Raw genomic sequence first — 56,430 nt, forward strand, 5'->3', positions numbered from 1 at the left:
GTGCCGTCAAGAGGGTGTCTAAATTGGTCGTCACAACCCGATGTTGGACACCCTCCCTCCGTCTGAGAACCCCGCTATCGGAACTACTCGTCTAGCCCTAGAGGAGTTCCACCTTCCCGGGCACGACTTGGAGCTTGCGTTCCGGCTGTAACGAACTGCCTGGAACCGACGCACGGTTCAGACTTTCTCTACTTCTTCAAGACGGCTCGCTCCGTTCACCGCGGCCCGCTCCCGACCGAGCTTGAAGATCATGGCCCAACGTCGTGCTGTAGAGGGCGGGAATTCATATTGCCCGCCACGCCGAAATCTGGCGCACTCATGATCACTCACGCTAAAGCAGCGCCACCCCAAATCACTCCTCCGACCGCAGATTGCTTCTGCGCTTCACGGAGACCTAAGCCCTCTAAAAAATCGTTCCCTATTAGGAGGCCACGTAAATTTGATTCCTAGCGGCATCAAGTAACTGATTCGAGTAAGTGTCCAAGAGGTCACGAACGGCATTGAGCCGCTCAGCAGCGTCTACCTCGCTGAAGGAAGTCAACTCACCGTGCGCTACTTGATTGCGCCCAAAAACCAGCTTCTCATCAATAAATATCTGCCGCGTTGAATAACTGTCCAGATAAGGAAGTCCTAGGCCTGTAACGAGTGACTGAAAAACTGTCGACGACAGATTGCTCTCCGTGTCGACATATTTGTCAGGAGAGACCGAGAAGATCTTTTCCCTGTCTGCATCAATAGACGTGAGGACCTCTCCCAAGAAGCTGACTTTCGAACTATTCTGAGCGCGCTTGAAATGACCCGCGACGTAAGCAGCTTGAAAGCAATTTCTGAGCTTACTAACCGGAATCTGCTGTCCATTGATATGCCTGATATAGAGTGAGCTTGCGTTTTTAACAAACCCTTCCCAATGAGCATAGGTAAAAACAACCGCCGCTCGACACATCAAGTTCTTTTGTGATTGATCAGTGAAGGGAGTTTGGATCGCCACGGCAAGACGGGACAATTCGAGCTTACGGTGAGCTAGATCCTTTTGGACTTTTTCACCGAACTTCTGCAGATCCATGAGGGCCCTTCGTTCAGCGCGCGAAGAGGCGGCGACCGAAGGGGATTGTCTTTTTCATCCGCTGATCGGCGCGTACGCCGGTCGCGTGGCGGGCCGAAAAGGCTGGGTCCAGCCACAATTCTTCTCGCTTGCTGCGCACGCCGGAGGGGTCTGCTTCGACTTGCGGAGGGTGATACCCCATACCCAAGGCGATGGCCTCGAACGCGGTGAGAGAGAATGGTCCTTCTGCACGCTGCTTCTCAGGATTCCATCGCCGCAGGATTTCCCCTCCGCCAGCAGCCAAGATCACCTCGAATACTCGCTTGAAGATTACACTCTCCTCCTCAAGACGCGCCGTGTCATATTCGGAGAAAGCGACGAGTTCGGATGTGAGAAAGTCGCCAATATTGCCAATCGATGCAATTCCAGACTCCGGGAGTCGACGGAGGAATACAAAGCGTAGAGCCAACTCCATGTGATAACGCTCATCGATTAGCCTGTCGGGCAGCTCCAAGGCCTCCACAAAAGCAGGAGTTTCTGAAATTTCAGTGAGCCACTCAAAGTGCGGCTTACTCATACTGACAAGCAGGCAGTTACGGAGCTCCTGCGGGGTGGCAACCGAGCCGAACGAATTAAGCCGCTGAAACAGATCGTACTTTGCCCTGTTGTCGCTTTCCCTCTTAATGATTTTCATGTCCACGCGAGCACGTTTGAAGTCAAGTCGTTGAGTTGAATCAAGCGATCGCTGCGCCCCCTCTACGGGTTCATACGCGCAGCCGTCGAGTAGCGTCAAGAAAGGTGCAGTGGAACAGATGAGCGGCTTATAGCGTACGTCGTCTTCGTCCTTCAGAATTCCCATGAATTGGAAAATTGTGGACAAGCGCTGAACTCCATCCACGACATCCCAAACGCCTTTCTCATTCTGCGCCACGAACACGCTAGGAAGCGGAATACCTAGAAGGATGCTTTCAATCAGCCGGCTCTTCTGGCTCTCTTCCCACCTAAAAATCCTCTGGAACTCGGGGTGAATATCGATCTCGCCGTCTCGATAGAGATTCGAAAGCTCTCCGATCGACATGGGGTAAGAATCGGTAGCAATCTGACGACGATAACCGCTGATCTGCTCCTCTAGCGTCATGTACGAAGAATAGCAGCCGTCCGATTCAACGGGCAGGAGTTGTCAAGAACACGTCCCTCCCACTTACATTCCCAGGCCGAAGTGATCTTGACTTGCCGGGCGACCGTAGCTGCCACGCACCGAACGGAGAGACTTGAGGAGCAGATCATGCCCGGTTTCGCTCACGGGGTTACCATCGTCTCTCGCCCACCCTCCCGGCAGAATCCGAGTACCGATCCCCGGCGAGAAAGGTACCGACAACACTGCACGGGTTCGCCGAACAGAGCAGCCTGGTCGTTTAAGAAGCAGTTACAGCGTCCGCAGTGGACCGCCACAGCGATGGAGCAGGGGACGACAAGGAATCGAGTTGAAGCTGTGGGCTCGCCTGACTACTCAGCGAAGGTGGCCTGCCGTCCGTCCGGGCTGCGGCGCTGGGGCGCCGGTCCCGGCCGGGCGGCAGGCCACCTGGCTTGTGATCGCGGTGAAGTGCAGGAGTCGTTCAGCGGGGAGCAGCCGAGGCCGGCGAGGCTGCTTGGCGGGCCTTTGCCTCCGCTCCCACGTTAATGAGCTGCGCCAGCAGTTCGGCCGCTTCCGGGCGGATCGTGCCGAGGCGGACCAGGCCGTCGCGGCTCGGAGGCCGGGGAAGTCGGATTCCAGGCCGAGGGCAGTGAGTTGCTGGGCGAGGGTGTCCGCGCTGCGTCGGCCCTCTGCCCAGCCGCGGACGTAGTTCACGCCCGTGGTCAGGTTCTCGGCGCGCGGGGCGATGACTCCGTGTCGGTCGGTCATGGCTCACTCCCCCGAGTCGTGTTCGGTCGCGGTGTCTGGATGGGGCTCTGCGGCGCTCGACAGGCCGAGCCGCAGCAGTTCGGCCAGCTGCTCGGCCGTGGCAGGTGAGACGCGGCCCAGTTCGACCAGGCCGTGGCCGAAGGCATTCAAGTCAGCTCGCAGGTACGGGAAGTCGTGGTCGAGGCCGGCGCTCGTCAGGGCGTCCCGGAGGGCCATCGTGGCGTTGCGGGCGGCGTACCAGCCGTCGCTGTCGAGCGGGGGCCAGCGGGCGGCATCGACGCGGCCGGACGGTTCGTCATGCACGGGTGCTCTGCTCCTCGGGATAGGCCGCGAGGGCGTCGACAGGAGAGCGATAGCGCTCGCCGTAGTGGTCGATGCGTGCCAGGAGTTCCGCCGAGGCGGCAAGGAGCGTGGCCAATGCGATTGGGCGGAGGGGGTTGGCCTCCGGTCGGCGGATCGGTGCGCGCAGCCATTCGTACCGATCACCGGTCAGCGGCATGGGGCCGGGCACGACCACCACCGCGTTCGCGCCGAGGTAGCGGTAGGCCAGCGGCTTGGTGCACTCGCGGTTGACGAAGTGCGCGAAGCCATCCCGGTTGTTGGAGCCGAGGAAGAAGCCGACGCGCTGGGCCGCCCGATCTATCATCGCCGGCCCGCAGGGCAGCCCCTGGCGACACATCTGGTCGAAGGTCTCCAGGCCAAGGCGTTGCCCGACGGACACCACGTCGAAGAAGCGTCCGGTGCGCAGCATCGTCGGCCGACGCGGGTCATCGGCCCAGTGGGCCCGGCACGTAACCGGGTCGTCGGCGCTTGCCGAGAGCCACTCGATGCCTCTCCTGGTCATCGTCTGCACGTCTACTCCCCACCTCGGTTCCGCCGTCGCGCTGTTCCGCGGCGCGGTGGTTCCACACTCCTGCCAAGGCCCTTGAGCTGGGCAGATGACGAGAGGTGACGAGGGGTGACGTGCAGGACGAAGGAGCGTCACCCCTCGTCATCCGCGAATGGAGTCGATTGAGTTCCGTTCGCCTGTGTCAACAGGCCTGTCCCGTCACGTACGTTCAGGATGGGCAAGAACCACGCACCACCCCTTTACCATGCGTCGAGGAGGGCGGGGAGACGACTGCCATGGGTCCGGTCAACGAACGTCTGCGCCGTGCGCGAGCCGAACGCGGCTGGAGTCAGCTCCGGTTGGTGCGTGAGTTGCGGCGGGTGGCAGCCGCGCGTGGGCACCAACTCCCCTCCGACGAGAGCGTGAAGCGGCGCATCGCGAGTTGGGAGAACGGGCACAGCACTCCCGACGCGTTCTACGGGGCTTTGCTTGCGGAGGCGTTAGGGCTTGGTCCGGACGCGCTGGGCATGGAGCAGGGCGGCAGCCGGGACGCCGTACTTCTCGACGCCGGGTACCCGGACAGTCCCGACGCCGCGATCGGCACGGTGGAACGGCTATGGACGGCGGACCTGAATCGGTACGAGCCGCTGTTGCAGGCCGAAGCCTCCGAGCCCGCGTGGAACGAGGCTTCCTTACGTTGGCTGGTCGCACCGGGGCCCGAGCCCCGGTCGGGGCGGCCCGGGTCGTTGCGGGTGGGGCTCGGGGACGTAGCCGCAGTGAAGACGACGGCCGACATGTTCGCCCAGCTCGACGACCGGTTCGGGGGCGACCACGCACGGCGTTCGGTGATCCAGTACCTCAGTACGGACGTGGTGCCGCTACTGCGCGGGAGCTACAGCGACGCGGTGGGACGCGCGCTCTACTCCACCGTGGCGGAGGCGACGCTTCTCGCCGGGTGGATGTCGTATGACGCGTGCCATCACGGACTCGCGCAGCGCTACTTCCTCCAAGCCCTCCGGCTCGCCCAGGACGGCAACGACCGGCGCCTTGCCGGAAGCATCCTCTCGGCTATGAGCCACCAGGCCACCTTCCTCGGTCGGTACACGGAGGCGGCCACTCTCGCCCGCGCCGCGCTCATGGGCATCTCGGCGGTGGCCACGCCGACGCTGCGTGCCCAGTTCCACGCCATGGAGGCACGTGCGCTGGCGCGGATCGGCGACGTACGCGGGTGCGAAGCCGCGTTGACGGCCGCGACACGTGCGTTGGAGAGCCGCAACGCGGAGGACGAGCCGGAGTGGATCACCTACTTCGACGCCGCGGAGTTGGCCGCCGAGGCCGCGCACTGCTTCCGCGACGTGAACAGCGCCCGCCAGGCCGTCGCGCACGCCGAGAACGCGATGAGCGGCAGCCACGTACGGAGCGACTTCTTCGCCACGATGGTGCTCGCCGACGCTCACCTTCGCGCCGGTGACATCGAGGAGGCGTGCCAAGTCGCCGTAGACGCGCTGGATCTCGGGGAGAACCTGAAGTCGGCGCGGTGCGTGAGCTATCTCGCGGAGTTCCGGACCGACCTCCTCGCGGCCGGGGACAACGCCGTGTCACGCGCGTTCGCTGAGCAAGTGCGCGAGCACCGGTTGTGGGTGAAGGCAGAGAGCGGCGTCCGTTCCTCCACGTAGGTTCGGTGCCTCCGGGCCCAGGGGTCCGCTCAGAAGGCGCCCCAGGTCTTCCGTCCTTCGCCCGTCCGGAGGGAGTGAAGGCGCTTCTGGAATTCGGCGGCCGAACGCTCGCTGTCCTGCGCCTGGTGGCCGAGCCACGCCACCATCATCAGCTCTCGCAGATCAGCGAGGGTTTCGTACCCGGGCCAGTTCATGAGGTCGAATCCGTAGCGGAAGACGAAGTCCCGGTACTCCTCGGCCGTGTGCCAGCCGTACCGCTCGTAGTACATGGTGGTGAGGATCAGGTCCCACTCGCGTGGCGCCAGGGCGAAGCCGTCGAGGTCGATCAGGACGGCGTGGCCGTCGCGGTGGCGGAGGATGTTTCCTATGTTGGCGTCGCCGTGGATCAGGCCGAAGGGGAGGACGAAGTCCAGGCGGTCGTAGTCCTTGCCGAGCCTTGCCGCGCGTTCCTCCAGGAACTCCCGGTCTTGGTCCGCGATGGCGTCGAGGCCGGCCAGCGAGGAGGCCAGCTTGGCGTGCGGGTCGAAGTACGGGAGGCCGAGGGATTCGGGCTCCTCCAGCCAGTGCAGGCGCCGTAGGAGGTCGGCCAGCTCGCCTACGGTGGCGTACTCCTCGCGGTCTTGGACGCTCTCCCAGAAGGTGACCACGCGGCCACCGATTACGGCCGGTTGGGTGGTGTGCGGCGGGACCCGGTTCGCGGGGAAGTCGGAGAGCTCCAGCCAGCGGGCGACACCGACGGCACGTTCCATCTCGGCGAGGGCCGAGAGGTCTCTGGCGATGCGGACGATGACCGGTTCCGAGGTGAGGCGGTAGACGGCGTTCGAGCCGAGGCGGAGGAGGTCGGCACCGCTCGGGTCGAGGCCGGCGGAGCGGCAGGCGTCCCGGAGGATGCGGGCCGTACTCTCGGCCGTGAACCCCGTATCGTCGCCGTCTCCACGCCCGCCGTCGCTGCCCAAGATCATGCCAACGACCATACGGGGCACGGACGGAGGCTGACAGGTCGCCCACGTAATGAGGGCGTAATGATCATGAGTGGCGGGCTCCGGCAAGGGCTCCCCCACGCAGGTCAGAGGGTGGATCGGCTCTCCGTCTCCTCTGGCCTCCGGAGCCGTGTGCGCAGGTTCGAATCCTGCCGGGGCACCTTGTAGTAGGTCCCGAAGACCCCGCCATCAGCGGAAACGCTGAGAGCGGGGTCTTCGCGTATCTACGGACGTGTGCAGCTGAATGCGGCCCCGAGCGGCGCCGCATCAGAGTCTGCGGACCACTCGTGACCGTGATCTCGGATCGTTTCCCCAGGGCAGTCCCCACCACACGACGAAGGCCTCCGGAAGGGCCTGCCTCACTTGTTGTGGGTCTGTTCGCTAGGCTCTTCGTTCTCCTCCTTCAGGGCTCGTGTCTCGCTCTTCAGGATGCGTAGGGATTTGCCCATCGAGCGGGCAGCGTCCGGGAGGCGTTTGGAGCCGAACAGGAAGATGACCACCAGCGCCACGATCAGTAGGTGCCAGGGCTCCAGGGCGTTGCGGATCACTGCTGACCCTCCGGCTTCTGTGCGGTTCACGGGAAGTGCTTCACGGGAAGTGATAGTTGCTATATTGCGCAACTGTACAACCGTGCAGTGGTGGGCGGCAGTGAGGTGGGCAGATGGGTGGGGTTCGGCGTAAGCGGGGGCGTGCGCGGCGGTGGAGGCGGGTGGGGTTCGCTGTCGTGGGGGTCCTGGTGGGGGTAGTTGTCGGTGGGGGTGGCTGGGTCTGTCTGAAGTTGAACGGGAGCATCGAGACCTTCAGCGCCGACGGGGTGTCCGGGGACCGGCCCCCGGCCGGCGGTTCGCGGGGGCAGAACGTTCTCGTCATCGGGTCCGATGCGCGGACCGGCGGCAACCGTGCGCTCGGGGGCGGGGACTCGGATGACATCGGGCGGTCCGACACCGCCTTCCTGCTGCACGTCTACGCCGACCGGCGGCACGCCGTCGCCGTCTCCATTCCTCGCGACGCCCTCGTCGACATACCGCCCTGCAAGCTGCCGGACGGAAAGTGGACCGAGCCGCAGCGTCATGTGATGTTCAACGCGGCGTACTCCGTCGGGGAGACCGCCAAAGGGAATCCCGCCTGTACGCAGAACACCGTGGAGAAGCTGAGCGGGCTGCGGGTGGATCACACCGTCGTCGTCGATTTCAAGGGGTTCTCCGAACTCACCGACGTTGTCGGGGGCGTTGACGTCTGCCTGCCCAAGGATCTCTACGAAGGTGACCTCAATCCCCATCGCAGCAGCCCCGGCGAGCGCGTATTCCGCAAAGGGGTGCAGAAGGTTTCCGGGCAGCGCGCCCTGGACTACGTACGCATCCGGCACGGCATCGGCGACGGGTCCGACATCGGGCGCATCAAGCGTCAACAGGCCTTCGTGAGCAGTCTGTTGAAGAAGGTGAAAGGGGAAGGGCTCAGCCCCGGGAAACTGTTTCCGCTCGCCGATGCCGCCGTTCACTCCATGACCGTCGATCCCGGGCTCGGGTCCGCCGACAAGCTCATCTCCTTCGCCATGTCCCTGAAAGACATCGATCTGCACAACACCGAATTCGTCACCCTCCCCTGGCGTTACGACGGCGCCCGCGTCGCTGTCGTCGAGCCCGATGCGTCGGAGCTGTGGGCCTCCCTCAAGGAGGACAAGGGTGTGGGGAGTGGTGGGGCTGGTGAGGATGGCGGGAGTGGTGCCGGTGGTGCTTCCAAGGGGGTTTCCGGGAGTGGGGTCTCCGTCCGCGTTCTCAATGGCACCAGCGTCGACGGGCTCGCCGCCAAGGCCGCCCGGGCGCTCACCTCGCACGGGTTCACCGTGACCGGCACCGGTACGGCCGCCGCCGGTCAGGAGCACGCCACCACCGTGGTCGAGTACGGGACCGGGAAGGGGATGAAAGCGCGGGCCGAGACCGTTGCCCGGCTCTTTCCCGGCGCCGAGGTGCGGGCAACTGCCGAGGGGGGTGGGGTCAGGGTGGTTCTTGGGCAGTCGTACGTCCGGTCGGCCACGGCAGACAGTGCGGGTGGCGGTGGTCATCGCGGCAAGGCTCGGGCCGCCGATGACGCGCCCTGCTCCGATCTCTCCTACGGCTGAGCGGTGACGCGGCGCCCCAGGGCGCGCCTCAAAGTGGTCAGGGCCAGCGCGTACAGGGCCAGGACCGCTGCCAGGAGCAGGTAGTAGAGGGGTGGCAGCGGGGTCATCGCCAGGAGCGGGCCCAGGGGGGTGAGGGGGAGCAGGAGGCCCGTGACCGCCAGGGCTGCCGCCGCCCACGTGATCGGCGCAGGTCTGCCAGGTCTGCCAGGGCTGCCGGGGGGCGCGGTGCCGCGCGTCGTGCGCAGGAGCAGCATCACCAGTGCCTGGGTGAGCAGGTTCTCCGTGAACCAGCCCGAGTGGAACACCGATTCGTCCTCCGTCCCCGTCGGGCCCGGCACCGCGAGCGCGAGGATCGCGAAGGTCGCCAGGTCCGCGACGGCGTTGAGCGCGCCGAAGCCCGTGATGAAACGGAGGAAGGCGCGCGGGCGCAGGGACGTGGGGCGGCGCAGGGCCTCGCGGGCGGGGCGTTCGAAGGCGAAGGCGAGTTGGGCGGCGTCGAAGCAGAGGTTCTGTGCAAGCACCTGGGCCGGGAGCATCGGCAGGAAGGGGAGCAGCAGGCCCGCGGTGAGCATGGCGATGACGTTGCCGAGGTTCGAGGAGAGCGTGCTGCGCAGGTAGGTCGCGATGTTCGTGCTGCTGGCCCGGCCCGCGGTGACGGCGTGGTCGATCGCCGTAAGCCCTGCGGGGTCGGCAGGCGCCGTTTCCACGGGGCCGTCCCCTGCGCGCCGCGGCAGCACCAGGTCTGCCGTCTCTCTCGCCACCGGGACCGCGTCGTGGGGTGCCACGCCCACGTCGGCCGCTCGCAGGGCCGGCAGGTCGTTGACGCCGTCGCCCAGGAATCCCGTGGTGTGGCCGTGGGCGCGCAGGGCGGCCACGATCCGGGCCTTGTGCTCGGGCGTGCAGCGGGCGAAGACCGTGGTGCGGTGGGCCAGTTCGGAGAGGGCGGAGGGAGTGAGTCCCTCGATGTCGGCGGCGGTACGCACGTCTGCCCGGTCGACGTCCAGGCCCAGGTCACGGCAGGCGCGGGCCGCCGTGCCCGGGTGGTCGCCGGTGAGGATCTTGACCGTGACGCCCCGGTCCGCGAGCGCGCGCAGCGCCGGGCCTGCGGCGGGCGTCAACGCGTCCCGCAGGGTGACGAAGCCGCGAAAGGTCAGGCCCCGTACGTCCGCCGGGGACCAGGCGCGGTGCCGTGCGGGGCGGTCGGCGGTGGCCACCGCCAGCAGGCGCAGGCCCGTCGCCGCGTGCCGGGCCGCTTGGGCATGGAGGCGTGCGCGCTCCTCGGCGGGCAGGGCGCAGCGCTCCAGTACGTTCTCGACGGCGCCCTTGACGACCAGCGTGTGGACGCCGAGGCCCGCGCCGGGGCGCGACACGACGGCCGTGGCGAGGCGGCGTACCGGGTCGAAGGGAAGAGCCTCGATGCCCTCGCACCGCGTCGCCGCCTCCTCGTCGTCGTCGGCTGCTGCTGCTGCGGCGGCGGCGGCGGCCAGGATCGCCTCGTCCAGGGCGTCGGGCGCGGGCAGGTCGGCGAGGTGGAGCGTCCACCAGGCGTTCACGGCCGCCCAGTGCAGGACCTCGGGGGCGTCCCTGCCCTCCGCGTCGACGGCCCGCTCGACGACCGGGCGGTCCTGGGTGAGCGTGCCGGTCTTGTCCACGCACAGGACGTCCATGGCGCCGAGGTCGTGCAGGGCGGGCAGCCGTCTGACGATGACGCCGTGGGTGCGGGCGAGACGTACGGCGGCCCGGGCCAGGCACGTGGTGACGACGACCGGGAGCATCTCGGGGGTGAGCCCGACCGCCACCGCCACGGCAAACGGCAGGGTCTCCAGGCCCCGGCCCCGCAGCGCGGCGTCCGCCATGAGCACCAGCGGGGGCGTCAGCAGCATGAAACGGATGAGGATCCAGGAAATGCCGTGCACGGAGCGGTCGAAGGCGCTGGGAGGGCTCGGGGCTTCCCGCGGTGAGGTGGGTGCCTTGCCCGGTTCGCCCGGTCGGATGGGTGGTGCGGCACGACCGGCGGCTCCGGCCGCTCCGGCCGCTCCGACCGCTCCGACCGCTCCGGCGAGCGCCGCGTACCCCGCAGCGAAGCGCGTCCCGCTCCCCGTCGCCGTCACCACCGCCGTCCCGCTGCCCGCCGTGACGCTGCTGCCCTGGAAGCAGGCGTACGGAACGCAGGCATACGGGACGCGGGCGTACGGGGTGTCGAGCAGGGCGGCGGAGGGCGGGGCCGTGGACCCCGCGTCCTTCGGTACCGGCGCCGCCTCCCCGGTCAGCGGGGCCTCGTTCACGTACAGGCCCTGCGACCTGAGCAGGTGGACGTCGGCCGGGACCAGGTCTCCCGCGCCGAGGCGGACGATGTCGCCGGGGACGAGCTGGTCCACCGGGAGTTCGCGGGGTGCGGGCGGGGTGGCGTCGGCGGGGCGGCGTACGACGGTCGCCGTCGTGGTCACCAGCTCGCGCAACGCCGTCATCGCACGGTCCGCGCGGTGTTCACCCGTCGCGCGCAGCGCGCAGCTGACCGCCACCAGCATCGTGATCACGCAGGCCGTGCCCCAGGCCGCGACGGTGGCCGAGACCAGGCCGAGGCAGAGCAGGACGGCCGTGAAGGGGTCGCGCAGGCCGCGTACGAACCGGCCGGGCCACGGCACGGTCCGCCGGGCCGGGAGGGTGTTCTCGCCGTGGCGGGCCAGCCGGGCGTCGGCCTCCTCCTCGGTGAGGCCGCGCGGCCCGGTGTCCAGGGAGCGCAGGACCTCAAGGGCCGTCGGCGCGGGCGTCCGGCCGCCGTGTTCGACGGCCACCGACCCTCCGTACACCGGTTCCTCGGGCACGGAACCCTCAGGCACCGGTTCCGCGCAGGCGCCGGGCGGCGGGGGACGCCTCGGCCCGGGACGCGAGCTGGGTGACCATCAGGCGCACCACCGTCACCACGTCGGGGTCGGCGACGAAGTACACCACGCGGCGACCCTCGCGGCGGGAGCCCACGAGTCCGGCGAGCTTGAGCTTGGTCAGGTGCTGGCTGACGGCGGGCAGCGCGCCGCCCACCCGTTCGGCGAGGCCGGTCACGTCGCTCTCGCCCTGGGCGAGGGCCCACACGATGTGCAGTCGCGCGGACGAGGCGAGCAGGCCGAACGCGGCGGCCGCCTCCGTGAGCAGTTCGGCGGGCGGATCGTCGTAGCCGTCGGCGCCCGTCGTCACCTGTCGGCCTCCCGCTCCCACCACCGTCGTCGTCCTTCTTCTCATCGATCCGGCCCGTCCGCACGGTCCGCCCGTCCGCACGGTCGGGGGCCGTCCGCACGGTCGGGCCCGGCTCTCTCGGCTCAGCGGTCAGTCTAGGTGGATGCGGTGCGTCCAGGTCTGCGGACATGATCAAGACTGTGGCGGTGCCTTGAGGCATGCTGGCGGACGTCGGCCGACCCGACCGGGCGCACGCCGTACGCGTCCGCCCCCCGACCACAGACACACAACGTCGCGCCGTACGCGGCCGCGAAAGGAGAGCGCCCGTGGGCAACTGGATACGTTGCTTCCACCCCGCACCCGATGCCGGGACCCGGCTGGTCTGCTTCCCGCACGCGGGCGGTTCCGCCAGCGCCTACCACCCGCTGTCGGCCGCCGTCACCGGTGTCGTCGAACCGCTCGTCGTGCAGTACCCGGGCCGCCAGGAGCGGCTCGGCGAGCCGTTCGCCGAGCGGGCCGAGGAGGTCGTCGACGCCGTGCTCGCCGCGCTTCCCGGGTGGGCCGACGGCGAACCCACGGCGCTGTTCGGACACAGCATGGGTGCGCTTCTCGCGTTCGAGACCGCGCGGCGCATGACCGCCGAGGGGCGGCCGCCCGCAGCCCTGTTCGTCTCCGGCCGGCAGGCACCCTCGCTGCCCTGGCGGCCCGCCGCGGCCCGGCTGCCGGTGGGTGAGATGTCCGACCTCGAACTCGTCGAGGACATGCGGACGTTGTCCGGCACCGCCGACCGGCTCCTCTCCTCCCCCGAACTGCTGCCGCTCATCCTGCCGCCGGTACGCGCCGACTACCGGCTCCTGGACGAGCACGTCCACCGCAGCGGGCCCCCGCTCGACTGCCCGGTCATCGCCCTGACCGGCGACGCCGACCCGCGCGTCGCCGTCGAGAAGGTGCGGCCCTGGGAGAGCGAGACGCGGGGCGCCTTCTCCTGCCATGTGCTGACCGGCGGCCACTTCTTCCTCGACGGGCATCTGCCGTACGTCGCGGAAGTCGTCGCCTCCTCGCTGCGCGGCCTGAGCGCGACGAGGCCCTGAGGACGGGAACGGTCAGGAGGACGGGGACGGTCAGGAGTGCGGGAACGGTCGGGAGGACGGGGGCGGTCAGGAGTGCGGGAACGGCCGGGAGTACGGGACCGGCCGGGGAGTACGGGAACGGCAGGAGTACGGGAAGGATCAGGCGGAGGCCCGGCGCTTCGACGTCGACGCCGTGGTCGTCTTCTTCGCCGCCGCGGTCTTTTTCCCCGCCGTCGTCTTCTTGGCCGCCGTCCTGCCGGAGGCCGTCTTCGTCGATGCCCTCGACCCCGACCTCGACGCCTTCGACACCGACGCCTTCGGCTCCGAGGGCTTGGCCGCCGCCGTCTTCGTCGTCCTCTTCTTGGCGGGGGCGGCCTTCTTCTTCGCCGAAGCCGCTGACGCCCCCGACACCGACGACGACGCCGTCGACTTCTTGCCGCCCACCTGTTTCGGCGTCGCCCGGGACGACTTGCGCGCGATCGGCGTCACTTCGGCCACCTCGTCGTCCGCCGAACCGCCCTCCGAGGCCTCGCCCCGCGCCGTGCGGGCCGCTCGCACGCTGCTCTCCAGGGCCGCGATCAGGTCGATGACCTTGCCGCCGCCCGCTTCCGCCGCCGGGGTCCGCTCCGCCGGGGTCGCGCCTTCGACCTTCGCGGCGATGAGTTCCTCGACGGCGTCGCGGTAGTCGTCGTGGAGGGTGGAGATGTCGACCTCGCCGAGGGTGTCCATCAGGGCGTCCGCCAGGTCGAGTTCGGCGTCGCGGACGGTGACGTGCGTCTCGGGGGCCACTCCTTCCGGCGCCCGGATCTCGTCCGGCCAGAGCAGGCCGTGCATGGCGATCACGTCGTCGACCACCCGCAGCATGCCGAGCCGCTCCCGGCCCCGCAGCGCGTACTTCGCGATGGCCACCTTCTGGCTCCGCTTGAGCGCCTCGCGCAGCAGCGTGTACGGCTTGGCGGCGGGGACTCCGCTCGCCGAGAGGTAGTACGCGGCGTCCATCTGGAGCGGGTCGATGCGGTCCGCGGGGACGAAGGCGACGATCTCGATCGTCTTGGCCGTCGGGATGGGGAGCGCGGCCAGGTCCTGGTCCGTGATCGGGATGATCGAGCCGTCCGCGTCCTGGTACCCCTTGCCGATCTCCGCCGACGGCACCTCGCGCTCCTCCAGCTCGCACACCTTGCGGTAGCGGATCCGGCCGCCGTCCTCGGTGTGGATCTGGCGGAAGGAGACCGAGTGGTTCTCGGTCGCGTTCACGAGCTTGATCGGGATGCTGACCAGACCGAAGGAGATCGCACCGTTCCATATGGATCGCACGTCGACTCCTCTCTGCGGGGAGGGGCAAGGTGACAGGGTTTGGGAGGATTCGTGGCGTTATAGGCGTTTTGTGGGACTCTCATCGTATGACGCCTATCACCGAGGTGGAGGGGCGACGGCTCCCGCTCAGCAATCTGGAGAAGGTGCTGTATCCCGCGACCGGCTTCACCAAGGCCGAGGTGCTGCACTACTACGCGAGCACGGCCGAGGCCCTCCTCCCCCACCTCCGCGACAGGCCCGTCTCCTTCCTGCGCTATCCGGACGGGCCCGACGGCCAGCGGTTCTTCGCCAAGAACGTGCCGCCGGGGACCCCCGACTGGGTGCACACGGCCGAGGTGCCCCGCTCCGAGGGAGGCGTGCGGCAGATCCTCGTACAGGACCTGCCGTCACTGATGTGGGCCGCCAATCTGGTGACCGAGTTCCATGTGCCGCAGTGGCGGGCGGACGCCCCGGCGCGGGCCGACCGGATGGTGTTCGACCTGGATCCGGGGCACCCCGCCACCGTCGTGGAGTGCTGCCGGGCGGCGCTCTGGCTGCGCGAGCGGCTGGCGGCCGACGGATTCCACGTATACGCCAAGACGTCCGGCAGCAAGGGCCTGCATCTGCTCGTACCGCTGGAGCCGACCCCCTCCGAACGGGTCACGGCGTACGCCAAGGAGCTGGCCGTCGAGGCCGAGCGCGACCTGCCCGAGCTCGTCGTGCACCGCATGACGCGGAGCCTGCGCCCCGGCAAGGTCTTCGTCGACTTCAGCCAGAACGCCGCCGCGAAGACCACCGCCGCGCCCTACACCCTGCGGGCCCGCCCCGAGCCGACCGTCTCCGCCCCGGTGACCTGGGCCGAGGTCGAGGACTGCGCGGAGCCGGAGCAGCTGGTCCTCACCGCGGACGACATCGCGCCCCGGCTGCAACGGCACGGCGATCTGCTCGGTCCCCTCCTCGACCCCGCCCGGGCCCGGCCGCTGCCCGCCTGAGCCACCCCCTCACCCGAGCCCCCCCCACCTCTGCGGCGTGATCGACGTCACTGCTAATCAAGTTTGACTAGGCATGCGTCGAGGCATACCTTCTTCGACAGTAGTCAAACTTGATGACTACGGCTTCACCACCACCTTCACGCATTGACGACGAGGAGACCGCGTGACCTTTCTTCCCGAGACCGGATACGTCCCGACCACCGAGGACCGCGCGAGCCTGGACGCCTGGTTCGCCGAGTACGACGGGCACAGTGCCAGGCGCGACGTGGAGCGCATGGCCGATCTGGCCGTCTTCCCGCTCAACCTGGTCAGCGACGACGCGTCGGGGGACGGGCGCTCGGCGCAGTGGGACCGGGAGCAGTTCGTGGGGACCATGACGCACGTGATGGGGAGCGGCAGCGACGACATCACCTTCGAGTCGACGCGTACGCCCGTCTTCCTCTCCCCCGCGATGGCCGTCGTCTTCACCGACTCGGTGATGACGGCGAACGGCGAGACGCAGCAGCTGCGCTACGCCGACATCCTGATCAGGCGCGGCGGATCCTGGGCCTTCCAGACCATGGTCCAGGGGGGTTGGGGGGACAACCTCTGAGATGACCTCCGAGACAGTCTCTTGAGGGGACCTCTCCTTAAGGCGGCCTCCGGACCCGTCGCGCCTGGCGGCACCCCCTGAGCCGACGGCCGGCTCAGACCTGCAGCCAGGTGCGGCGGTCCCTGGCCAGGGCGTGCAGGGCCTCCACGTCGGCCGGTTTCAGCACCCCGCCGAGGCGGGCGAGCCCCGGCAGGTCCGCCTCGCGCAGCACCCGTACGTCGCGCGGCGGCGCCGCCACGGCGAGTTCGGCGGCGCCGGTCCCGGCCAGCGCCAGGACGGGGCGGACCTCGGCGGTCAGCGCGAAGGAGGCGCGGCCCGCGTCGGAGCGGATCGAGCGCAGCAGCGGAACCGGCTCGGCACGGCCGACCACGACCATCGGATCGGCGATGCGCACCCGCTGCCTGCGGACCGCGAGGGCGCCCACACAGAACAGGCCACCGGGGCCGATCAGCAGATGGTGGATGCGGGCGCCACCGGGCAGCGGCACGGAGTGCAGCACCCGCCAGCCCGCGCCTTCGAGTTCGTCCAGGGCCTCGCCGACCGTCCGCTCCGCGGCGAGCGCACGGTGCCGGGCGTCGGCGCGGAGCCTGCGGGCGGGCGCCGGATCGCGGTCGAGGGAGATGCGCAGGGCCTCGCCGGGGCGGTTGGGGGCCAGGTCGTCGTCCGGGTGGAGGGCGAGGCGGGCCAGCTCGGCAGGGGTGGGCACGGGCGGCGGCCCCACCGTGAACGGGCCGGTCAGAAAGGGGGCGAGGGCGTCGAGCACGTCCTCTTCGCGGTCCTCGCTGAGCAGGTTCACGCGGGCCGAGTCCCGGTCGTACCAGGCCACGTTCCTGCCGTCCGCGAGACACACGTACAGCCGCTCGTTCCCCTGCCGCCAAGTCGGTACGACGCGCAGTCCGGTCATGCGTCATCACCCCCTCGACCATGGGACCAGCCCGTGGCCTCCCGCGGCAAGAACCCGGTTGCGGCGGACGGAAGTCGAGGTCTCTTCGCGCCGGTCCGTCCGCTCCGCGCGGGACACATCTCCGGTCCCGTAACGGCACTGCTCGCACAGCTATGGCCCGTCGTTACATAGACGACGAATTGCCGCAATAGCGGACATCTAGCGTCGTAGCTGTCCACCCGCTCAGCCCGGAGCGACCAGCCGACCGTAAGGAACGTCCCGTGAGCACCCCTCGCCGCCACACCCTCCTCCGCACCGCCGCCGTCTCCACCCTCGTCGGCGGGGCGCTGCTCGTCCCGGCCGCGGGTGCCTTCGCGGCGGCCTCACCGGCCCCCGAACCGACGGCGTCGCAGAGCCGGTCGCCGCAGCCGGAGAAGGGCGAGGTCTTCGACGTCGTCCTCGGCAACGGCGCGAAGGCGAAGATCCAGAACCGCGGCGGCTCCTTCGTGGCGACGATCTCCCTCAAGGGCAAGGAGATCGCGACGCTCTCCGCCACGCACCCGACGGTCACCCAGGGCGGCGTGAAGTACGAGCTGCATCCCTCCAACGGGCACATCGGCATCACGTACCTGAACCGCGAGGACGGCAAGGACGGCAAGGGCGGCAAGGGCGGCCACCACGGCAAGCGCGGCGAGAACAGCGGCAAGACCGTGGCCCCCAAGGGCGGCGTCAAGGCCGGTGCCGAGAACATGCGGGACGCCGGTGACCCCGCGTTCCTGGTGGCCGGGGGCGGCATGGCCGCGGCCGGTGCGGCGGGGCTCGGCTTCGCGATGCTGCGCCGCGGCCGCACCGACTCCTGACACCCCCGCCCATCCGGTACGCCCCTGCCCCTCTCCCCGGCCCCCTCCCCCCGTCCCCCTCTCCGGCCGCCGGACGGCCCTCACCGTCCGGCGGCCGTACCCCTGCCGTTCCTCCCTCTGCCCCACAGGAGTTCCCCGTGAGCACCTCCACCGGTTTCGAGCCCGGCGCCCCCGACGACGCACAGGCCGCGGCCCGGCAGCGCCGTCGCACCACCCGCATCGCGGCCGCCGCGGCCCTGACCGCGGCGCTCGGCGTCGGCCTGATCGCCTGCGGCCAGGGCGGCAAGGGCGACCCGGCCCCCGACGTCAAGGTGAACAACGCCGCCACCACCCGGGCCAAGCAGGCCGTCACCCCGATGCAGGCGTCCAGGCCGACCGGGCTGCGCATTCCCTCGGCGGGTGTCGACGCGACGTCGATGCTCGACCTCGGCGTCGGCGCGGACCAGGAGCTTCAGGTGCCGCCGGTGGACAAGGCCGACGAGCCCGGCTGGTGGACCGGCGGGGTCACGCCCGGCGAGAAGGGGGCCGCCGTGGTCGTCGCGCACTACGACACGGCGAACGGTCCCGCGCTGATGAAGAACGTCGCGAAGGTCGAGGTCGGGGACACTGTCCAGGTCCCGCGCGCGGACGGCAGCACGGCGACGTTCAAGGTGCGGGAGATACAGCAGGTCGACAAGAAAGACTTCCCCACCCATAAGGTGTACGGGGCGACGGGCCGGCCCGAGCTGCGCCTGCTGACCTGCGGCGGGCCGATCGTGGACGGTCACCGCTCGGACAACATCATTCTCTACGCAGACCTGGTGTCGTAACAACAGGCCTGTTGACACGACAGGCCGCACCCTGCGGCAGGCAGGAGTGCAGTGATCCGCAGCCGGCGCGCGCCCGCCGCCTTCGCCGTCCTCGCCGCGCTCCTCGTCGCGGGCTGCGGCGACCCGGGCGGGCTGGAGAGCGCCGGCGCGACGCCGACCGCCGAGGGCCCCACCCACCTCTGGCCCGACCTGCCGTCGCCCTCGGTGCCCGCCGAGGACTACGGCGCCATAGAGAGCGTCAAGGTCAAGGGCGTCAAGGTGCCGAAGGGCGACCTGCACGAGGTGGACCCGGCCGAGGTCGTCCGCGCGGACTTCACGGAGAACCCGGGGACGTACGAACCCTCCGACCGCGCGTACAAGGAGACGGTCGAGCGGCTCAAGGACTGCGCCGAGGACGGCTCTCCGGAGCGCTGCCCGGTCCTCAAGGCGTACTACCGCGACCTGACCGGCGACGGCAAGGACGATCTGATCGTCGGCGTCTCGACGCCCGACGACAACCTCGACATCCGCGTCTACGCCGAGGAGAAGCGGCAGCTGACGCAGATCATGGAGATGAGCGACGCGGTGCTCGGCGTCGAGCTCGCCGGGCGGGACCTGATCATCCGCGCCGTCTCCAGCCTCGCGGGGTACGAGTACCACACCGTGTGGTCCTGGGACTCGCACCAGAAGGCGATGCTGCCGAGGAGCGACGAGATCGTCCGCTCCTCCCACGCGCCCCGCGCCAAGTCGCACCGGCCCAAGACACCCGGGCCCGCCACGCCCCGCCCCTCCCCCTCCGCGGGCGGCGGGCGATGAGCCACCGGCAGCCGCGCGGGCCGCGGCTCCCCGCCTGGACGGCGACCCTCACCTGGAAGGCCGCCGTCTTCATCACCGTCATGTGCTGCGCGCTCGCCGCGCTGCTGGGCGCGCTCGTCCACGTCTCGGTGACCAACCAGACCGTCGGCCAGGCCCGCGAGCGGGCCCTCGCCCGGCTGAAGGAGGTCACCGAGCGCTATGAGGCGGGCGACCGTCTCGGTCCCGGCGCGGGCGTCGATCCGGCGGGTCTGCCCGGCAGGCTGCGCGACCTCGCGGCGGACGGGCAGCGTGGCACGATGGTCGCCGCCCACGAGTCGCGGCCGACGATGTGGGCGGCGGGGCCCGCCGACGGGCGACGCGTCATCGCCGTCCAGGTCGACTACGCGCAGGGCGCCCGCACCATCGACGGCCTCGACCGGGCCATCCTCGGCTCCTCCGTGCTCGCGATCGGCGCGACGCTGCTCGTCGGCGCGTTCGCCGTGACGCGGGTGACCCGGCGGCTGCACCAGACGGCGCAGGTGGCGCGGCGGATCAGCGCGGGCGATCTGGACGCGCGCGTCAAGGATCCGCACTCCGGGCCGAGCGCCACCGGGGCCCCGCGCCACCAGGACGAGGTGGCCGCGGTCGCCGGCGCCCTGGACACCATGGCCTCCACGCTGCAGGGCAAGCTCCTGAGCGAGCAGCGGTTCACCGCGGACGTGGCGCACGAGCTGCGCACTCCGCTGACCGGGCTGCACGCGGCGGCCGAGCTGCTGCCGCCGAGCCGGCCGACCGAGCTGGTGCGGGACCGGGTCGCCGCGTTGCGCACGCTGACCGAGGACCTGCTCGAGATCTCCCGGCTCGACGCGAAGAGCGAGCGGGTGGACCTGGACGCTCATCAACTCGCTCCACTGGCGGAGCGGGTGGTGCGTTCTTCCGGTGAGGGCACGGAGCTCGTCGTCGTACGCGATGTCTGTGTGGAGACCGACCGGCGGCGCCTGGAGCGGGTGCTCGGCAATCTCGTCGTCAACGCGCACAAACACGGGCGGCCGCCGGTCCTCGTGACCGTCGACGGGCCGGTGGTGACGGTACGGGACCACGGGGACGGCTACCCCGACTACCTGGTGGCGCACGGGCCGCAGCGCTTCCGCACCGAGGGCACGTCCTCCAAGGGGCACGGCCTCGGGCTGACCATCGCGCTCGGTCAGGCGGCGGTCCTCGGGGCGCGGCTGACGTTCTCGCAGGCCCCTGACGGAGGCGCCGTGGCCTCGCTCCGGCTGCCGTTCGAGGAGGCCGACGCCTCGGGTGACGCGGTGTGAGGTTGCGGGTGCGTATCGCGCCGCTTTAGGTGTGACTGCGGCCTGCGAGCGCCTTGCCCGGAGCCGCTCGACCCACCCCTCCCCCCGAGGAGTCCCCATGTCCCTGCGGACCACCACCACCCGGCTCGGCGTACTCACCGCGGGCGGCGCCCTCGCCGCACTCACCCTCGCCGGACCGGCCACCGCCCTCGACGACACCACCCACAAGCCGCCCGTCTACAAGGGCCGCGTCACCGCCAAGAACGGGCTCCTGCTCCGCACCTCGCCGACCCGCGGCAGCAAGGTGGTCCGCACCGTCCCGCGCGGCAAGGTCGTCACCATCTTCTGCAAGTCCAAGGGCGACCGCGTGGGCCGCAGCAACCTCTGGTACCTGCTCACCGACGGGACCTGGGCCTGGGGCTCGGCGTACTACATCGCGAACATCGGCCCGGCGCCGCGCTGGTGCTGAGAGTCTGTCCTTGAACCCCCGCCTGCGCCCCCTCACACCGCTCGGCCGACATAGTCGACATAAGCGGACTTTAGGCCGATTGCTTGCTACGTTCCCGGCATGGCCGGAACGAGCACGGGCGCCGCACCCCCCGCGGTCCCCGCTGCCCGCGTCCCCCGGCGCCGGGGCACCGAACTCGCCCTGCTCGTCGTCGCCGTCCTGCTCTGCGTGTACGGCTACTGCGACGTCGGCCTCGCCCAGCACGGCACCGTCCCGCCCGGCGCCGCCGGTTACGGCGCCGGGCTCGGTGCGCTCGCCCTCCTCGCCCACCTCGCCGTCCGCTTCCGCGCCCCGTACGCGGACCCGCTGCTGCTGCCCATCGCGGTGCTGCTCAACGGCCTGGGCCTGGTGCTCATCTACCGGCTCGACCTGGAGACACCGCACGACGAGGCCGCGCCCGCCCAGCTGATCTGGTCGACCGTCGGCGTGGGCCTGTTCATCGCCGCCGTCCTCTTCCTGCGCGACCACCGCGCACTGCAGCGCTACGCCTACCTCTCCGTCGTCGCCGCGCTGATCCTGATGATCGTGCCGATCTTCTTCCCCGCCGTGAACGGCGCCCGGATCTGGATCAGGGTGGGCGGCTTCTCCATCCAGCCCGGCGAGTTCGCCAAGATCCTGCTCGCCGTCTTCTTCGCCAGCTATCTCGCGGACAACCGCAACGCCCTCGCGTACACCGGCCGCACCCTCTGGCGGTTCAAGCGCCTCCAACTCCCCACCGGACGCGTCCTCGGCCCAATCGTCGCGATCTGGCTGCTGAGCGTCGGCGTCCTCGTCCTGGAGCGCGACCTCGGCACCTCGCTGCTCTTCTTCGGGCTCTTCGTGATCCTGCTGTACGTCGCCACGGGCCGCACCGGCTGGATCGCCGTCGGTCTCGTGCTCGCCGCGCTCGGCGCGTTCGCGGTCGGCTCCCTCGAGCCGCACGTCCACAGCCGCGTCGAGGACTGGCTGCACCCCTTCGCCTCCATCGACGCGGGGCAGGGTCCCAACCAACTCGCCCAGTCGCTCTTCGCGTTCGCGGCCGGCGGGATGCTCGGCACCGGCCTCGGGCTCGGGCACTCCATCCTCATCGGCTTCGCCGCGAAGTCCGACTTCATCCTGGCCACGGCGGGCGAGGAGCTGGGGCTCTCGGGGCTCTGCGCGGTCTTCCTGCTCTACGCCCTGCTCGTGGAGCGCGGCTTCCGTGCCGGGCTCGCCCTGCGCGAGCCCTTCGGGCGGCTGCTCGCGATCGGGCTCGCGTCCATCGTCGCGCTGCAGGTCTTCGTCATCGCGGGCGGCGTCACGGGGCTCATCCCGCTCACCGGCATGGCGATGCCCTTCCTCGCGCAGGGCGGTTCGTCGGTCGTCACCAACTGGATCATCGTGGCACTGCTGATCCGGGTCAGCGACTCGGCGCGCAACCAGCCCGCGGGAGAGGGAGCCCCGTGACGCGGTACATCCGGCACGCCGCCGCGTTCTGCGCGCTGCTGCTCATCGCCCTGCTCGTCAACGCCACCCGTGTCCAGGTCGTCCAGTCCGGCTCCCTCGACGCCAACCCGGCCAACCGCCGCAACGCCATCGTCCGGTTCGACCAGCCGCGCGGCGACATCCTGGTCGACGGGCGGCCCGTCACCGGGTCCAAGGACACCGGGGAGCAGCTCCGCTACGAACGCACGTACAAGAACGGGCCGTTGTACGCCCCCGTGACCGGCTTCGCCTCGCAGGTGTACGGCACGACCTTCCTGGAGCACTCCGAGGACGGCATCCTCTCCGGCACCGACCCGATGCTCGCCCCGTTCCCCCTGTGGAACGACATCACGCGCACGCAGAACCCCGGCGGCCACGTGCAGACCACCATCAAGGCGGCGGCGCAGCGGGCCGCGTACGCGGGTCTGGGCGGGAAGAGGGGTGCGGTCGCCGCGCTCGAACCGTCGACGGGCAAGATCCTCGCGCTGGTCAGCGCCCCTTCGTACGATCCGGAGCGGCTCTCGGGGACCAGCGCGCCGGTCGCGCGGGCCTGGGCGGAGCTGAACGGCAGCCCCAGCAAGCCGATGCTGAACCGCGCGATCCGCCAGACCTATCCGCCCGGCTCGACGTTCAAGGTGGTCACGGCCGCGGCGGCGCTCGACGCGGACACGGTGACGGACCTGGACGCGCCGACCAGGTCTCCGAGCCCGTACACGCTGCCCGGCACGAGCACCCAGCTGACCAACGAGGTGGACGGCTGCGCCGACGCCTCGCTCCGCTACGCCTTCCGGTGGTCCTGCAACACGTTCTTCGCGAAGCTCGGCGTCGACACGGGGCTCGGCCGGATGTCCCGCACGGCGCGGAACTTCGGGTTCAACGACCGCGGCCTCAAGATCCCCTCGTCCGTCGCCCCGAGCAACTTCGACACCTCGATGGACAAGGCGCAGCTCGCGCTCTCCTCCATCGGGCAGTACGACACCAGGGCGACGCCGCTGCAGATGGCGATGGTCTCGGCGGCCGTGGCCAACGGCGGCTCGGTCAAGTCGCCGCGCCTGGTGGACCGTACGACCACCGACGACGGCGACGTGGTCGACACCACGGGCGCCAGGTCCCTGCGCCAGGCGATGAACCCGAACACGGCGATGCGGCTGCGCGAGATGATGCAGCAGGTCGTCGAGGAGGGCACCGGCACGAACGCGGCGATCCCCGGCGTGACCGTCGGCGGCAAGACGGGCACCGCCCAGCACGGCATCGACAACTCCGGTACGCCGTACGCCTGGTTCATCTCCTGGGCACAGGCGCCGGGCGACGGCGAGCCCTCGGTGGCGGTCGCGGTGGTCGTCGAGGACGCGTCGGCGGACCGCGGGGACATCAGCGGGGGCGGCAGCGCGGCGCCGATCGCCAAGGCGGTGATGGAGGCGGTGCTCGGCGCCCGCTGACCGGGGTGTTCAGTCCGCCTCGCCGGACTCGATCGCGTCCGCCACCTCCGCCGTGCGCTCCCGCTCCTCGGCGGCGAAGCGCTCCGCGTCGAGCTTCTCGGCGATCTCCTCGTCCTGCGCCATCAGCTGGTCGAGGTTGGCGTTGCCCATCTCGAAGACGCCCATGTCGACGTACGCCTCCTGCAGGCGCTTGCCCCACAGGCCGATGTCCTTGACGCACGGCACGATGCGGGAGAAGAGCAACTGCCGGAAGATCGCGAGGAATTCGGACTGCTCGCTGTACTCCTCGGCCTGGGCCTTGGGGATGCCGAAGTTCGCCAGGACCTCGTCGCCGCGCAGCCGGTCGCGCATCAGGTAGCAGCCCTCGATGACGAATTCCTCGCGCTCGCGCAGCTCCGCGTCGGTGAGCTGCTTGTAGTAGTCGCGCAGCGCCATCCTGCCGAAGGCCACGTGCCGGGCCTCGTCCTGCATGACGTAGGCGAGGATCTGCTTGGGCAGCGGCTTGTCCGTGGTGTCGCGGATCATGCCGAACGCGGCGAGTGCCAGGCCTTCGATGAGGACCTGCATGCCGAGGTAGGGCATGTCCCAGCGGGCGTCGCGCAGGGTGTCGCCGAGCAGCGCCTGGAGGTTGTCGTTGATCGGGTAGAGCATGCCGATCTTCTCGTGCAGGAAGCGGCCGTAGACCTCGGCGTGCCGGGCCTCGTCCATGGTCTGGGTCGCCGAGTAGAACTTCGCGTCCAGGTCGGGGACCGATTCGACGATGCGGGCGGCACACACCATCGCGCCCTGCTCGCCGTGGAGGAACTGGCTGAACTGCCAGGAGGCGTAGTGCTGGCGCAGTTCGCCCTTGTCCTTGTCGGTCATCTTGGCCCAGTGGGGCGTGCCGTAGAGCGTCATGGACTCGTCGGGGGTGCCGAGCGGGTCGAGCGGGTCGACCTCCAGGTCCCAGTCGATGCGCCTGGCGCCGTCCCACTGCTTGTCCTTGCCCTTCTGGTAGAGAGCGAGGAGGCGCTCGCGCCCTTCGTCGTACTCCCAGCTGAAGCGGGCCGAACTGGCCGACGGGACTTGCCAGGTGAGATCCGCAGGTGGACTCGTGTAAAGCTCGTGCGTCGCCATGACGGCAGGCTCACACGGTGCTGGACGAGGGGTCAACAAGTCGCGCGCAAGGGATTGACGGCCTTACTGACAAGCAGTCTCATAAGACGTGACCGCCGGTAACCCGCGACAAGGCAGGAACAGTCATGACGACCGTGACGGAAGACGATTCCCTGGACGGGCTGCGGGACGCACTCGGACTGCTCAAGGACCGGGAGCAGGTGGCCCTGCGACTCCTGGAGTCGTCCGCCAAGCACTCCTTCGACCCGGACAAGGAGCTCGACTGGGACGCGCCGCTCGAGGAGGGCAAGTGGTTCTGGCCGCCCGAGCTCGTCTCCCTCTACGACACCCCGCTGTGGAAGCGGATGTCCGAGGAGCAGCGGCTCGACCTCGCCCGGCACGAGGCCGCCTCGCTCACCTCGCTCGGCATCTGGTTCGAGATCATCCTGATGCAGCTGCTCGTCCGGCACATCTACGACAAGTCGGTGACCAGCGCCCATGTGCGGTACGCGCTCACCGAGATCGCCGACGAGTGCCGGCACTCGATGATGTTCGCGCGAGTGATCGAGAAGGGCGGCGCGCCGACCTACCCCGTCACGCGCCTCACCCACCACCTCGCGCGCATCCTCAAGACGGTCTCCACCACCCCCGGCTCGTTCGCCTGCACGCTGCTCGGCGAGGAGGTCCTCGACTGGATGCAGCGCCTCACGTTCCCCGACGAGCGCGTCCAGACGCTGGTGCGCGGCGTGACCCGCATCCACGTCGTCGAGGAGGCCCGCCATGTGCGGTACGCCCGCGAGGAGTTGCGGCGCCAGATGGTGACCGCGCCCCGCTGGGAGCGGGAGCTGACGCGCCTCAGCTGCGGTGAGGCCGCCCGCGTCTTCTCCATCGCCTTCGTCAACCCCCAGGTGTACACGAACGTCGGGCTCGACCGGCGGGAGGCCGTCGCACAGGTGAAGGCGAGCGGGCACCGGCGTGAGGTCATGCAGACCGGGGCGAAGCGGCTCACCGACTTCCTGGACGACATCGGTGTGATGCGCGGGGTCGGACGGCGGCTCTGGCGGTCTTCGGGGCTGTTGGCCTGACCATCACCGTGCGGGCCGTCCGTGGCTCGGTGCGCGGTTCCCCGCACCCCTGAAGGGGCGCACCCCGAGTTACGCTGCGGGCATGACTTCGCCTGCCGCCACCCCCGCGTACCGCCGCCTGAGCGTCGAGGCCCGGCGGCGGCAGCTCCTGGACTCCGCGCTCACCCTCTTCGCGCACCGCGCGCCCGAGGAGGTCAATCTCGACGACGTCGCGGAGGCGGCCGGGGTCTCGCGGCCGCTCGTCTACCGCTACTTCCCCGGCGGGAAGCAGCAGCTGTACGAGGCCGCGCTGCGCTCCGCGGCCGACGATCTGGAGCAGTGCTTCGCGGAGCCGCCGGAGGGTCCGCTCACCCGGCGGCTCTCCCGGGCGCTCGACCGGTACCTGGCCTTCGTCGACCAGCACGACACGGGGTTCAGCGCGCTGCTGCAGGGCGGCAGCGTGGTGGAGACCTCCCGGACGACGGCCATCGTGGACGGCGTGCGCAGGGCCGCCGCCGAGCACATCCTCAGCCACCTGGACGTGCCGGAGCCGGGTCCGCGGCTGCGGCTGACCGTGCGGATGTGGATCACGGCGGTCGAGGCGGCCTCGCTGATCTGGCTCGACGAGGACAAGCAACCGCCGCTCGACGAACTGCGGGACATGCTCGTGGAGCAGTTCATGGCGGTGCTCGTGGCGACCGCGGGACGCGACGCGCAGACGGCGGAGGTCGTGCGCTGGGCGCTGACCCTGGAGACCCCGCAGGGGCCCGTCGGCACCCTCGCCCGGCACGTGCTGCCCGTGGTGGCCGACGCGGCGCACCTGCTCTGACCTCCTCGGTGTGACACCGGGGCGCGCCGCCCGGGGGTGGCACCGGGGTGTGACACTGGGGGCGTGAAGAGCGAAGACACTCCCTTCGTGGGCGGCCCCCTGGACGGCCGGGTGCTCCCGGTCCTGCTCGGGCCGACCGGGCACCCCCCGAAGGTGTACCGCGTGCCCGTCCCGGACGACGCGGGCGGGCCGCCGGCCGTCCTGGTGTACCGACGGGTGGCAGCGACCCCTGAAAGGCGCCTCTCCCTCACCCCGAAATGGCATTACGAGTACGACGCCGAGGGCGATGCGGGCGGCGGCCTGAAGTGGCCGTGGTCGAAGCCGGGCCGCCCCTGAGGGGCACGGGGAACCGCGCGCCCCACCACGACGCGGCCGCGGAACGACGCCCGCCGAGCGCCCCCGCAACACCCCACGCCGCCCCCTCCCGAACGAGTGACCTCATTGCGCCGCCCGCCCCCCGCCGGGAGGCGGAACCCCCGCCCCGGGCCGATGCTCGCGGTGCGCGACGGAGGGCCCGGCGCGCACCGGAGGTGATGGCGTGTCAGAAAGGCTGCTGCGGTGGATCTGTACGGGTGCCGTGACGGGCGCCCTGATCACGGCCTGCCCCGGAGCGCAGGCCGTGCCCGCGCCCGCGCCGGGCCCCGGGGAGCGCCCGGTCTCCCAGCTCCTGACGGACCTTCAGCGGCTGTACCGGTCGGCGGAGCGGGCCGCGCAGACGTACCACACGACCGGGGAGAAGCTGAAGAAGCAGCGCGCCAGGGCGGCGGAGCTCGACAGGAAGCTGGCGAAGGCCCGCGCTTCGGTGCACGACAGCCGGGGCGACGCCGCCCGGTTCGCCCGGCAGCAGTACCAGGGCACCACCGAGCTCTCCCCCTACCTGCGCCTGCTGCTCGCCCGCGACCCGCAGCGCGCCCTCGACCAGGGCCACGTGGTCCGGCGCGCGGCCACCAACCGCGCCGCCACGGTGAAGCGCCTCGTCGGCGGCGAGAAGAAGGCCGACGCCCTCGCGGCCGAGGCCAAGAAGGCCCTGGACACCGGAGCCGCCCTGGCCGCCCGGCAGAAGAAGCAGCGGGACCAGGTCGACGGCCGGCTGAAAGAGGTCGAGGAGCTGCTCTCCTCCCTCACCCCGGACCAACTGGCGGCGCTGCGGCAGGCGGAGGAGACGGACACCACCGCGGCGCAGCGGCAGTTCGTGACGCCCGGCGCGCCGAGCGGCAGCCAGGCCAGGCGTGCGCCCTCCCGGCAGGGCGACAGGGCCCTCGGCTACGCGGTGCGGCAGATCGGGCGGCCCTACGAGTGGGGCGCGGAGGGCCCCGAGAAGTTCGACTGCTCGGGGCTGACCCAGCGGGCCTGGGCGCACGCGGGCCGGGAGATCCCGCGGACCAGCCAGGAGCAGTGGGCCGAACTGCGCCACATCCCGCTGGCGCGGCTGCGCCCGGGCGACCTGGTCGTCTACTTCCCCGAGGCCACGCACGTCGCCCTCTACCTGGGCGACGGCAAGGTCGTCCAGGCGCCGCGGCCCGGCGCCCGCGTCAAGGTCTCCCCGATCGCGGCGAATCCGGTCCTCGGCGCCGTGCGGCCCGACCCCGGGGGCCGGGCCGTGCACGGGTACACCCCGCCGAGGCTGCCCGCGGGCGCCACCGCGGGCAGCGACCTCGGGTACGGGTCGGCTCAGGCGCCGGGCGCGACCGACTCCAGGTAGGCGGCCGCCTTGTCCGGGTCGAAGAAGAAGTTCTCGAAGTCGGCCGGGTCGTTGAAGCCGTTGGCAAACCGGTCGGCGACCGCCTTGAGCTGACCGGCCGCGCCCAGGATGTTCAGGACGTGCTCCGGCGGGGCGCCCAGCATCGCGTTGGTCCACTTGGTGACGTGCCGCGCCGTCGCCCAGTAGCGGTCGAAGGCCGCCTGCATCCACGCCTCGTCGAAGGGCTTGTCGCCGTGCTCGACGATGGACGAGAGGTACGAGGCGGCGCACTTGGACGCCGAGTTGGAGCCCTGGCCGGTGATCGGGTCGTTGGCGACGACCACGTCGGCGACGCCGAGGACCAGGCCGCCGCCGGGCAGCCGGCCGACCGGCTTGCGCACGGTCGGGGCGTACCGCCCGGCCAGCGTGCCGCCCGCGTCGGTCAGTTCGACCTTGGTGGCGCGTGCGTACTCCCAGGGCAGGAACTTCTCCAGGAGTTCGAGGGTGAGCGCCAGGTGCTCGCTCGGGTCCTTGATGCCCTGGAAGACGTCGAGGGGCCCGCCAGGGATGCCCTCCCAGAAGAGGATGTCCGCACGCCCGGAGGTGGTGAGCGTCGGCATGACGAAGAGCTCGCCGACGCCGGGCACCAGGTTGCAGCGCACCGCGTCGAACTCGGGGTGCTCGGGGCGCGGGCCGAGGCCGTGGACGTACGCCACCGAGAGCGCGCGCTGCGGTTCGGCGAACGGGGAACGCTCCGCGTCCCGCTCGAACATCGAGACCAGCTCGCCCTTGCCCGCCGAGACGAGCACCAGGTCGTAGGCGCGCGAGAAGTAGTCGAGGTCGCCGACCGCGGCACCGTGGATGACCAGCTGGCCGCCGCGCTGGGCGAAGGTGTCCATCCAGCCCGCCATCTTCACGCGCTGGTCGACGGACTGGGCGTACCCATCGAGCTTCCCCACCCAGTCGATGACGCGGGAGGAGTCGGGCCCGGCGACGGAGACGCCGACGCCCTCGATCCTGGGGGCCTGCGACTCCCAGAAGTTCGCCTGGATGTCGCGCTCGTGCTGCAGCGCCGTGTGGAACATGCACTGCGTGGACATGACCCGGCCCGACCGGATCTCGTCCGCCGTGCGGTTGGACATCAGGGTGACCTCGTACCCCTGTCCCTGGAGTCCGAGGGCGATCTGGAGCCCGGACTGACCGGCCCCGACGACAAGTATCTTCCGCATGCGGTCCTTCTCCTGCTCGGGCTCTTACTCGGGTGTTGCTCAGGGGATACGTCTACACAGGGGGTACGTCTACTCAGGGGTGACGTCGAGCGCGTGGCCGACCAGGGCCAGCAGCGACTCGATCGCCGATATCCGGCGCCGCGCGTCCATGATCAGCACGGGGATGTGCGCGGGCACCGTCAGCGCCTCGCGCACGTCGGCCACCTCGAACTCCTCGCTGCCGTCGAAGTGGTTGACGGCCACGATGTACGGCAGGCCGCAGCTCTCGAAGTAGTCGAGCGCCGGGAAGCAGTCGGAGAGGCGGCGGGTGTCGGCGAGCACGACGGCGCCGATCGCGCCGCGCACCAGGTCGTCCCACATGAACCAGAAGCGCTGCTGTCCCGGCGTGCCGAAGAGGTAGAGCACCAGGTCGTCGTCGAGCGTGATGCGGCCGAAGTCCATGGCGACCGTCGTGGTCGTCTTCTCCGGGGTCGCGCTCAGGTCGTCGGTGCCGGCGCTCGCCTGCGTCATCAGCGCCTCCGTCTGGAGTGGCGTGATCTCGGAGACGGCGGTCACCAGCGTCGTCTTGCCGACGCCGAAACCGCCCGCCACCACTATCTTCGTGGCGATCGGGGCGCGTGACCTGTCCGTCTGCCAGGCCTGCAACTGACCCTCGTTCTCGTTCTCGAGGAGTTCAGAGACGGCGGAGTCCACTCAGCACCCTTTCCAGCAGTGCGCGGTCGGGCTGTCCCGGGCCGTGGCCCGTTCCGTACACCCGGATCTTTCCCTGGTCGGCGAGGTCGCTGAGCAGGACGCGGACCACGCCCAGCGGCATCTTGAGGAGCGCGGCGATCTCCGCGACCGTGCGCATGCGGCGGCAGATCTCGACGATCGCCCGCATCTCCGGCATGACCCTCGCCAGCGTGCCCTTGGGCAGCTCGCGGCGCTCCTCGGGCGCTTCGAGCGCGGCGACGAAGGTCTCGACGAGCAGGACGTGACCGAACCTGGTCCGTCCGCCGGTCAGCGAGTAGGGGCGGACGCGAGCGGGTTTTCGCTCGCCACCGCGCTGCGGGAGCTTCGGCGGCTTGCGGCTGCCGCGACTGCTGCTGCTCATCGGGCGCTCTCCATCGACTGGCGCAGTTCGCTGCGGAGTTCGGGGGTGAGGACGTGCCCGGCGCGGCCGACGAAGAGCGCCATGTGGTACGCGACGACGCTCATGTCGCAGTCCGGGGTGGCGTGCACGCCGAGCAGCGAACCGTCACTGATCGACATGACGAAGAGGCTGCCCTCCTCCATCGCGACCATGGTCTGCTTGACCGCGCCGCCGTCCATCAGCTTGGCGGCGCCGATGGTGAGGGAGCCGAGACCCGACACGATGGTGGCGAGGTCGGCGCTGGAGCCCCTGGGTCCGGTGGGGTTCGCGGCGGGACGCTCGGTGTTCCTGCCGGGGTCGGAGGAGAGCAGCATGAGCCCGTCGGAGGAGACCACCGCGACGGAGAGGAGCCCGGGCACCTCCTCCACGAGGTTGGTAAGCAGCCAGTGCAGGTTGCGGGCCTCGCTGCTCAGGCCGTGCGCGACGGGTTCCGCGGGCCCTGTGGAGCCTGCGGAGGCCGCGGAGCCTGCGGGTGCTGCGGGTCGTGCGGCTGCCGCGGGTCGTGCGGGTCCTGCGGATTCGACGGGTGCGGCGGAAGAACTGGGCGTGCGCATGGGCGCAGTCAACTGCTTGCCTCCTCGACTGAGTCCCCCATTACGTCTGCGACTTGTGTGGTCTTTTCGTTACGTTGCGCCGGGTCTGCCGGGCCTGCGGGGCCTGCCGGTCCCGTCTCGGCGGCGAGCTCGGCCTCCACGTCCCGCCGGCCGCTCTGCGCGCCCTGGTGGAAGCCGCCGAGGCGCCGCCGGAGCGCGTCGGCGTCCACGGAACCGCTGCGCGGCTTCGGCGGGGCGGCCGGTGCGGTGATCTTCGGCGTCCGCTTGGGCAGCCCCTTGTCGGTGACGCGCTCCCACTTGGGCGCGACGGGCGCTTGCTCGGGCTCGGCGTCGGGCTGGGGCTCGGCGTCGGGCTCGGGCTCGGGCTCGGGCTTGGCCTCGGGCTCGGGCTTGGCCTCCGCTTCCCGCTGTGCCGGGTCAGGTGACGGCGGCTGCACGAGCTCCATGGTCGTCTCGGCCGACGGCTCGGGCTCGTGGGCGGGCTCGGGCTCGGGCTCAGGGGCGGGCTCGGGCGCGCGGGCGGGCGCGGGCGCGCGGGCGGGCGCGGGCCCGGCTTTCGGCAGCTCCGTTTCCAGCGTCCGCTCCGCCGCGGCGATCAGCGGATCCTCTCCCTCGCCGGAGGCGGAACCCCCAGCCAACCGCCCCGGAATGACGTTCGAGTTGGCCTCGGCCTCCGAGCCGGGCAGGTGGACGAGCCCGGTCTCCCCGGCCCGGGGCACCGCACCCACGTCGGAAGGCGCCCCCGCCAGAGACGGCGCCTCCGCCAGGATTGCGGTGGGCAGCACCACGACCGCCGCGATCCCGCCCTGTTTCTGCTCCCGCAGCCGCACCCGTGCCCCGTGCCGGGCCGCGAGCCGCGCGACGACGTAGAGACCGAGGCCGAGGCCGTCGCCGCTCTCCTGGTCGTGCACGTCGTCGGGGTCGAAGTCCGCGAGGCGGCCGTTGAGCTCCCGCATCCGCTCCTGGGAGACGCCGATGCCCTCGTCCTGGACGGAGAGCATGACCTCGCCGTTCTCCAGGAGCCAGCCGGAGACCTCGACGGCGGCGTCCGGCGGCGAGAACGACGTCGCGTTCTCCAGGAGTTCGGCGGTGAGATGGCTGATGTCGTCCGCGACGAAGCCCGCCACGTGGGCGTGCGGCGGCAGTGTGGCGATGCGGACGCGTTCGTACCGCTCGATCTCGGAGACGGCCGCGCGTACGACGTCGACGAGCGGGACGGCGCCGGGGTGCTGGTGGCCGTGCTCGGCACCGGCCAGGACCAGGAGGTTCTCGCTGTGCCGGCGCATGACCGTGGCCAGGTGGTCGAGCTTGAAGAGGGTGGCGAGCCGGTCGGGGTCCTGCTCGCGCTCCTCCAGGTTCTCGATGACGGCGAGCTGGCGCTCCACCAGGCCGAGGGTGCGCAGGGCGAGGTTGACGAAGGTGCCGTGAATGGACTGGCGCACCCGCTCCAGGTGCGCGGCGGCCTCGGCGAGCTCCTCGCGCAGCGCGGCGCGCTCGTCGGCCATGGACTGCCGCTGCCCGATGAGGTGCTTGCGGTCCGATTCGAGGGTGGCCAGGCGCTCGGCGAGGGCCGCCGCGTGGCCGTGCAGCGCGTTGACGGACCGGACGACCTGGGCGAACTCGTCGTCGCGGCCCGTGAAACGGATCGGCTCCTGGGGGGCGGGCCCGGTGGCGAGGCGCGCCGATCCCAGGCGCAGGACGGCGAGCGGCCGGGTCAGCGAACGGGCCGCGCCCATGGCGGCACCGACCGCGACGAGCAGGCAGACGCCGACGAGCGCGATACGGATCTCCAGGGCCGTGACGTCGTCGTCGCGCAGCTGGGCGAGCTGCTTGGTGCGCTCGACGCCGAGCGCGGACTCGGCGCCGCGCATCGTCTCGATCCGGGCGGAGAGTGCGGCGTCGACCTTCTCGGCGCTGTAGTTCCGTTCGGCGGCGGAGAGCGTGGGCTGGTCGGTGAGGCGCTTGAGGTACTTCTCCGCGGAGGTGACCTCGGAGCCCGTCACGGTCGACTCGTACGTGGCACGGGCCCGGTCGCCCGCCGCGTCCCGGAAGTCGGCGAGCGCGGCGAGCTCGCGGACGCGGGCCTGCTGGGCGGCGGAGCTCAGCTCGTCGCGGCGCTTGGTCTCGGCCGGAGGGCCGTCGGTGACGTTGGCCGGCAGGCCGGTGACCGGGTCGAGCGAGGTGGTGCCAGTGGAGTCGGGCAGGGCGAGGGCGGCGAGGAGGAGGCCGCGGGTGGCGGCTGCCTGCTCGACGGCGTGGTCGAGGTCGGCGAGCGCGAGGGCGCCGCCGTTCGCCTCCGGGGGCAGCCGCTCGGCCAGGTCGCGGGTCAGTCCGTGGAGTTCGGTGATGACCGCGGTGTACGCCTCGTGGGCTTCGAGAGCGGTGCTCTTGCCGGTGAGCGCCGCTCTGCGCACGGCGGCGATGTCGGCGAGGTCGTCGCGCAGCCCGGCGGGCGCGTCGGCGCCGCGGAGCTCGTCGATCTGCCGGTCCACACGGGCGCTGCGGCTCTGGGAGAGCCCCTTGCCCTGGGGGCGCCCCGACGCGATGAACGTGGTGACCTCGTCGCGCTCGTCGGCGAGGGAATGACCGAGGGAGACCGCCTCCTGGGTCCGCTCGGCGAGCGTCACCAGGCTCTGCGTGTCGTTCAGCCGGCCGGACGCGGCGATGAGGGCAGGCGCGCCCGCGCCCGCGATGGCGGCGGCCACGACGGCCACGGCGACGATCAGCCGATTGCGCACCCGCGCGGTGGGCGCCTTGTTGACCGGGGGCGCGGCCGCAGGGGACGCGGTCGCGGCAGGACCGGCGGAGACGTCAGCCGCGGCGGCCGCGCTCTCGCCCGCTCCGACACCCGGCCCGACGCCCGGTCCGGGTCCCGCTCCGACGCCCGGTCCGGATCCCGCTCCGGCGTCCGGGGAGGGGCCCGTGGCGGTGCGCTCCGGCACACGCTCGGTCGGAGTCGTCGCGCCCGGCGTGGCCCCTTCCGGGGCCGTCTTCTTGCCTTTGCGCCGAGGCCCAATCTTCTGCACCGGTGCTCGCATTCTTGTTTTCGTCTGCCCTTGGGCCCGGGTGACGGCCTGTCAACACGAGCGCTCCCCCGGTACGGCTCCCGACCCTTCCAGTGCCGGTGAGTGGCGGTCGTGCATCGCCTGCCTGGCCACCCGAAGGAGTGAACATCGGCGGGGAGTTGGCGAGCAAGTCCCGGCGGGACGGCCGTGCGGCCGGTGCGGTGTGCCGGTTGGACGTCGCCCGAAGGCTTTGGCAGGATGCGCCGCCACACCCCGACGGAGGCGATCATTCCGGTCGAATTCCGGCGGGCATCCCGGTGCCAAGGATCTTCCCGGGGCCCCTTTTCCGCTCCCCCTGACCTCAGTGAAGACCTCATGCAGACTGGCCGGATGCGTATCGAACTCGCCACCGAGCCCGGCGACCCCGCACGCCCCAACGAGGACTTCGCCTCGGTCGCGCTTCCCGCGTCCGGACAGGGTGGTTCGCTCGTCCTCCTGGACGGCGTGACGCCGCCCGAGGGAGCGGTGGGCTGTCCGCATTCCGTCCCCTGGTTCATCGCGCGACTCGGCGGCGCCCTGGGTGAACTGTCCGTTTCACGCCGGGATATGACGCTCACTGAGGTCCTTGCGGCCGCCATCTCGCGTACGGCCGACGCCCATCGTTCAACCTGTGACCTTTCTCACCCCCGTACGCCACAGGCAACGGTGGTGCTCGTGCGGTGGGACGCGGAGCGCGTCGAACACCTGGTCCTGTCCGACTCGGCGCTGCTCATCGCGGGCCGCGACGGCGCGGTGACCGCGATCCTCGACCGCCGCCTGGCCGAGCTGCCGCCCACCGTGTGGGCCCTGCGCGACCAGGTGCGCGCCCTGCCGCGCGGCTCGGCCGAGCGGGACGTGGCGGCCCGCGCCTACGGAGCGGCCGTCGAGGCGCTGCGCAACGCGGAGGACGGCTTCTTCACGGCCGCCGCCGACCCCTCGGCGGCACGGCGCGCGGTCACCGGCGAGCTGCCGCGGGCCGAGGTGACGGCGTTGGCGGCGCTCACCGACGGGGCCGGCCGGTGGGTCGAGACGTTCCGCGAGGGCGACTGGGCCGACTGCTTCGCGCTGCTGCGCAAGCAGGGGCCGCAGCACCTGGTGGACCGGGTGCGGGAGTTGGAGCGCGCGGACCCGGACCGCCTGGCCTTCCCCCGCGGGAAGCGGCACGACGACGCGGCGGTCGTGTACGCGCAGTGGTGAGGCGTCCGGGTGCTGGTAGGGGTACCGCTCAGGTGTCCGGGCGCTGGTACGGGTACCGCTCAGGCGTCCGGGCGCCGGTACGGGTACCGCTCAGGTGTCCGCGCTCTCGTTCAGCCGCCCGAGCAGCCGGGCGAGTTCGGCGACCTCCGTCCGGTCCCAGCTGGCCAGCCTGCGTACGTACTGGGCGCGGCGCCCGGCGCGCACCGTGCGGAAGCGGGTGCGGCCGTCCGGTGTGAGCTGGATGAGCCAGGCCCGCCCGTCGGCCGGGTCGGGCTCGCGGGAGACCAGGCCGAGCTCCTCGAGCGCCCGCAGCTGGCGGCTCATCGTGGCCTTGCCGACGCCGATGTAGGCGGCGAGTTCGGTGGCCCGCTGCGGTCCCGAGTCGTCGAGGCAGACGAGCAGTCCGTACGCGGCGGGCTCCAGGTCGGGGTGGACCTGGCGCGCCATCTCGCCCGACGAGGCCCGCGCGCGGCGCATCAGCAGCGACAACTCCCGTTCGAGGGAGAGGAACTCGCGGTCCGCCCCCTGTTCCACGTCGCCCTGTGCGCCACGCTTCACGTCCTCTTCTGCAGCACCCATGTCCCGCTTTCCCGTTTCTGAAAGTTGTCGCCGGAAGGACCTCGCGCCGCGGCCGTGGCGACAGCGGCCTGACCAGTATTTCGCAAGGTGACGCCGGTACCGCCCCGAAGGCACCGTCACAGGAGTGGACCAACGGCAGAAGACCGACCCTCTTCCCTGGCGGCGGTCTACGTGCGTAGCTTTTCAAGTGACATGTTCACACCACTCACATGTCGACAGGTCCCCACCGAGCACCACCGAGGCCTTCGGAGGCACGCCCATGCCCGTGCACAGACCCGGAACGGCCCGCCGCTCGCGCTTGTCGCCGGCGGGGGTCCTCCTCGCAGCACTGTCCGCCCTCTCCCTCCTCCTGACGCTCCCCACAGCGGCCCGGGCGGACGACGTCCCGGCACGCGGCTCCGCCCGCCTCGGCCAGGGCGTCATCGAACACGACGGCCAGGGCGGTCTGCCCGCCGGCGGTGACGCCACGCAGACCGAGGGCGTCGACGTCAGCAGCCACCAGGGCAACGTCGCATGGTCGACGCTCTGGAACAGCGGCGTGAAATGGGCCTACGTCAAGGCCACCGAGAGCACCTCGTACAAGAACCCCTACTTCGCCCAGCAGTACAACGGTTCGTACAACGTGGGCATGATCCGCGGCGCGTACCACTTCGCGACGCCCGACACCTCGAGCGGCGCCACTCAGGCCAACTACTTCGCGAGCGGCGGCGGGGGCTGGTCGCGGGACGGCAGGACGCTCCCGGGCGCCCTCGACATCGAGTGGAACCCGTACGGGGCGGCCTGCTTCGGCAAGTCCCAGTCCGAGATGGTCAGCTGGATCCGCGACTTCCTCACCACCTACAAGGCGCGCACCAGCCGCGATGCCGTCATCTACACGGCCACCAGCTGGTGGAAGCAGTGCACCGGCAACTACAGCGGCTTCGGCGCGAGCAACCCGCTCTGGATCGCCCGCTACGACACGAGCCCGGGTGAACTCCCGGCCGGCTGGGGCTTCCAGACCATGTGGCAGTACACCTCGTCGGGACCGACGGTCGGCGACCACAACAAGTTCAACGGCGCCCTCGACCGGGTGGTGGCGCTCGCCAACGGCTGAGCGCACGGACGGCGGCCACCCCGGTACGGGGATGGCCGCCGTCGCCCTGTGCCGCCCCGGGCCTACGCGGCGACCGGGACCCGCACCTCGGCCTCGGTGAGAGCCAGTTCGAGCACCTGACGGACGTCCGTGACCGCGTGCACGTCGAGCTTCTCCAGGACCTCGGCGGGGACGTCGTCGAGGTCCGGCTCGTTCCGCTTCGGGATGATCACCGTGGTGATCCCGGCGCGGTGCGCGGCGAGCAGCTTCTGCTTGACGCCGCCGATCGGCAGGACGCGGCCGGTCAGCGAGATCTCGCCGGTCATCGCCACGTCCGTACGGACCAGGCGCCCGCTGAGCAGCGACGCGAGGGCGGCCGTCAGCGTGACGCCCGCGCTCGGGCCGTCCTTCGGCACGGCGCCCGCCGGGAAGTGGATGTGCACGCCCCGGTCCTTCAGGTCGCCGACGGGCAGCTCCAGTTCGGCGCCGTGCGAGCGCAGGAAGCTCAGCGCGATCTGCGCCGACTCCTTCATCACGTCGCCGAGCTGACCGGTGAGCGTGAGCCCCGAGGCCCCCGTCTCCGGGTCGGCGAGCGACGCCTCCACGAACAGCACGTCACCGCCCGCCCCGGTGACCGCGAGCCCGGTGGCCACACCGGGTACCGCCGTGCGCCGCTCGGCCGGGTCCTGGGCGGACTCGGGCACGTGGTGCGGCCGTCCGATGAGCTCGCGCAGGTCCGCGTCCGTGACCGTGAACGGCAGCTCCCTGTCGCCCAGTTCGTGCTGTGCGGCGATCTTGCGGAGCAGCCGCGCCACGGAGCGCTCCAGGTTGCGCACGCCCGCTTCTCGCGTGTACTCGCCGGCGAGCTTGCGCAGCGCGCTCTCGTCCAGCGTCACCTCGTCCTTCTCCAGGCCCGCCCGGTCCAGCTGGCGCGGCAGGAGGTGGTCGCGAGCGATGACGACCTTCTCGTCCTCGGTGTAGCCGTCGAGCCTGACGAGCTCCATGCGGTCGAGGAGGGCCTCGGGGATGGCTTCGAGGACGTTCGCCGTCGCGAGGAAGACGACGTCGCTGAGGTCGAGCTCGACCTCCAGGTAGTGGTCGCGGAAGGTGTGGTTCTGTGCCGGGTCGAGGACTTCGAGGAGGGCGGCGGCCGGGTCGCCCCGGAAGTCCGAGCCGACCTTGTCGATCTCGTCGAGGAGCACCACCGGGTTCATCGACCCGGCCTCCTTGATGGCCCGGACGATCCGGCCGGGCAGCGCCCCCACGTACGTACGCCGGTGGCCGCGGATCTCCGCCTCGTCGCGCACGCCGCCGAGTGCGACCCGCACGAACTTGCGGCCCATGGCGTGCGCCACGGACTCGCCGAGCGAGGTCTTGCCGACGCCGGGCGGGCCGACGAGCGCGAGCACGGCGCCGCCGCGGCGGCCGCCGACGAGCCCGAGGCCGCGGTCGGCGCGGCGCTTGCGCACCGCGAGGTACTCGGTGATGCGCTCCTTCACGTCCTGCAGACCGGAGTGCTCGGCGTCGAGGATCTCCTGGGCGCCCTTGATGTCGTACTCGTCCTCGGTGCGCTCGTTCCAGGGCAGTTCGAGGACGGTGTCCAGCCACGTCCTGATCCAGGAGCCCTCGGGCGACTGGTCGCTGGAGCGCTCCAGCTTGTCGACCTCCTTGAGGGCGGCCTCGCGGACCTTCTCGGGCAGGTCGGCGGCCTCGACGCGGGCGCGGTAGTCGTCGGACTCCTCGGCCGCGTCCTTGCTGTCGCCGTTGATCTCGCGCAGCTCCTTGCGGACGGCGTCGAGCTGGCGGCGGAGCAGGAACTCGCGCTGCTGCTTGTCCACGCCCTCCTGCACGTCCTTGGCGATGGACTCGGCGACGTCCTGCTCGGCGAGGTGCTCGCGCAGCTGCTCGGTGGCGAGCTTGAGACGGGCGACCGCGTCCTCGGTCTCCAGGAGCTCGATCTTCTGCTGGGTGGTGAGGAACGGCGAGTAGCCGGAGTTGTCGGCGAGCGCGGAGACGTCGTCGATCTGCGTGACGCGGTCGACGACCTGCCAGGCGCCGCGCTTCTTCAGCCAGCTGGTGGCGAGCGCCTTGTACTCCTTGACGAGCTCGGTGACGGCGCCCGGCAGGGGGTCGGGCACGGAATCGTCGAGCTTGAGGCCCTCGACCCAGAGGGCCGCGCCGGGACCGGTCGTACCGGCGCCGATGCGCACCCGGCCGCGGCCGCGGATGAGGGCGCCGGGGTCGCCGTCGGAGAGCCGGCCGACCTGCTCGACGGTGCCGAGGACGCCGGTCGCGGCGTACGTCCCGTCGATGCGCGGAACAAGCAGCACCTTCGGCTTGCTGTCGCCGCTGGACCGGGCGGCGGCCTGCGCCGCCTCCACCGCGGCCCGCACCTCCGCGTCGGACAGATCGAACGGCACCACCATGCCGGGCAGGACGACCTCGTCGTCGAGCGGCAGCACGGGCAGAGTGAGCGACGTGTACGTGGTGGACTCAGTAGCCATGATCTCCCCTTCGGCATTCAAGTTGAGCTATACAGACTCAATGCTTGTGAGCTCCGAAGTGTTCCCCCACCGTGTTCGCTGTGAGCGATCACCCGAAGACGCCCGGACACGACGGAGCACGACGGACGCCGCAGCCGTTCGCGGGGCGCGCGGCGAGGGACGGTTTCCAGTCACGCAGCGTGCGGATGTCCACCGGGCGGCGTTCCCCTGCGGCCGTTCCGTTGGGACCGTGGACACTCCGACTCTCACGGAGGGCAGCCATGGTGGACACACCGGGGACCGGCGACGACGGCACGCAGGACGTGGCCGGAGAGCTCGTGGAGCACGCGCTGGGGCACCTCTTCTCGGCGGCGCTGCGCACGGCGGCGCACTGCCGGATAGCCGACCGGCTCGCGGCGGGCCCGCGCACCGCAGGACAACTGGCCGAACTGACCGACACCAACGCCGGGCATCTGCGCCGTGTCCTGCGCTATCTCGCCACGCGCGGCATCTTCCGTGAGGACGCGACGGGCGCGTTCCACCTCACGCCGCTCGGGGACGCCCTGCGCACGGACGCGCCGAATTCCCTGCACGAGGGCGTCCTGCTGCTGACCGACTCGATCTTCCTGCGGACCTCGGCGGGCCTGGAGGAGACGGTGCGCAAGGCGGGCCCGTCCTTCGAGCGCATCTTCGGGAAGCCGTTCTTCGACCACCTGGCCGACGACCCGGCGCTTGAGGAGCTGTTCGACACCGGCATGGCAGCGCTTTCGGGCCCGATCGACGCGGTGATCGCCGGGACGTACCCCTTCCCGGAGAAGGGCACCGTGGTGGACGTGGGCGGCGGCCGCGGCGGGCTGCTGCGCGCGGTCCTGCGCGGGCGCCCCGGCCTGACGGGCATCCTCTTCGACCGTCCTGGCGCGGTGAGCACCCACATGCTGGCCGATGACGACTCGATACGGGGCAGGTGGCGGGCCGACGCCGGGGACTTCTTCGCCGAAGTCCCCGAGGGCGGCGACCTCTACGTGATCAAGCACGTCCTGCACAACTGGCCGGACGACGGCTGTCTGCGGATCCTGCGCAACTGCCGCGCGGCGATGGCGCCGGACGCGCGTCTCCTGATCGTCGACGCCGTGCTGCCCAGCGGCAACGCACCGCACCTCGGCAAGACTCTGGACGTGGTGATGTCGGCCGTCCTTGACGGCCAGGAGCGGACCGAGGACGAGTTCTCGGCGCTGCTCACGGTGGCGGGGCTGCGGCTGACACGGATCCTGCCGACCGAGATGCACCCGTCGATCGTGGAGGCGGAGGTGGCGTAGGACCCTTCTGAACCTCCCCTTTCTACGAGCACTTCGGCTTCACGGTGCCCGACGAGGTCCGGCTTCCTGGCCGCGGCCCGGCCCTGTGGTCGGTGCGCCGCGCACCGGGCCGCCCGGCCGGCGCCCGAGCCCGATCAGCGGCCAGGTGGCGACGCCGATCAGGAGCGCGAGCAGGTGACCCCAGTTGGTCATCGGATCGGTGAAGGCGATCAGGTCCTCGACCAGCATGCAGCCGAACCCGGCGAGGACGGTCCACCGCAGCCACGGCGTGAGGAGCCCCGCGAGCGCGCCGACGCTGGCGGCCACGCCGAAGCTGATGCCGTAGTCGAGCCGGTGCAGCGAACTGTCGGGCAGATGGCCCGCCAGGACCGAGAGGGCGACCGGAACCTCGGTCACGAGCGTCGCGACGACGTGGCCGAGGAGGAAGACCGCCGCGGTGCGGATGCCGCCGATGCGCCGTTCCAGCGCGGTGAGCACCAGCAGGAAGCCGACCGCGTACGGGGACGTGATGCCGCCCGCGATCCACAGGGCGCTGGCGACCAGGACGAGGACGGGGTTCTGCGCGAGGTGCGCCACATCGGTGCTCGACCCGCGCAGGAGCGAGGAGACGAGGTCCGGATCGGCGTACTGGGCGACCATCGAGGTGGCGGCGAGCACGAGCGCGTACCCGAAGGTGAACGGCGTGCCGGTGGGGGTGGGCAGCAGCCGGCCGAGCCGCGCCACGAAACGCAGCCGAGGGCTCCGCACGGCAGCCGTGCCGACGGCAGCGGCGCCGACGGCGGCAGCGGTCTCGACGGCGGTGACCCCCACGTCCGGGGCGTCGCGGCCGGAGTGCGGTGCGCGCGCCCGGCCCGGCGGGGGCCGGTGCGCCGGCTGTCGCGGTATTCCGTTCAGGGTGCCCGGCGTCGCCGCGTCGGACGCGGCCGCGGCGGGCCGCACGCTCTGGTTCACGGGTGAGGCGCTCCTTCCGTCCCACCCCACCCTTTGCCCTCTTTTCCGCCGCTGTCTATGACAGGCGCCACGTGAGGTGCGTCTCACAGGCAACCCGTGGGGTGCCTTCTGCGTCGCCGGGAAAATCACCTGGGCTCGGGCGCCCCGCCGAAATACGCTGCCGCCATGCACACCCACACCACCGCCCCCGTCGTCCTCGACCGGCGCGAGGGCCCGCACGGAGAGGTCGTCCTGCGCCGCCACGGTGAGCTGCTGCAGATCATCGCCAACGGCTGCTTCCTGATGGACACCTCCGACGGCCGCTCCGAGCGGCTGCTCGTCGACGCGGCCCGCGATGCCCTCGACGGCCGCCCGTCCCCCGCCCTCCTCATCGGCGGTCTCGGCGTCGGGTTCTCCCTCGCGCACGCCGCCGCGGACCCCCGCTGGGGACGCGTCGCCGTCGTCGAGCGCGAGCAGGCGATCATCGACTGGCACACCGGAGGACCGCTCGCCGACCTGTCCGGTGCCGCGCTCGCCGACCCACGTACGCAGATTCTTCACACCGATCTCGTCACATACGTCTCCGAGGCCCCGGAGACGTACGACGCGCTCTGTCTGGACATCGACAACGGCCCCGACTGGACGGTGACGGAGGGCAACAACTCCCTTTACTCGCCTGCCGGTCTGGCCGCCTGCAAAGCCCGTCTGAACCCCGGTGGAGTGCTCGCCGTATGGTCCGCCCAACCCTCGTCCGCTTTCGACGACGCTCTACGGAATGCCGGATTCCAGAGGGTACGGACGGAAGAGATCCCCGTTGCCCGAGGCGTCCCGGACGTGGTCCATCTCGGCGTCAGGGCTGCGTAGCCGAGGTGGCTTCGCGACCCGTACTCTGCTGACCGAACACAAGCGATCAGTGTCAGGGGCGGGCGATGGAGCAGACACACACCTCCCACAACGGCGCCACGGCGGCGACGCCGGGCGCCCAGCGCCGGGTGCTGGTGGTCGAGGACGACCCGACGATCGTCGACGCCATCGCCGCCCGGCTGCGTGCCGAGGGTTTTGTTGTGCAAACGGCGGGCGACGGCCCGTCGGCGGTCGACACCGCCCAGGCCTGGCAGCCCGACCTGCTGATCCTGGACATCATGCTGCCGGGCTTCGACGGCCTGGAGGTGTGCCGCCGGGTGCAGGCGCAGCGTCCCGTCCCCGTCCTCATGCTCACCGCGCGTGACGACGAGACGGACATGCTGGTCGGGCTCGGGGTCGGCGCTGACGACTACATGACCAAGCCGTTCTCGATGCGGGAGCTCGCGGCCCGGGTGCACGTCCTGCTGCGCAGGGTCGAGCGGGCCGCGCTCGCCGCGACCACGCCCCGCAGCGGCATCCTGCGCCTGGGCGAGCTGGAGATCGACCACGCCCAGCGGCGTGTGCGGGTGCGCAGCGAGGACGTCCATCTGACGCCCACCGAGTTCGACCTGCTGGTCTGCCTGGCCAACACCCCGCGCGCCGTGCTCTCCCGCGAGCAGCTGCTCGCGGAGGTCTGGGACTGGGCCGACGCGTCCGGCACCCGCACCGTCGACAGCCACATCAAGGCGCTGCGCCGGAAGATCGGGGCCGAGCGGATCCGTACGGTGCACGGCGTCGGATACGCCCTGGAGACCCCCACCCCGTGAGGCGGGCCGTGCGATGAGCGGACCCTTCGGAGGACTGCGGCCGTTCTCCATCAAGACCAAGCTCGGCGCCCTGGTGGTCGTCTCGGTGTTCATCACCACGGGCCTGCTCCTGGTGGCGACGAAGACCGAGACCGAGCTGCGCTTCATCACCGTCTTCTCGGTGATCGCCACCCTGCTCATCACCCAGTTCGTGGCGCACAGCCTCACCGCCCCGCTGGACGAGATGAACGCGGTGGCCCGCGCCGTCTCGCACGGCGACTACACGCGCCGGGTGCGCGGCGCCGACCGGCGCGACGAGCTGGGCGACGTGGCCTCCACGATCAACGCCATGGCGGACGACCTGGAGGCCCAGGACACCCAGCGCAAGGAGCTCGTCGCCAACGTCTCGCACGAGCTGCGCACGCCCATCGCGGGGCTGCGCGCGGTCCTGGAGAACGTCGTGGACGGCGTCTCGGCGGCCGACCCCGAGACGATGCGTACGGCCCTGAAGCAGACGGAACGCCTGGGGCGGCTCGTCGAGACGCTCCTTGACCTGTCCCGCCTGGACAACGGCGTCGTCCCGCTCAAGGCCCGCCGCTTCGAGGTGTGGCCCTATCTGTCGGGCGTCCTGAAGGAGGCCAACATGGTCGCCTCCGCGCGCGCGGGCATCGCCTCCGGCTCGGGCAGCCACACCCGTACGGACGTCCACCTGCACCTCGACGTCTCTCCCCCGGAGCTGACGGCCCACGCGGACGCGGAGCGGCTCCACCAGGTCGTGGCGAACCTCATCGACAACGCGGTGAAGCACAGCCCGCCGCACGGACGCGTGACGGTGCTGGCCCGGCGCGGCCCCTACCCCGAGTCCCTGGACCTGGAGGTCCTCGACGAGGGCCCCGGCATCCCTGAGTCGGAGTGGCACCGCGTCTTCGAGCGCTTCAACCGCGGCAGCCACGCCGGCGCCCTCGCGCCGGGCTCCGGCAACGACGGCGGCACGGGCCTCGGCCTCGCCATCGCGCGCTGGGCGGTCGATCTGCACGGCGGGCACATCGGGGTGGCCGAATCCCCTCGCGGTTGCCGGATCCAGGTCACTCTTCCGGGCCTGCCCCCGGCGTGAAGTTGACGTAGGGTTCGAAGTGGAAGCGGAGAACAGGGCTGCTCAAGGGCGCCTGGAGGCCGCCGCCGCGCGTAGACGTCCCACCGACGGACCCGCGCGGCCATCTGGCGTTGCAGAACCTCGCTTGTTTCCCGCCATTTACGGCGCCGAAACCATTGCTCCAGTGTGACTTACGCGACGGAAGCCGGGCCCGGTCTGCACCTCGCGCCCTGGGAGGCGTAGCCTTTATTTCCGCTGTCCATCACCTTGTGAAGCGGAAGAGGGCGGTTACCGCCGTGTCGTCACAGTCCCCCAGTAGCTCGAGCATCTCGACCGACCAAGACGGGCAGGGCAAGGACCCTGCTGCTGCCTTCGGTCCCAATGAGTGGCTCGTCGACGAGATCTATCAGCAGTACCTCCAGGACCCGAATTCGGTCGACCGAGCCTGGTGGGACTTCTTCGCCGACTACAAGCCAGGCGCGGGCGCCACCACGGCCGCCGCCCCGGCGAAGCCGGCGGGTGACGCGGCCGCGGGGGCCGCGGCCACCAGTGCTCCCGCCGCCCAGGCCGCGCCCGCCCCGGCGAAGCCCGCGGCCCAGGCCGCGCCGGCCACCGCAGCCCCGGCCGCTCCCGCGAAGCCCGCGGCCGCCGCTCCGGCACCCGCCGCGAAGCCCGCCGCCGCCAAGCCCGCGGCCGCCAAGCCCGCGGCCGCCAAGCCCGCGGCCAAGGCGGAACCGGCGACCCCTGCTGAGGCAGCCCCGGCCGGTCCCGAGTACGTGACGCTGCGCGGCCCCTCGGCCGCCGTCGCGAAGAACATGAACGCCTCGATCGAGGTCCCGACGGCCACGTCGGTCCGCGCGGTCCCGGTGAAGCTGCTCTTCGACAACCGCATCGTCATCAACAACCACCTCAAGCGCGCCCGCGGCGGGAAGATCTCCTTCACGCACCTCATCGGGTACGCGATGGTGCAGGCCATCAAGGCCATGCCGTCGATGAACTACTCCTTCGTGGAGAAGGACGGCAAGCCCACCCTGGTCAAGCCGGAGCACATCAACTTCGGCCTCGCCATCGACCTGGTGAAGCCCAACGGCGACCGCCAGCTCGTGGTCGCGGGCATCAAGAAGGCCGAAACCCTGAACTTCTTCGAGTTCTGGCAGGCCTACGAGGACATCGTCCGCCGCGCCCGCGACGGCAAGCTCGGCATGGACGACTTCACCGGTGTGACGGTCTCCCTGACCAACCCCGGCGGCCTCGGCACCGTCCACTCGGTCCCGCGCCTGATGCCCGGCCAGTCGGTCATCATGGGCGTCGGCTCCATGGACTACCCCGCGGAGTTCCAGGGCACCTCCCAGGACACCCTGAACAAGCTCGGCATCTCGAAGGTCATGACGCTCACGTCGACCTACGACCACCGGGTCATCCAGGGCGCCGCCTCCGGCGAGTTCCTGCGGATCGTCGCGAACCTCCTCCTCGGTGAGCAGGAGTTCTACGACGAGATCTTCAAGGCGCTCCGGATCCCCTACGAGCCGGTCCGCTGGCTCAAGGACATCGACGCCTCGCACGACGACGACGTCACGAAGGCCGCCCGCGTCTTCGAGCTGATCCACTCCTACCGCGTCCGCGGCCACGTCATGGCCGACACGGACCCGCTGGAGTACAAGCAGCGCAAGCACCCCGACCTGGACATCACCGAGCACGGCCTCACCCTGTGGGACCTGGAGCGGGAGTTCGCGGTCGGCGGCTTCGCCGGCAAGTCGATGATGAAGCTGCGCGACGTCCTCGGCGTGCTGCGCGACTCGTACTGCCGCACCACCGGCGTCGAGTTCATGCACATCCAGGACCCCAAGCAGCGCAAGTGGCTGCAGGACCGCATCGAGCGCACCCACGCCACCAAGCCCGAGCGCGAGGAGCAGCTGCGCATCCTGCGCCGGCTGAACTCGGCGGAAGCCTTCGAGACGTTCCTCCAGACGAAGTACGTCGGCCAGAAGCGCTTCTCCCTGGAGGGCGGCGAGTCCGTCATCCCGCTGCTCGACGCCGTGCTCGACAGCGCCGCCGAGTCGCGCCTTGACGAGGTCGTCATCGGCATGGCCCACCGCGGCCGCCTGAACGTCCTCGCCAACATCGTCGGCAAGTCGTACGCCCAGATCTTCCGCGAGTTCGAGGGCAACATGGACCCCAAGTCCATGCACGGCTCCGGCGACGTGAAGTACCACCTGGGCGCCGAGGGCACCTTCACCGGCCTGGACGGCGAGCAGATCAAGGTCTCGCTGGCCGCCAACCCGTCCCACCTGGAGACGGTCGACCCGGTCATCGAGGGCATCGTCCGCGCCAAGCAGGACATCATCAACAAGGGCGGCACGGACTTCACGGTCCTGCCCGTCGCCCTGCACGGTGACGCGGCCTTCGCGGGCCAGGGTGTGGTCGCCGAGACGCTCAACATGTCGCAGCTGCGCGGCTACCGCACGGGCGGCACGGTCCACATCGTCATCAACAACCAGGTCGGCTTCACCGCCGCCCCGGAGTCGTCGCGCTCCTCCATGTACGCCACCGACGTGGCCCGCATGATCGAGGCGCCGATCTTCCACGTGAACGGCGACGACCCCGAGGCCGTCGTCCGCGTCGCCCGCCTTGCCTTCGAGTTCCGGCAGGCGTTCAACAAGGACGTCGTCATCGACCTCATCTGCTACCGCCGCCGCGGTCACAACGAGTCGGACAACCCGGCGTTCACGCAGCCGCTGATGTACGACCTGATCGACAAGAAGCGCTCGGTGCGCAAGCTCTACACCGAGTCCCTCATCGGTCGCGGCGACATCACCCTGGAAGAGGCCGAGCAGGCGCTGCAGGACTTCCAGGGCCAGCTGGAGAAGGTCTTCACCGAGGTCCGCGAGGCCGTCTCGCAGCCCGCGCAGGCCGACGTGCCCGCGCCGCAGGCCGAGTTCCCGGTGCACGTCGAGACCGCGATCTCCCAGGAGGTCGTCAAGCGGATCGCCGAGTCCCAGGTCAACATCCCCGACCGGGTCACCGTCCACCCGCGTCTGCTGCCGCAGCTGCAGCGCCGCGCGACGATGGTCGAAGAGGGCACGATCGACTGGGGCATGGGCGAGACCCTCGCCATCGGCTCGCTGCTCCTTGAGGGCACCCCGGTCCGCCTGTCGGGCCAGGACTCCCGCCGCGGCACGTTCGGCCAGCGCCACGCGGTCCTCATCGACCGCGCGACGGGCGAGGACTACACGCCGCTGATGTACCTCTCCGAGGACCAGGCGCGCTACAACGTCTACGACTCGCTCCTCTCCGAGTACGCGGTGATGGGCTTCGAGTACGGCTACTCGCTGGCCCGTCCCGAGTCCCTCGTCATGTGGGAAGCGCAGTTCGGTGACTTCGTCAACGGCGCGCAGACGGTGGTGGACGAGTACATCTCCGCCGCCGAGCAGAAGTGGAACCAGCACTCCGGTGTCACCCTGCTCCTGCCGCACGGCTACGAGGGCCAGGGCCCGGACCACTCCTCGGCCCGCATCGAGCGCTTCCTCCAGCTGTGCGCGCAGAACAACATGACGGTCGCGATGCCGACCCTCCCGTCGAACTACTTCCACCTCCTGCGGTGGCAGGTGCACAACCCGCACCACAAGCCGCTGGTGGTCTTCACCCCGAAGTCGATGCTGCGCCTGAAGGCGGCGGCCTCGAAGACGGAGGAGTTCACGACGGGCGGCTTCCGCCCGGTCATCGGCGACGACTCGGTCGAGGCGTCGGCGGTCCGCAAGGTCGTCTTCTGCTCCGGCAAGCTGTACTACGACCTGGAGGCCGAGCGGCAGAAGCGCGGCGCCACGGACACGGCGATCATCCGCATCGAGCGGCTGTACCCGCTGCCCGGTGCCGAGCTCCAGGCCGAGATCGCCAAGTACCCGAACGCCGAGAAGTACCTGTGGGCGCAGGAGGAGCCGGCGAACCAGGGCGCGTGGCCCTTCATCGCCCTCAACCTCATCGACCACCTGGACCTGGCGGTCGGCGCGGACATCCCGCACGGCGAGCGCCTGCGCCGCATCTCGCGGCCGCACAGCTCGTCCCCCGCGGTCGGTTCGGCCAAGCGTCACCAGGCCGAGCAGGAACAGCTGCTCAGCGAGGTCTTCGAGGCCTAGCCCCGGCTGGCATACGTGGATGGGCCCGGCCCCGAGCACTTCTCGCTCGGGGCCGGGCCCATCGGCGTACTCCCCCGCACGGTCAGCCGTCGGGCGCGAAGCCTGGAGGAGCAGCCTGCCGCTCGCCCCGTTCGGCCGGACGGGCGAGGCGCCCGCGCCGGTTAACCTTGCTGGGCACATCCACCACATCCCCGACGGAGAGCGTCTTGTACTTCACCGACCGTGGCATCGAGGAGCTGGAGAAGCGGCGCGGCGAGGAGGAGGTCACCTTCGAGTGGCTCGCCGAGCAGCTCCGTACCTTCGTGGACCTCAACCCCGACTTCGAGGTGCCCGTCGAGCGCCTGGCCACGTGGCTGGCGCGGCTGGACGACGAGGACGAGGACGAGTAGCGGTCCCTCAGTCCCGCTACGACTAGCGGCCCCTCAGTCCCCGCGGCCGCGCGCCCGCATCCGGTCGTACGCGAGCCCCGCCGCCCCTTGCGCCAGCAGCAGCGCGGCCGCCGCGGCCCAGCCGCCACTGCGGTGCCGTACGGCCCACACCGCCATCGGCAGACCCGCCGCGACCTGGGCGGCCGCCAGCGCCCGCGCCCTCGGCCCGCGCACCCAGGGGCCGAGCGGCCCCTTCTCGACCTGGCCGAACTCCGCGCGCACCACGTCCCGCCAGCCGGGCCAGTCGACCTGCCGCGCGTACCGCTGGGCCCGCGCGGCCTCGCGCAGCCGGTCGGCCGGTTCGCCGGGTGCCAGGCCCGGCGGCAGCCTGAGGCCCGTGCGCGTGAGGACGGCGAGGAGCCCGAGCATCCTGGCGCGCGCGTCCGCCTCGGTGTCGGGCCGGGTGAGCGCGTCCAGGGACTGCAGGTCCAGTACCGGGTCCAGGGCCAGCCGGGCGGCGAACGTCCGCATCGCCTCGCCCTCCCCGACGGGCGTCCCGTTCGCCAGCCACTCGTATCCGACGGTCCTGCGGAAGCCTGCCGCGAGGGTGTAGCCGGAGCGGTCGCGGTCCCACCACAGGGCGAGCACGGGCCAGCCCGAGCCGACGGCGAGCGCGGTGGCCCACCCGGTCAGGACCCGGTCGACGGGCTCGTCGCCGTGCAGCCACGGCTTGCCCTCGGGAACCAGCACGCTCCAGCCGTGGCCGGCCTCCGCGAGCAGCATCCGCTCGCGGAGCAGCTGGGCGGCGGGCTCGACGACGTCGGGCTCGGCGCGGCAGAGCAGCAGCGCGCCGGCGGCCCCGGCGTCCGTCGGGGCGCGGGGCGGAGAAGCGTCGAACGACATGGCCCCACGCTAGGACAGATCCGGTTATTTGGCGCATAGACCCTGCGTTCACCCTTCCGGGTGTCTTGACTTCCCGTATCCGCGATATATCGTGAATGACAGAGAACGCGATATGGCGCGTCGTGTCCGGCCCGCCGAGGCCCACCAAGGAGGTCAGCTCATGTCCGAGTGGTCCGTCGCCGAGCCTCGGAAGCTCACGTTCGACGCCCCTGTGACCACCCTGCACGTGCGCATCGTCAACGGCACGGTGAACGTGGTGGGGACGGACGAAGGTTCCGCCCGCCTGGAGGTCTCCGAGATGGAGGGCCCACCCCTGCGGGTCACCGCGGAGGACGGCACGCTCACGGTCGCCTATGAAGACCTGCCCTGGAAGGGCTTCCTCAAGTGGCTCGACCGCAAGGGCTGGCGCCGCAGCGCCGTGGTCTCCCTGGCCGTGCCCGCCGGGACCGATGTCGAGGTGGGCGTGGTCGGCGCGGGCGCCGTGGTCTCCGGCGTCGGGGGCCGCACACAGGTGAAGGGCGTCACCGGCGACACGACCCTGCTGGGCCTCTCCGGTCCGGTCCGCGCGGACACGGTCTCCGGGAGCCTGGAGGCGCAGAGCGTCACCGGCGACCTCCGCTTCAACTCCGTCTCCGGCAACCTCACGGTGATCGAGGCCGCGGGCCCCTCCGTCCGGGCCGACTCCGTGAGCGGATCGATGATCGTGGACCTCGACCCGGCGGGCACCCCGACCGATGTCGCCCTGACAAGCGTCTCGGGCGAGATCGCGATCCGGCTCCCGCACCCGGCGGACGCCGAGGTCGAGGTGGACACGGCGAGCGGATCGGTGTCGAACGCCTTCGAGGACCTGCGGGTCGGGGGCCAGTGGGGCGCCAAGCGGATCACCGGCCGGCTGGGCACGGGCCGCGGGCGGCTCAAGGCGACGACCGTCTCCGGATCCATCGCGCTCCTGCGCAGGCCACAGACAGAGGACGATCCGTACGACGACGTCCCCCTCGACGTCGCCCCGGCGGACGCCGTCCCCACGCGGACAGACGGCCCGAACGACGGCCCGACCGAAGGCCCGACCGACAAGAAGGTGCTCTGACATGCCCCCCGTGTTCGCCCACGGCCGCCTGCGCCTGTACCTCCTCAAGCTGCTCGACGAGGCCCCCCGCCATGGGTACGAGGTGATCCGTCTCCTCGAAGAGCGCTTCCAGGGGCTCTACGCACCCTCGGCAGGCACGGTCTACCCTCGCCTCGCGAAGCTGGAGGCCGAGGGCCTGGTCACCCACACCACCGAAGGCGGCCGGAAGGTCTACGCGATCACCGACGCCGGCCGCGCCGAACTGGCAGGCCGCAGCGGCGAGCTGGCCGATCTGGAGCTGGAGATCCGCGAGTCGGTCGCCGAGCTCGCCGCCGAGATCCGCGACGGTGTCAAGGGCGCGGCCGGTGAGCTGCGCCGCGAAATGCGAGCGGCCGCCAAGGAGGCGCGCGCCGCGAGCGGTCCGGCCCCGTCTGCGACTTTCCCCGACCCGGCCGACTTCTTCGACGGCACCCTGGGCGACAAGGAGAGCTGGCGCCAGGCCAAGGAGGAGTTCAAACAGGCCAGGCAGGAGTGGAAGGAGCAGGCCCGGCGGGCGAAGGACGAGAGCCGCCGCGCCCGCGAGGAGGCCCAGCGGGCCCGCCGCCAGGCCAAGGACGCCCAGGACAAGGCCCGCGCCCAGGCCCAGGAGGCCCGCGATGAGGTCCAGCGCATCGCCAGGCGGGTCCAGGAGCAGGTCCAGGACCACTTCACGCGGGGCGACTGGCCGACGGGCGTACGAGAAGGCCTGACGGAACTGGCCAAGGAGTTCGGCGAGTTCGGCAAGGACTTCGGCCGCGACTTCGGTAAGGGCTTCGGCTCCCGACCCGAGGGGAGCGCCGGAGCCAGGGCGAGCACCGGGACGAACACCGGGGCGCCGCGTGACGCCGCCGAGGAGGCGGCCGACAAGAAGGCCACCGCCGGGGCCGGTCCCAAGTTCAGCTCCGCCCCCGAGGACCTCCCCGTGGAGTACACCCCCGAGTGGTCCCACGAGGACTCCACGGGCAACCCCGGCAGAGACCTCGACCGCCTCCTGGACCGCTTCCGCGACGACATCCGCGACGCGGCCCGCGACCACGGAGTCACGGAGGACCAACTCCGCGAGGCCCGACGGCACTTGTCCCAGGCGGCGGCACACATCGGCGCCACCCTGCGCACGCCGAGCCACTGACACCGGCGGGACGCGGTGGGAGTGACCCCGAGCCGAACGGAGTCACCCCCACCGCACCCGGCAGAGCGCGGCGAGCCCGCCCGGGCCCTGCGCAGGAAGCCCCACCCAGGAAGCCCCCCAGCGGGGCCCGTTCAGGAAGCCGAGCCGAAGAGCATCCGCTCCAGCCCCGTGTACGTCACCCCGTGATCCGCGAGCGTCTCCGAGGCCACCCCGGGCCGGACCGTGATCGCCAGAAGGATGTGGTGCCCCCCGATGGTCCGGTCGCGCCGCGCGGTGGCGATCCGCAGGGACTTCACGAGGACCTCCTTGGCGTCCCGGCCGAACGGCACCCGACCGAGCCGGGCCCGCCAGCCTTTCCGCTCACCGCTCGCCCCGACTCCCCCACCCTTCCCGGACCCCCCACTCGCCGTGGCGCCCGCACCGGCCAGCACCCCGGCCCCGTGCGCCTCTTCGACCCTGGCGACGATCTCGTCGACGTCGATGCCGAGCCCGGCGAGCGCTTCGGTGTCGGCCTGCGAGAGCCCGCCCCTGCGCCGCGCCTCTCCGAGATCCCGCTCGATCGACTCGCGCCGGTCCGCGGCCCCCAGCGCTGTCAGGGCGAACGCGGCACGGCCGGCGCCGGGCCCCTGGTCGAGCTGGGCGAGGAGGGCGAGCAGCAGGTGACCGTCATCGACCGATGCGGCACCCGCATGCTCCGCCTGTTCGACCGCGCCCACGACCACGGCGCGGGACTCCTCCGTGAACCTCTCGAACATCACTGCCTCCCGTACTTCTTGTGCACGGCCTGCCTGCTCACCCCGAGCTCCGCGGCGATCTCCTGCCACGACCAGCCCTGCAGGCGCGCGCTGCGCACCTGCACGGCCTCCAGCTGCTCCACCAGCTTCCGCAGCGCGGTGACGGCTCGCAGCCCGATCCGTGGGTCGCGATCGCCCGCGCGCTCGGCGAGATCCGTTGCTTCGGTCATGCGTGTCAACTTACGTTGACGCGAAGTGAGTGTCAACCAAAGTTGACATGAGGTGAGGGAAAGGCGGCACCCAGCAGACAGTGGGGCCGTGGGCTATGGGCTACCGGCTACGTGCTGTGGGTGGTGGGCGGCGGGGGATCAGACCTCCAGCACGATCTTTCCGAACTGCTCGCCCGAGGCCAGCCGCTCGAAGCCCTCCCGGGCCCGGTCCAGGGGCAGTACCTCGTCGACCACCGGACGTACGCCCGTGGCCGCGCAGAAGGCAAGGAGGTCCTCCAGCTCGTCCTTGGTCCCCATCGTCGAGCCGACCACCTTCAGCTCCAGGAAGAAGATCCGGGTGAGCTCGGCGTGCGAGGGCCGGTCGCCGCTGGTCGCCCCCGAGATGACCAGCGTGCCGCCCGGCTTCAGGGACTTGACCGAGTGGGACCAGGTCGCCGCGCCCACCGTCTCGATGACGGCGTCCACCCGCTGTGGGAGCCGCGCCCCCGCCTCGACCGCCTCCACGGCACCGAGCTCCAGCGCCCGCTTGCGCTTGGCCTCGTCCCGGCTCGTCGCGAAGACCCGCAGACCGGCCGCCTTGCCGAGCACGATCGCGGCCGTGGCGACACCGCCACCCGCGCCCTGCACGAGGACCGAATCCCCGGGCCGCACCCCGGCGTTGGTGAAGAGCATGCGGTACGCGGTCAGCCACGCCGTCGGCAGGCAGGCCGCCTCCGCGAAGGACAGTTCCTTCGGCTTGGGCAGCACGTTCCAAGTGGGGACGGCGACGCGTTCGGCGAAGGTCCCCTGGTACTTCTCGGTGAGGATGGAGCGGCCCTCGCGGGGCCCGACGCCGTGCCCCGACTGTCCGATGACGGAGTGGAGCACCACCTCGTTCCCGTCCTCGTCGATGCCGGCGGCATCACAGCCGAGGATCATCGGCAGCTTGTCCTCGGCCAGGCCGACCCCGCGCAGCGACCACAGGTCGTGGTGGTTGAGCGAGGCGGCCCTGACGTGCACGGTCGACCAGCCGGAGCGCGCCTCGGGGGCGGGCCGCTCCCCCAACTCGAGGCCGTCGAGCGGCTGGTCACGGTCGATACGGGCAGCGTAGGCAGCAAACATGAGGTGACCCTAGGCGGGAGCGGCGCCCCGGCGGAACCTCGTACGGCTGTGACACGCGCCGCGCCCCCTGCCGCACGAGGTGCACGGCAGGGGGCGCGGTGGAGGCTCGAACCCGGTGTCAGCTCCGGGCCACGCCCTCGGCGCGGGCGGCGGCGGCGACCGCCGCCGTCACGGCCGGGGCGACCCGCTCGTCGAACGGCGAGGGGATCACGTAGTCCGCGGAGAGTTCGTCCCCGACGACGTCCGCGAGGGCGTCGGCCGCGGCGATCTTCATGCCCTCGGTGATGCGGGAGGCCCGCACCTGGAGCGCGCCCGCGAAGATGCCGGGGAAGGCGAGGACGTTGTTGATCTGGTTCGGGTAGTCCGAGCGGCCGGTCGCCACCACGGCCGCGTACTTGTGCGCGACGTCCGGGTGGACCTCGGGGTTCGGGTTGGCCATGGCGAACACGAACGCGTTCGGCGCCATGGACGCGACGGCGGGCTCGGGGACGGTGCCGCCGGAGACGCCGATGAACACGTCGGCGCCCTCCAGGGCCGCCTCCAGCGAGCCGCTGATCCCGGCCTTGTTCGTCAGCTCGGCGAGCTCGCGCTTGACCGGGGTGAGGTCGTCCCGGTCGCGGCTCACGATGCCCTTGCGGTCGGCGACCGCCACGTCGCCGAGACCCGCTTCGAGGAGGAACTTGGCGATGGCGACCCCGGCCGCACCGGCGCCGGAGATGACGGCGCGCAGCTCGCCGAGCGTGCGCCCGGTCAGCTTCGCCGCGTTCCGCAGCGCGGCCAGCGTCACGACGGCGGTGCCGTGCTGGTCGTCGTGGAAGACGGGAATGTCGAGCCGCTCCTGGAGCTTGCGCTCGATCTCGAAGCACCGGGGTGCCGAGATGTCCTCCAGGTTGACGCCGCCGAACGACGGGGCGAGGCGCACGACCGTCTCGACGATCTCGTCGGCGTCCGTCGTCGCGAGGGCGATCGGCACCGCGTCCACGCCGCCGAACTGCTTGAAGAGAATGGCCTTGCCCTCCATCACGGGGAGGGAGGCCTCGGCGCCGATGTCCCCGAGACCGAGCACCGCGGTCCCGTCGGTCACCACGGCGACGACATTGGATTTCCACGTGTAGTCGTGGACGAGCTCCGGCCGCTCGGCGATCGCGCTGCACACTTTCGCGACGCCGGGCGTGTAAGCCAGGGACAGGTCGTCCTTGTCGCGGACCGGCACGGTGGCCTGCACGGCCATCTTGCCGCCGCGGTGCAGCGCAAACGCCGGATCGAAGGAATCGACGAGATCGCTGTCGCCTCCGTGATCCGTACCGCTGTCGCTGCGAGGATTGACGATCTCCGCTGCCACTTGTCTGACCCCTTAAGTCTTATTCATCAGTTGAGGGTGTCCACTCCCGGTTGAGAAGTGGGCGGGCACCGCGTCCGTTCCCCGCCTGTCGGCGGAGGGAGGTACGGACACGCGAGCGCGCCGCACACGCGCCCTGGGCCCCGGATGAGGGGTGTAGCCAACCTTTGTACCCGAAGGCGGCGGGCACGGGCGAGTGACATTGGTTGCAGCATGCTTCGCAGACGTCCCTCGAAGCCGGGCCGAATGTCACTCGGCCGGGCCGGTGACCTCGTGGCGGTCGCGCCGGGGGGCCGTCGGCCGCACCCGTTCCGCGATCAAGAACCACGTAACCGCTCTTTTCCGACATCGGGCCTCCCGCCCGGAAAACGCCCGGAAAGCGCCCGGAAAAGAGGGCTCTCCACCGGCCACTACCGGCCGATGTCCGAATTCTCCGAATAGTGCGCTCCAGGAGTCCGCATAGCGAGATTCACCGGATATCTCTTGGTTAACAAGGATTCGATCCGACCCCCCTACGCCCCTGCCGTACCGGGATCGTGCGATTCGAGGCTCGCCCGTTATCCGATTTTGACATCTCCGGCACCCAGAATCGGACGGTCCGAATGGCAAGATGCCGTCATCACACGAGGTCGCGACACCCGAAGGTGTGTGCCCGACCCATCGGCAACTCCCTCATCCGCCGGAGGACCCACCATGACCGCCAGCTCCATTTGTCGCAGGACCGCAGCCAAGTCCGCTACGTCACGGATTACGGCGGTCG

Annotated in this window: 51 protein-coding genes and 1 tRNA gene (1 of these 52 only partly in view); 28 read left to right on the forward strand and 24 right to left on the reverse strand. The window is 70.8% G+C overall.

Features of this window, described 5'->3' with window-relative positions:
- Positions 1–421: 421 nt before the first annotated feature.
- The 4 genes from ACFVYL_RS13095 to ACFVYL_RS13110 form a co-directional block, all read right to left on the reverse strand.
- The gene (locus ACFVYL_RS13095) at positions 422–1,063 is read right to left on the reverse strand and encodes an MAE_28990/MAE_18760 family HEPN-like nuclease (RefSeq protein WP_389715103.1); all 642 of its coding nucleotides are present in this window, start codon (positions 1,061–1,063) and stop codon (positions 422–424) included.
- Between the two features lie 13 nt (positions 1,064–1,076).
- Positions 1,077–2,180 (reverse strand): DUF262 domain-containing protein, encoded by a 1,104-nt coding sequence (locus ACFVYL_RS13100; RefSeq protein ID WP_389715105.1) that lies wholly within the window; start codon positions 2,178–2,180, stop codon positions 1,077–1,079.
- A 768-nt stretch (positions 2,181–2,948) separates the two neighbouring features.
- On the reverse strand, positions 2,949–3,248 hold the full coding sequence (locus tag ACFVYL_RS13105; RefSeq protein WP_389715107.1) for a hypothetical protein: 300 nt from the start codon (positions 3,246–3,248) through the stop codon (positions 2,949–2,951).
- Positions 3,241–3,798 (reverse strand): bifunctional DNA primase/polymerase, encoded by a 558-nt coding sequence (locus tag ACFVYL_RS13110; protein WP_389715109.1) that lies wholly within the window; start codon positions 3,796–3,798, stop codon positions 3,241–3,243. The genes ACFVYL_RS13105 and ACFVYL_RS13110 overlap by 8 nt, the downstream gene beginning before the upstream one ends.
- A 398-nt stretch (positions 3,799–4,196) precedes the next feature.
- On the opposite strand from ACFVYL_RS13110, the gene ACFVYL_RS13115 reads away from it, so the two are divergent.
- Positions 4,197–5,450, forward strand: coding sequence for a hypothetical protein (locus tag ACFVYL_RS13115; RefSeq protein ID WP_389715410.1), 1,254 nt, complete (start codon positions 4,197–4,199; stop codon positions 5,448–5,450).
- 29 nt (positions 5,451–5,479) lie between these two features.
- Here the strand turns inward: ACFVYL_RS13115 and ACFVYL_RS13120 are convergent, their stop codons facing one another.
- The gene (locus ACFVYL_RS13120; RefSeq protein WP_389715111.1) at positions 5,480–6,412 is read right to left on the reverse strand and encodes a phosphotransferase family protein; all 933 of its coding nucleotides are present in this window, start codon (positions 6,410–6,412) and stop codon (positions 5,480–5,482) included.
- A 98-nt stretch (positions 6,413–6,510) separates the two neighbouring features.
- On the opposite strand from ACFVYL_RS13120, the gene ACFVYL_RS13125 reads away from it, so the two are divergent.
- Positions 6,511–6,591 (forward strand) — tRNA-Arg (locus ACFVYL_RS13125).
- Positions 6,592–6,789: 198 nt separating this feature from the next.
- On the opposite strand, the gene tatA is transcribed toward ACFVYL_RS13125, so the two are convergent.
- A complete protein-coding gene (tatA, locus tag ACFVYL_RS13130; protein WP_389715113.1) occupies positions 6,790–7,008 on the reverse strand; it encodes a Sec-independent protein translocase subunit TatA in 219 nt (72 codons plus the stop codon).
- An 83-nt stretch (positions 7,009–7,091) separates the two neighbouring features.
- Here tatA and ACFVYL_RS13135 point away from each other — a divergent pair, with 83 nt between their 5' ends.
- Entirely contained in the window at positions 7,092–8,549 is a 1,458-nt protein-coding gene (locus tag ACFVYL_RS13135) for an LCP family protein (protein WP_389715115.1), read from the forward strand.
- On the opposite strand, the gene ACFVYL_RS13140 is transcribed toward ACFVYL_RS13135, so the two are convergent.
- Both ACFVYL_RS13140 and ACFVYL_RS13145 read right to left on the reverse strand, forming a co-directional pair.
- Positions 8,540–11,344 (reverse strand): HAD-IC family P-type ATPase, encoded by a 2,805-nt coding sequence (locus ACFVYL_RS13140; protein WP_389715117.1) that lies wholly within the window; start codon positions 11,342–11,344, stop codon positions 8,540–8,542. The genes ACFVYL_RS13135 and ACFVYL_RS13140 overlap by 10 nt on opposite strands.
- A 37-nt stretch (positions 11,345–11,381) precedes the next feature.
- Positions 11,382–11,741 carry an ArsR/SmtB family transcription factor gene (locus tag ACFVYL_RS13145; protein ID WP_389715118.1) on the reverse strand — a complete coding sequence of 120 codons (360 nt, stop codon included), beginning with the start codon at positions 11,739–11,741 and terminating at the stop codon, positions 11,382–11,384.
- 305 nt (positions 11,742–12,046) lie between these two features.
- Here ACFVYL_RS13145 and ACFVYL_RS13150 point away from each other — a divergent pair, with 305 nt between their 5' ends.
- Positions 12,047–12,811, forward strand: coding sequence for a thioesterase II family protein (locus ACFVYL_RS13150; RefSeq protein WP_389715119.1), 765 nt, complete (start codon positions 12,047–12,049; stop codon positions 12,809–12,811).
- A 138-nt stretch (positions 12,812–12,949) separates the two neighbouring features.
- Here the strand turns inward: ACFVYL_RS13150 and ACFVYL_RS13155 are convergent, their stop codons facing one another.
- Positions 12,950–14,104 carry a Ku protein gene (locus tag ACFVYL_RS13155; protein WP_389715121.1) on the reverse strand — a complete coding sequence of 385 codons (1,155 nt, stop codon included), beginning with the start codon at positions 14,102–14,104 and terminating at the stop codon, positions 12,950–12,952.
- A gap of 86 nt (positions 14,105–14,190) precedes the next feature.
- Between ACFVYL_RS13155 and ligD the strand changes: the two genes are divergently transcribed.
- On the forward strand, positions 14,191–15,075 hold the full coding sequence (gene ligD / locus ACFVYL_RS13160) for a non-homologous end-joining DNA ligase (protein WP_389715122.1): 885 nt from the start codon (positions 14,191–14,193) through the stop codon (positions 15,073–15,075).
- Positions 15,076–15,238: 163 nt separating this feature from the next.
- Entirely contained in the window at positions 15,239–15,667 is a 429-nt protein-coding gene (locus ACFVYL_RS13165) for a nuclear transport factor 2 family protein (RefSeq protein WP_389715124.1), read from the forward strand.
- A gap of 94 nt (positions 15,668–15,761) precedes the next feature.
- Here ACFVYL_RS13165 and ACFVYL_RS13170 read toward each other — a convergent pair whose 3' ends face one another.
- A complete protein-coding gene (locus tag ACFVYL_RS13170; RefSeq protein ID WP_389715125.1) occupies positions 15,762–16,571 on the reverse strand; it encodes a nuclease-related domain-containing protein in 810 nt (269 codons plus the stop codon).
- Between the two features lie 260 nt (positions 16,572–16,831).
- Between ACFVYL_RS13170 and ACFVYL_RS13175 the strand changes: the two genes are divergently transcribed.
- From ACFVYL_RS13175 to ACFVYL_RS13205, 7 genes are all read left to right on the forward strand, one after another.
- Positions 16,832–17,410 carry a hypothetical protein gene (locus tag ACFVYL_RS13175; RefSeq protein WP_389715127.1) on the forward strand — a complete coding sequence of 193 codons (579 nt, stop codon included), beginning with the start codon at positions 16,832–16,834 and terminating at the stop codon, positions 17,408–17,410.
- Positions 17,411–17,628: 218 nt separating this feature from the next.
- Positions 17,629–18,219, forward strand: coding sequence for a class F sortase (locus ACFVYL_RS13180; protein WP_389715411.1), 591 nt, complete (start codon positions 17,629–17,631; stop codon positions 18,217–18,219).
- A 51-nt stretch (positions 18,220–18,270) separates the two neighbouring features.
- Positions 18,271–19,014, forward strand: coding sequence for a hypothetical protein (locus ACFVYL_RS13185; protein WP_389715128.1), 744 nt, complete (start codon positions 18,271–18,273; stop codon positions 19,012–19,014).
- Positions 19,011–20,312, forward strand: coding sequence for an ATP-binding protein (locus tag ACFVYL_RS13190; protein WP_389715130.1), 1,302 nt, complete (start codon positions 19,011–19,013; stop codon positions 20,310–20,312). Before ACFVYL_RS13185 ends, ACFVYL_RS13190 begins: the two co-directional genes overlap by 4 nt.
- Before the next feature lie 97 nt (positions 20,313–20,409).
- The gene (locus ACFVYL_RS13195) at positions 20,410–20,760 is read left to right on the forward strand and encodes an SH3 domain-containing protein (RefSeq protein ID WP_389715132.1); all 351 of its coding nucleotides are present in this window, start codon (positions 20,410–20,412) and stop codon (positions 20,758–20,760) included.
- A gap of 99 nt (positions 20,761–20,859) precedes the next feature.
- A complete protein-coding gene (locus ACFVYL_RS13200; RefSeq protein ID WP_389715134.1) occupies positions 20,860–22,224 on the forward strand; it encodes an FtsW/RodA/SpoVE family cell cycle protein in 1,365 nt (454 codons plus the stop codon).
- Positions 22,221–23,681 (forward strand): penicillin-binding transpeptidase domain-containing protein, encoded by a 1,461-nt coding sequence (locus tag ACFVYL_RS13205; protein WP_389715135.1) that lies wholly within the window; start codon positions 22,221–22,223, stop codon positions 23,679–23,681. Before ACFVYL_RS13200 ends, ACFVYL_RS13205 begins: the two co-directional genes overlap by 4 nt.
- Before the next feature lie 9 nt (positions 23,682–23,690).
- Here the strand turns inward: ACFVYL_RS13205 and ACFVYL_RS13210 are convergent, their stop codons facing one another.
- Positions 23,691–24,797, reverse strand: coding sequence for a ferritin-like domain-containing protein (locus ACFVYL_RS13210; protein WP_389715136.1), 1,107 nt, complete (start codon positions 24,795–24,797; stop codon positions 23,691–23,693).
- Positions 24,798–24,922: 125 nt separating this feature from the next.
- On the opposite strand from ACFVYL_RS13210, the gene ACFVYL_RS13215 reads away from it, so the two are divergent.
- The 4 genes from ACFVYL_RS13215 (at position 24,923) to ACFVYL_RS13230 (ending at position 28,371) form a co-directional block, all read left to right on the forward strand.
- A complete protein-coding gene (locus ACFVYL_RS13215; protein WP_389715138.1) occupies positions 24,923–25,861 on the forward strand; it encodes a diiron oxygenase in 939 nt (312 codons plus the stop codon).
- An 82-nt stretch (positions 25,862–25,943) separates the two neighbouring features.
- On the forward strand, positions 25,944–26,669 hold the full coding sequence (locus tag ACFVYL_RS13220; protein WP_389715140.1) for a TetR/AcrR family transcriptional regulator: 726 nt from the start codon (positions 25,944–25,946) through the stop codon (positions 26,667–26,669).
- 63 nt (positions 26,670–26,732) lie between these two features.
- Positions 26,733–27,005, forward strand: coding sequence for a hypothetical protein (locus ACFVYL_RS13225; protein WP_389715142.1), 273 nt, complete (start codon positions 26,733–26,735; stop codon positions 27,003–27,005).
- A 202-nt stretch (positions 27,006–27,207) separates the two neighbouring features.
- Complete coding sequence (locus ACFVYL_RS13230; RefSeq protein WP_389715143.1) at positions 27,208–28,371, forward strand: C40 family peptidase; 1,164 nt, start codon at positions 27,208–27,210, stop codon at positions 28,369–28,371.
- Here ACFVYL_RS13230 and ACFVYL_RS13235 read toward each other — a convergent pair.
- The 5 genes from ACFVYL_RS13235 to ACFVYL_RS13255 form a co-directional block, all read right to left on the reverse strand.
- On the reverse strand, positions 28,341–29,579 hold the full coding sequence (locus ACFVYL_RS13235) for a styrene monooxygenase/indole monooxygenase family protein (protein WP_389715144.1): 1,239 nt from the start codon (positions 29,577–29,579) through the stop codon (positions 28,341–28,343). The genes ACFVYL_RS13230 and ACFVYL_RS13235 overlap by 31 nt on opposite strands.
- A 69-nt stretch (positions 29,580–29,648) precedes the next feature.
- A complete protein-coding gene (locus tag ACFVYL_RS13240) occupies positions 29,649–30,272 on the reverse strand; it encodes an ATP/GTP-binding protein (protein ID WP_389715145.1) in 624 nt (207 codons plus the stop codon).
- On the reverse strand, positions 30,253–30,672 hold the full coding sequence (locus ACFVYL_RS13245; protein WP_389715147.1) for a DUF742 domain-containing protein: 420 nt from the start codon (positions 30,670–30,672) through the stop codon (positions 30,253–30,255). Before ACFVYL_RS13245 ends, ACFVYL_RS13240 begins: the two co-directional genes overlap by 20 nt.
- The gene (locus ACFVYL_RS13250; protein WP_389715148.1) at positions 30,669–31,265 is read right to left on the reverse strand and encodes a roadblock/LC7 domain-containing protein; all 597 of its coding nucleotides are present in this window, start codon (positions 31,263–31,265) and stop codon (positions 30,669–30,671) included. The genes ACFVYL_RS13245 and ACFVYL_RS13250 overlap by 4 nt, the downstream gene beginning before the upstream one ends.
- Before the next feature lie 8 nt (positions 31,266–31,273).
- A complete protein-coding gene (locus ACFVYL_RS13255; RefSeq protein ID WP_389715150.1) occupies positions 31,274–34,303 on the reverse strand; it encodes a nitrate- and nitrite sensing domain-containing protein in 3,030 nt (1,009 codons plus the stop codon).
- Positions 34,304–34,660: 357 nt separating this feature from the next.
- Between ACFVYL_RS13255 and ACFVYL_RS13260 the strand changes: the two genes are divergently transcribed.
- Positions 34,661–35,506, forward strand: a complete 846-nt coding sequence (locus ACFVYL_RS13260; protein ID WP_389715152.1) for a protein phosphatase 2C domain-containing protein — start codon at positions 34,661–34,663, stop codon at positions 35,504–35,506.
- A 90-nt stretch (positions 35,507–35,596) separates the two neighbouring features.
- Here the strand turns inward: ACFVYL_RS13260 and ACFVYL_RS13265 are convergent, their stop codons facing one another.
- Positions 35,597–36,085 carry a MarR family winged helix-turn-helix transcriptional regulator gene (locus ACFVYL_RS13265; RefSeq protein WP_389715154.1) on the reverse strand — a complete coding sequence of 163 codons (489 nt, stop codon included), beginning with the start codon at positions 36,083–36,085 and terminating at the stop codon, positions 35,597–35,599.
- A gap of 259 nt (positions 36,086–36,344) precedes the next feature.
- Here ACFVYL_RS13265 and ACFVYL_RS13270 point away from each other — a divergent pair, with 259 nt between their 5' ends.
- A complete protein-coding gene (locus ACFVYL_RS13270; protein ID WP_389715155.1) occupies positions 36,345–37,178 on the forward strand; it encodes a lysozyme in 834 nt (277 codons plus the stop codon).
- A gap of 62 nt (positions 37,179–37,240) precedes the next feature.
- Here ACFVYL_RS13270 and lon read toward each other — a convergent pair whose 3' ends face one another.
- Positions 37,241–39,661 (reverse strand): endopeptidase La, encoded by a 2,421-nt coding sequence (gene lon, locus ACFVYL_RS13275; RefSeq protein ID WP_389715156.1) that lies wholly within the window; start codon positions 39,659–39,661, stop codon positions 37,241–37,243.
- A 260-nt stretch (positions 39,662–39,921) separates the two neighbouring features.
- Here lon and ACFVYL_RS13280 point away from each other — a divergent pair, with 260 nt between their 5' ends.
- Entirely contained in the window at positions 39,922–40,956 is a 1,035-nt protein-coding gene (locus tag ACFVYL_RS13280; RefSeq protein WP_389715157.1) for a methyltransferase, read from the forward strand.
- Between the two features lie 39 nt (positions 40,957–40,995).
- Here the strand turns inward: ACFVYL_RS13280 and ACFVYL_RS13285 are convergent, their stop codons facing one another.
- Positions 40,996–41,907, reverse strand: coding sequence for a rhomboid-like protein (locus ACFVYL_RS13285; RefSeq protein WP_389715159.1), 912 nt, complete (start codon positions 41,905–41,907; stop codon positions 40,996–40,998).
- A 165-nt stretch (positions 41,908–42,072) separates the two neighbouring features.
- On the opposite strand from ACFVYL_RS13285, the gene ACFVYL_RS13290 reads away from it, so the two are divergent.
- The 5 genes from ACFVYL_RS13290 to ACFVYL_RS13310 all read left to right on the forward strand — a co-directional run bounded on the left by ACFVYL_RS13290 (position 42,073) and on the right by ACFVYL_RS13310 (position 49,150).
- Positions 42,073–42,750: a spermidine synthase gene (locus ACFVYL_RS13290; RefSeq protein ID WP_389715161.1), complete on the forward strand. Its 678-nt coding sequence runs from the start codon at positions 42,073–42,075 to the stop codon at positions 42,748–42,750.
- 65 nt (positions 42,751–42,815) lie between these two features.
- A complete protein-coding gene (locus ACFVYL_RS13295; protein WP_055701842.1) occupies positions 42,816–43,556 on the forward strand; it encodes a response regulator transcription factor in 741 nt (246 codons plus the stop codon).
- Between the two features lie 13 nt (positions 43,557–43,569).
- Positions 43,570–44,649, forward strand: a complete 1,080-nt coding sequence (locus tag ACFVYL_RS13300) for an ATP-binding protein (RefSeq protein ID WP_389715163.1) — start codon at positions 43,570–43,572, stop codon at positions 44,647–44,649.
- 275 nt (positions 44,650–44,924) lie between these two features.
- On the forward strand, positions 44,925–48,761 hold the full coding sequence (locus tag ACFVYL_RS13305; protein ID WP_389715165.1) for a multifunctional oxoglutarate decarboxylase/oxoglutarate dehydrogenase thiamine pyrophosphate-binding subunit/dihydrolipoyllysine-residue succinyltransferase subunit: 3,837 nt from the start codon (positions 44,925–44,927) through the stop codon (positions 48,759–48,761).
- A 206-nt stretch (positions 48,762–48,967) separates the two neighbouring features.
- Entirely contained in the window at positions 48,968–49,150 is a 183-nt protein-coding gene (locus tag ACFVYL_RS13310; protein ID WP_003961784.1) for a DUF6104 family protein, read from the forward strand.
- Positions 49,151–49,183: 33 nt separating this feature from the next.
- Here ACFVYL_RS13310 and ACFVYL_RS13315 read toward each other — a convergent pair whose 3' ends face one another.
- On the reverse strand, positions 49,184–50,032 hold the full coding sequence (locus ACFVYL_RS13315; protein WP_389715167.1) for a hypothetical protein: 849 nt from the start codon (positions 50,030–50,032) through the stop codon (positions 49,184–49,186).
- A 160-nt stretch (positions 50,033–50,192) separates the two neighbouring features.
- On the opposite strand from ACFVYL_RS13315, the gene ACFVYL_RS13320 reads away from it, so the two are divergent.
- A complete protein-coding gene (locus tag ACFVYL_RS13320) occupies positions 50,193–51,119 on the forward strand; it encodes a DUF4097 domain-containing protein (protein ID WP_389715168.1) in 927 nt (308 codons plus the stop codon).
- Position 51,120: 1 nt separating this feature from the next.
- Positions 51,121–52,266 carry a helix-turn-helix transcriptional regulator gene (locus ACFVYL_RS13325; RefSeq protein ID WP_389715169.1) on the forward strand — a complete coding sequence of 382 codons (1,146 nt, stop codon included), beginning with the start codon at positions 51,121–51,123 and terminating at the stop codon, positions 52,264–52,266.
- Between the two features lie 131 nt (positions 52,267–52,397).
- Here ACFVYL_RS13325 and ACFVYL_RS13330 read toward each other — a convergent pair whose 3' ends face one another.
- The 4 genes from ACFVYL_RS13330 to ACFVYL_RS13345 all read right to left on the reverse strand — a co-directional run bounded on the left by ACFVYL_RS13330 (position 52,398) and on the right by ACFVYL_RS13345 (position 55,673).
- Positions 52,398–53,021 carry a Clp protease N-terminal domain-containing protein gene (locus ACFVYL_RS13330; protein ID WP_389715171.1) on the reverse strand — a complete coding sequence of 208 codons (624 nt, stop codon included), beginning with the start codon at positions 53,019–53,021 and terminating at the stop codon, positions 52,398–52,400.
- Positions 53,021–53,230: a sigma factor-like helix-turn-helix DNA-binding protein gene (locus ACFVYL_RS13335; protein WP_355802881.1), complete on the reverse strand. Its 210-nt coding sequence runs from the start codon at positions 53,228–53,230 to the stop codon at positions 53,021–53,023. Before ACFVYL_RS13335 ends, ACFVYL_RS13330 begins: the two co-directional genes overlap by 1 nt.
- Before the next feature lie 138 nt (positions 53,231–53,368).
- A complete protein-coding gene (locus ACFVYL_RS13340; RefSeq protein ID WP_389715173.1) occupies positions 53,369–54,331 on the reverse strand; it encodes a zinc-binding dehydrogenase in 963 nt (320 codons plus the stop codon).
- Between the two features lie 118 nt (positions 54,332–54,449).
- Positions 54,450–55,673: an NADP-dependent malic enzyme gene (locus tag ACFVYL_RS13345; RefSeq protein WP_389715175.1), complete on the reverse strand. Its 1,224-nt coding sequence runs from the start codon at positions 55,671–55,673 to the stop codon at positions 54,450–54,452.
- Positions 55,674–56,363: 690 nt separating this feature from the next.
- Between ACFVYL_RS13345 and ACFVYL_RS13350 the strand changes: the two genes are divergently transcribed.
- Positions 56,364–56,430, forward strand: the 5' end (the start) of a protein-coding gene (locus ACFVYL_RS13350; RefSeq protein WP_389715176.1) for an ABC transporter substrate-binding protein. The gene runs 890 nt beyond the window's last position; 67 of the gene's 957 nt are visible here — the first part of the coding sequence; its start codon is at positions 56,364–56,366; its stop codon lies beyond the right edge, outside the window.

The organism is Streptomyces sp. NPDC058308 (genome assembly GCF_042880275.1).
Taxonomy (GTDB): Bacteria; Actinomycetota; Actinomycetes; order Streptomycetales; family Streptomycetaceae; genus Streptomyces.

Bases quoted from the DNA above. Each gene is read 5' to 3' on its own strand.
- ACFVYL_RS13335 (WP_355802881.1), bottom strand. From the start codon at position 53,230: ATGACCGAAGCAACGGATCTCGCCGAGCGCGCGGGCGATCGCGACCCA.
- ACFVYL_RS13315 (WP_389715167.1), bottom strand. From the start codon at position 50,032: ATGTCGTTCGACGCTTCTCCGCCCCGCGCCCCGACGGACGCCGGGGCC.
- ACFVYL_RS13200 (WP_389715134.1), top strand. From the start codon at position 20,860: ATGGCCGGAACGAGCACGGGCGCCGCACCCCCCGCGGTCCCCGCTGCC.
- ACFVYL_RS13245 (WP_389715147.1), bottom strand. From the start codon at position 30,672: ATGAGCAGCAGCAGTCGCGGCAGCCGCAAGCCGCCGAAGCTCCCGCAG.
- ACFVYL_RS13250 (WP_389715148.1), bottom strand. From the start codon at position 31,265: ATGCGCACGCCCAGTTCTTCCGCCGCACCCGTCGAATCCGCAGGACCC.
- ACFVYL_RS13195 (WP_389715132.1), top strand. From the start codon at position 20,410: ATGTCCCTGCGGACCACCACCACCCGGCTCGGCGTACTCACCGCGGGC.
- ACFVYL_RS13120 (WP_389715111.1), bottom strand. From the start codon at position 6,412: ATGATCTTGGGCAGCGACGGCGGGCGTGGAGACGGCGACGATACGGGG.
- ACFVYL_RS13325 (WP_389715169.1), top strand. From the start codon at position 51,121: ATGCCCCCCGTGTTCGCCCACGGCCGCCTGCGCCTGTACCTCCTCAAG.
- ACFVYL_RS13265 (WP_389715154.1), bottom strand. From the start codon at position 36,085: ATGGGTGCTGCAGAAGAGGACGTGAAGCGTGGCGCACAGGGCGACGTG.
- ACFVYL_RS13340 (WP_389715173.1), bottom strand. From the start codon at position 54,331: ATGTTTGCTGCCTACGCTGCCCGTATCGACCGTGACCAGCCGCTCGAC.
- ACFVYL_RS13095 (WP_389715103.1), bottom strand. From the start codon at position 1,063: ATGGATCTGCAGAAGTTCGGTGAAAAAGTCCAAAAGGATCTAGCTCAC.
- ACFVYL_RS13215 (WP_389715138.1), top strand. From the start codon at position 24,923: ATGACGACCGTGACGGAAGACGATTCCCTGGACGGGCTGCGGGACGCA.
- ACFVYL_RS13190 (WP_389715130.1), top strand. From the start codon at position 19,011: ATGAGCCACCGGCAGCCGCGCGGGCCGCGGCTCCCCGCCTGGACGGCG.
- ACFVYL_RS13300 (WP_389715163.1), top strand. From the start codon at position 43,570: ATGAGCGGACCCTTCGGAGGACTGCGGCCGTTCTCCATCAAGACCAAG.
- ligD (WP_389715122.1), top strand. From the start codon at position 14,191: ATGACGCCTATCACCGAGGTGGAGGGGCGACGGCTCCCGCTCAGCAAT.
- lon (WP_389715156.1), bottom strand. From the start codon at position 39,661: ATGGCTACTGAGTCCACCACGTACACGTCGCTCACTCTGCCCGTGCTG.
- ACFVYL_RS13170 (WP_389715125.1), bottom strand. From the start codon at position 16,571: ATGACCGGACTGCGCGTCGTACCGACTTGGCGGCAGGGGAACGAGCGG.
- ACFVYL_RS13330 (WP_389715171.1), bottom strand. From the start codon at position 53,021: ATGTTCGAGAGGTTCACGGAGGAGTCCCGCGCCGTGGTCGTGGGCGCG.
- ACFVYL_RS13260 (WP_389715152.1), top strand. From the start codon at position 34,661: ATGCGTATCGAACTCGCCACCGAGCCCGGCGACCCCGCACGCCCCAAC.
- ACFVYL_RS13220 (WP_389715140.1), top strand. From the start codon at position 25,944: ATGACTTCGCCTGCCGCCACCCCCGCGTACCGCCGCCTGAGCGTCGAG.
- ACFVYL_RS13295 (WP_055701842.1), top strand. From the start codon at position 42,816: ATGGAGCAGACACACACCTCCCACAACGGCGCCACGGCGGCGACGCCG.
- ACFVYL_RS13135 (WP_389715115.1), top strand. From the start codon at position 7,092: ATGGGTGGGGTTCGGCGTAAGCGGGGGCGTGCGCGGCGGTGGAGGCGG.
- ACFVYL_RS13270 (WP_389715155.1), top strand. From the start codon at position 36,345: ATGCCCGTGCACAGACCCGGAACGGCCCGCCGCTCGCGCTTGTCGCCG.
- ACFVYL_RS13255 (WP_389715150.1), bottom strand. From the start codon at position 34,303: ATGCGAGCACCGGTGCAGAAGATTGGGCCTCGGCGCAAAGGCAAGAAG.
- ACFVYL_RS13290 (WP_389715161.1), top strand. From the start codon at position 42,073: ATGCACACCCACACCACCGCCCCCGTCGTCCTCGACCGGCGCGAGGGC.
- ACFVYL_RS13235 (WP_389715144.1), bottom strand. From the start codon at position 29,579: ATGCGGAAGATACTTGTCGTCGGGGCCGGTCAGTCCGGGCTCCAGATC.
- ACFVYL_RS13320 (WP_389715168.1), top strand. From the start codon at position 50,193: ATGTCCGAGTGGTCCGTCGCCGAGCCTCGGAAGCTCACGTTCGACGCC.
- ACFVYL_RS13280 (WP_389715157.1), top strand. From the start codon at position 39,922: ATGGTGGACACACCGGGGACCGGCGACGACGGCACGCAGGACGTGGCC.
- ACFVYL_RS13100 (WP_389715105.1), bottom strand. From the start codon at position 2,180: ATGACGCTAGAGGAGCAGATCAGCGGTTATCGTCGTCAGATTGCTACC.
- ACFVYL_RS13210 (WP_389715136.1), bottom strand. From the start codon at position 24,797: ATGGCGACGCACGAGCTTTACACGAGTCCACCTGCGGATCTCACCTGG.